The sequence below is a fragment of the Flavobacterium sp. NKUCC04_CG genome, assembly GCF_019345525.1.
Lineage (GTDB): Bacteria > Bacteroidota > Bacteroidia > Flavobacteriales > Flavobacteriaceae > Flavobacterium.
Genome location: NZ_JAHKRA010000002.1, coordinates 57672 through 115342, shown reverse-complemented (window position 1 = coordinate 115342; position 57671 = coordinate 57672). Strand labels below are relative to the sequence as shown.

At 35.4% G+C, this 57671-nt stretch carries 42 protein-coding genes (2 of these 42 cut by a window edge); 24 read left to right on the top strand and 18 right to left on the bottom strand.

What is annotated here, in order from left to right; translation table 11 throughout:
- Both bshA and KO524_RS02120 read left to right on the top strand, forming a co-directional pair.
- On the top strand, positions 1 to 506 hold the 3' end of the coding sequence (bshA, locus tag KO524_RS02125) for an N-acetyl-alpha-D-glucosaminyl L-malate synthase BshA (RefSeq protein ID WP_219289060.1). The gene continues 628 nt to the left of window position 1, outside the view; 506 of the gene's 1134 nt are visible here — the last part of the coding sequence; its start codon lies beyond the left edge, outside the window; the stop codon is at positions 504 to 506.
- A gap of 543 nt (positions 507 to 1049) precedes the next feature.
- Positions 1050 to 4295, top strand: a complete 3246-nt coding sequence (locus KO524_RS02120; protein ID WP_219289057.1) for an AsmA family protein — start codon at positions 1050 to 1052, stop codon at positions 4293 to 4295.
- An 82-nt stretch (positions 4296 to 4377) separates the two neighbouring features.
- Here KO524_RS02120 and KO524_RS02115 read toward each other — a convergent pair whose 3' ends face one another.
- Positions 4378 to 6153, bottom strand: a complete 1776-nt coding sequence (locus KO524_RS02115) for an amidohydrolase (RefSeq protein WP_219289055.1) — start codon at positions 6151 to 6153, stop codon at positions 4378 to 4380.
- Positions 6154 to 6419: 266 nt separating this feature from the next.
- On the opposite strand from KO524_RS02115, the gene KO524_RS02110 reads away from it, so the two are divergent.
- Positions 6420 to 7526, top strand: coding sequence for a hypothetical protein (locus KO524_RS02110; protein ID WP_219289052.1), 1107 nt, complete (start codon positions 6420 to 6422; stop codon positions 7524 to 7526).
- A 55-nt stretch (positions 7527 to 7581) separates the two neighbouring features.
- Here the strand turns inward: KO524_RS02110 and KO524_RS02105 are convergent, their stop codons facing one another.
- From KO524_RS02105 to rlmD, 5 genes are all read right to left on the bottom strand, one after another.
- A complete protein-coding gene (locus KO524_RS02105) occupies positions 7582 to 9369 on the bottom strand; it encodes a hypothetical protein (protein ID WP_219289049.1) in 1788 nt (595 codons plus the stop codon).
- 115 nt (positions 9370 to 9484) lie between these two features.
- On the bottom strand, positions 9485 to 9910 hold the full coding sequence (locus KO524_RS02100) for a hypothetical protein (protein ID WP_219289046.1): 426 nt from the start codon (positions 9908 to 9910) through the stop codon (positions 9485 to 9487).
- Between the two features lie 299 nt (positions 9911 to 10209).
- On the bottom strand, positions 10210 to 10962 hold the full coding sequence (locus KO524_RS02095) for a DUF6048 family protein (RefSeq protein WP_219289043.1): 753 nt from the start codon (positions 10960 to 10962) through the stop codon (positions 10210 to 10212).
- Positions 10937 to 11455, bottom strand: coding sequence for a DUF6452 family protein (locus KO524_RS02090; RefSeq protein WP_219289040.1), 519 nt, complete (start codon positions 11453 to 11455; stop codon positions 10937 to 10939). The genes KO524_RS02095 and KO524_RS02090 overlap by 26 nt, the downstream gene beginning before the upstream one ends.
- A gap of 252 nt (positions 11456 to 11707) precedes the next feature.
- On the bottom strand, positions 11708 to 13123 hold the full coding sequence (gene rlmD / locus KO524_RS02085; protein WP_219289037.1) for a 23S rRNA (uracil(1939)-C(5))-methyltransferase RlmD: 1416 nt from the start codon (positions 13121 to 13123) through the stop codon (positions 11708 to 11710).
- A gap of 220 nt (positions 13124 to 13343) precedes the next feature.
- Here rlmD and rocD point away from each other — a divergent pair, with 220 nt between their 5' ends.
- From rocD to KO524_RS02060, 5 genes are all read left to right on the top strand, one after another.
- Positions 13344 to 14582 carry an ornithine--oxo-acid transaminase gene (gene rocD / locus KO524_RS02080; protein WP_219289034.1) on the top strand — a complete coding sequence of 413 codons (1239 nt, stop codon included), beginning with the start codon at positions 13344 to 13346 and terminating at the stop codon, positions 14580 to 14582.
- Between the two features lie 56 nt (positions 14583 to 14638).
- Positions 14639 to 15247, top strand: coding sequence for a bifunctional nicotinamidase/pyrazinamidase (gene pncA / locus KO524_RS02075; RefSeq protein ID WP_219289030.1), 609 nt, complete (start codon positions 14639 to 14641; stop codon positions 15245 to 15247).
- Between the two features lie 5 nt (positions 15248 to 15252).
- Positions 15253 to 15801 (top strand): hypothetical protein, encoded by a 549-nt coding sequence (locus KO524_RS02070; RefSeq protein ID WP_219289027.1) that lies wholly within the window; start codon positions 15253 to 15255, stop codon positions 15799 to 15801.
- Complete coding sequence (locus KO524_RS02065) at positions 15794 to 15949, top strand: hypothetical protein (RefSeq protein ID WP_219289024.1); 156 nt, start codon at positions 15794 to 15796, stop codon at positions 15947 to 15949. The genes KO524_RS02070 and KO524_RS02065 overlap by 8 nt, the downstream gene beginning before the upstream one ends.
- Positions 15950 to 16159: 210 nt before the next feature.
- The gene (locus KO524_RS02060; protein WP_219289021.1) at positions 16160 to 16765 is read left to right on the top strand and encodes an outer membrane beta-barrel protein; all 606 of its coding nucleotides are present in this window, start codon (positions 16160 to 16162) and stop codon (positions 16763 to 16765) included.
- Between the two features lie 288 nt (positions 16766 to 17053).
- Here KO524_RS02060 and ccsA read toward each other — a convergent pair whose 3' ends face one another.
- Positions 17054 to 20194: a cytochrome c biogenesis protein CcsA gene (gene ccsA, locus KO524_RS02055; protein WP_219289018.1), complete on the bottom strand. Its 3141-nt coding sequence runs from the start codon at positions 20192 to 20194 to the stop codon at positions 17054 to 17056.
- A gap of 231 nt (positions 20195 to 20425) precedes the next feature.
- Between ccsA and KO524_RS02050 the strand changes: the two genes are divergently transcribed.
- A complete protein-coding gene (locus tag KO524_RS02050) occupies positions 20426 to 21625 on the top strand; it encodes a pyridoxal phosphate-dependent aminotransferase (protein WP_219289001.1) in 1200 nt (399 codons plus the stop codon).
- Positions 21626 to 21718: 93 nt separating this feature from the next.
- On the opposite strand, the gene KO524_RS02045 is transcribed toward KO524_RS02050, so the two are convergent.
- Together KO524_RS02045 and KO524_RS02040 are read right to left on the bottom strand one after the other, a co-directional pair.
- Positions 21719 to 22435 (bottom strand): ZIP family metal transporter, encoded by a 717-nt coding sequence (locus KO524_RS02045; protein ID WP_219288998.1) that lies wholly within the window; start codon positions 22433 to 22435, stop codon positions 21719 to 21721.
- Positions 22436 to 23167, bottom strand: coding sequence for a bifunctional 2-polyprenyl-6-hydroxyphenol methylase/3-demethylubiquinol 3-O-methyltransferase UbiG (locus KO524_RS02040; RefSeq protein WP_219288995.1), 732 nt, complete (start codon positions 23165 to 23167; stop codon positions 22436 to 22438). It lies immediately after the preceding gene.
- Positions 23168 to 23259: 92 nt separating this feature from the next.
- Here KO524_RS02040 and KO524_RS02035 point away from each other — a divergent pair, with 92 nt between their 5' ends.
- The 14 genes from KO524_RS02035 to KO524_RS01970 all read left to right on the top strand — a co-directional run bounded on the left by KO524_RS02035 (position 23260) and on the right by KO524_RS01970 (position 39765).
- Complete coding sequence (locus tag KO524_RS02035) at positions 23260 to 24435, top strand: class I SAM-dependent RNA methyltransferase (RefSeq protein ID WP_255555100.1); 1176 nt, start codon at positions 23260 to 23262, stop codon at positions 24433 to 24435.
- 20 nt (positions 24436 to 24455) lie between these two features.
- Positions 24456 to 24689, top strand: a complete 234-nt coding sequence (locus tag KO524_RS02030; RefSeq protein ID WP_219288992.1) for a hypothetical protein — start codon at positions 24456 to 24458, stop codon at positions 24687 to 24689.
- Positions 24690 to 24923: 234 nt separating this feature from the next.
- The gene (locus tag KO524_RS02025; RefSeq protein ID WP_219288990.1) at positions 24924 to 25520 is read left to right on the top strand and encodes a SatD family protein; all 597 of its coding nucleotides are present in this window, start codon (positions 24924 to 24926) and stop codon (positions 25518 to 25520) included.
- On the top strand, positions 25517 to 26236 hold the full coding sequence (locus tag KO524_RS02020; protein ID WP_219288988.1) for a DUF3307 domain-containing protein: 720 nt from the start codon (positions 25517 to 25519) through the stop codon (positions 26234 to 26236). The genes KO524_RS02025 and KO524_RS02020 overlap by 4 nt, the downstream gene beginning before the upstream one ends.
- A 619-nt stretch (positions 26237 to 26855) precedes the next feature.
- Positions 26856 to 27695, top strand: coding sequence for a 1,4-dihydroxy-2-naphthoyl-CoA synthase (locus KO524_RS02015; protein ID WP_219288985.1), 840 nt, complete (start codon positions 26856 to 26858; stop codon positions 27693 to 27695).
- A gap of 96 nt (positions 27696 to 27791) precedes the next feature.
- Positions 27792 to 28409: a PH domain-containing protein gene (locus KO524_RS02010; RefSeq protein WP_219288976.1), complete on the top strand. Its 618-nt coding sequence runs from the start codon at positions 27792 to 27794 to the stop codon at positions 28407 to 28409.
- Positions 28396 to 29898 carry a PH domain-containing protein gene (locus KO524_RS02005; RefSeq protein WP_219288973.1) on the top strand — a complete coding sequence of 501 codons (1503 nt, stop codon included), beginning with the start codon at positions 28396 to 28398 and terminating at the stop codon, positions 29896 to 29898. The genes KO524_RS02010 and KO524_RS02005 overlap by 14 nt, the downstream gene beginning before the upstream one ends.
- An 18-nt stretch (positions 29899 to 29916) precedes the next feature.
- A complete protein-coding gene (menA, locus tag KO524_RS02000; RefSeq protein WP_219288968.1) occupies positions 29917 to 30825 on the top strand; it encodes a 1,4-dihydroxy-2-naphthoate octaprenyltransferase in 909 nt (302 codons plus the stop codon).
- Positions 30826 to 30855: 30 nt separating this feature from the next.
- Positions 30856 to 31536, top strand: coding sequence for a metal-dependent hydrolase (locus KO524_RS01995; RefSeq protein ID WP_219288965.1), 681 nt, complete (start codon positions 30856 to 30858; stop codon positions 31534 to 31536).
- Positions 31537 to 31667: 131 nt separating this feature from the next.
- Positions 31668 to 32708 (top strand): o-succinylbenzoate synthase, encoded by a 1041-nt coding sequence (locus tag KO524_RS01990; RefSeq protein ID WP_219288962.1) that lies wholly within the window; start codon positions 31668 to 31670, stop codon positions 32706 to 32708.
- Between the two features lie 844 nt (positions 32709 to 33552).
- Complete coding sequence (locus KO524_RS01985; RefSeq protein WP_219288959.1) at positions 33553 to 35952, top strand: outer membrane beta-barrel family protein; 2400 nt, start codon at positions 33553 to 33555, stop codon at positions 35950 to 35952.
- A 116-nt stretch (positions 35953 to 36068) separates the two neighbouring features.
- Positions 36069 to 36284, top strand: coding sequence for a hypothetical protein (locus KO524_RS01980; RefSeq protein WP_219288956.1), 216 nt, complete (start codon positions 36069 to 36071; stop codon positions 36282 to 36284).
- A 69-nt stretch (positions 36285 to 36353) separates the two neighbouring features.
- Entirely contained in the window at positions 36354 to 37601 is a 1248-nt protein-coding gene (locus tag KO524_RS01975; RefSeq protein ID WP_219288953.1) for a radical SAM protein, read from the top strand.
- Entirely contained in the window at positions 37594 to 39765 is a 2172-nt protein-coding gene (locus KO524_RS01970; RefSeq protein ID WP_219288949.1) for a peptidase domain-containing ABC transporter, read from the top strand. The genes KO524_RS01975 and KO524_RS01970 overlap by 8 nt, the downstream gene beginning before the upstream one ends.
- A 306-nt stretch (positions 39766 to 40071) precedes the next feature.
- Here KO524_RS01970 and KO524_RS01965 read toward each other — a convergent pair whose 3' ends face one another.
- The 5 genes from KO524_RS01965 to KO524_RS01945 all read right to left on the bottom strand — a co-directional run bounded on the left by KO524_RS01965 (position 40072) and on the right by KO524_RS01945 (position 48125).
- Positions 40072 to 41862, bottom strand: a complete 1791-nt coding sequence (locus KO524_RS01965) for an acyl-CoA dehydrogenase family protein (RefSeq protein ID WP_219288946.1) — start codon at positions 41860 to 41862, stop codon at positions 40072 to 40074.
- 139 nt (positions 41863 to 42001) lie between these two features.
- A complete protein-coding gene (locus tag KO524_RS01960) occupies positions 42002 to 43183 on the bottom strand; it encodes an acetyl-CoA C-acyltransferase (protein WP_219288943.1) in 1182 nt (393 codons plus the stop codon).
- Between the two features lie 40 nt (positions 43184 to 43223).
- Complete coding sequence (locus KO524_RS01955; RefSeq protein WP_219288941.1) at positions 43224 to 45614, bottom strand: 3-hydroxyacyl-CoA dehydrogenase/enoyl-CoA hydratase family protein; 2391 nt, start codon at positions 45612 to 45614, stop codon at positions 43224 to 43226.
- Between the two features lie 95 nt (positions 45615 to 45709).
- Positions 45710 to 46153 carry a MarR family winged helix-turn-helix transcriptional regulator gene (locus tag KO524_RS01950; protein ID WP_219288937.1) on the bottom strand — a complete coding sequence of 148 codons (444 nt, stop codon included), beginning with the start codon at positions 46151 to 46153 and terminating at the stop codon, positions 45710 to 45712.
- 193 nt (positions 46154 to 46346) lie between these two features.
- Positions 46347 to 48125, bottom strand: coding sequence for a long-chain fatty acid--CoA ligase (locus KO524_RS01945; RefSeq protein WP_219288922.1), 1779 nt, complete (start codon positions 48123 to 48125; stop codon positions 46347 to 46349).
- Positions 48126 to 48572: 447 nt separating this feature from the next.
- Between KO524_RS01945 and KO524_RS01940 the strand changes: the two genes are divergently transcribed.
- Positions 48573 to 50498, top strand: coding sequence for an LTA synthase family protein (locus KO524_RS01940; RefSeq protein WP_219288919.1), 1926 nt, complete (start codon positions 48573 to 48575; stop codon positions 50496 to 50498).
- A gap of 208 nt (positions 50499 to 50706) precedes the next feature.
- On the opposite strand, the gene KO524_RS01935 is transcribed toward KO524_RS01940, so the two are convergent.
- From KO524_RS01935 to ggt, 4 genes are all read right to left on the bottom strand, one after another.
- A complete protein-coding gene (locus KO524_RS01935) occupies positions 50707 to 51429 on the bottom strand; it encodes a TIGR00730 family Rossman fold protein (RefSeq protein WP_219288916.1) in 723 nt (240 codons plus the stop codon).
- 10 nt (positions 51430 to 51439) lie between these two features.
- Positions 51440 to 54274, bottom strand: coding sequence for an excinuclease ABC subunit UvrA (gene uvrA / locus KO524_RS01930; RefSeq protein ID WP_219288913.1), 2835 nt, complete (start codon positions 54272 to 54274; stop codon positions 51440 to 51442).
- A 153-nt stretch (positions 54275 to 54427) separates the two neighbouring features.
- On the bottom strand, positions 54428 to 56242 hold the full coding sequence (locus KO524_RS01925) for a chloride channel protein (RefSeq protein ID WP_219288910.1): 1815 nt from the start codon (positions 56240 to 56242) through the stop codon (positions 54428 to 54430).
- A gap of 49 nt (positions 56243 to 56291) precedes the next feature.
- Positions 56292 to 57671, bottom strand: the 3' portion of a protein-coding gene (ggt, locus tag KO524_RS01920; protein ID WP_219288906.1) for a gamma-glutamyltransferase. The gene runs 303 nt beyond the window's last position; 1380 of the gene's 1683 nt are visible here — the last part of the coding sequence; its start codon lies beyond the right edge, outside the window; its stop codon occupies positions 56292 to 56294.

Below are 57671 nucleotides of genomic sequence, written 5' to 3'. Positions count from 1 at the left end.
AAGTTAAGAGAATCAAAGATGTGATCTTAATTTTTAATGGAATACAAAAAGAAATTCCAGCCAAATTAATGATGGTCGGTGATGGTCCAGAAAAGGAAAAAGCGGAGCAATTGGCTTTGGAGTTAGGCATATACGACAAGATTATATTTTTCGGAAATAGTAATGAAGTCGATAGAATTTTATGGTATTCTGATTTGTTTTTATTACCGTCAGAAACCGAAAGTTTTGGATTAGCTGCCTTAGAAGCCATGGCGTGTTCTGTACCAGTTATTTCAAGTAATTCTGGAGGATTACCAGAAGTAAACGAACAGGGCTATTCCGGATTTCTGAGTAATGTAGGCGATGTAGAGGATATGATTAAAAATGCGCTCACCATATTAAGAGATGAGCATACTTTGGAAACCTTTAAACAACATGCTAAAGAAGTGTCAAAGAAATTTAATATCGACCAAGTATTGCCACATTACGAAAACTTGTATTTAAGGGCTTTAAAACAAGCTAAATAGCCTATTTATAAAAATGGAAACAGTAAAATCATTTAATATATAATCCTTGTGATTTTAATTGTAAAGTCATTGGATTTATTAAAAGTATAGGTCAAAAACTTTAAAAATGAGTTTTTGACCTATTTTTTTATAGTAGAATTTAGTGTTTACCTAAGTTTTTCGTAGTTAATTGATTTGCTTTTACCTTTCAATTAGTTTGTTTGCAGTGGTGTTTTTGGATTGAATCAACTTCGTTCATTCAAAAAAGCAAAAATGTATTTGTTTTTGAGATCAGCTACTAACTGCTAAATACATTTTAGTAGTGACGTCTGTTTGGCTTTATACTGTAAGAAATTACACGATAAGGAAGCAAGTTGTATAAACGATATGCACCTATAGCGAATATATAATGCGGTATTGTTGTATTAACTGCTTTGCTAATGATTATAAACGGCTGTATTAATATTTGGATTCTCAATTTGTAAACTCAATTAAAATATTGCTTACATATACTTCTATTTGTACTAGTAAAATCGTTCCTTTGCACGCTGTTCAATAGATTATATGGAAACGAATAAAAAGGGAATAAAAGACAAACTGGTCAAAGCTTTAAAAATAACGGGAATTACCATAACAGCAATTTTGTTGTTGATGTATGTTATTCCATTGTTTTTCGCGGACAGCATTACTAAAAGTATTAGGGATTTGGCCAATGAAAACATTAAGGCCAAAATGGATTTTGAAACCATTGACTTGTCCTTTTACAAAAAATTCCCCTTGCTCACGGTTACTGTTGAAAAACCCGAAATCAAAGGTGTAGGTCTGTTTGAAGATAAAACCTTATTGCAGGCGAGTTCGATTTCATTCGGTGTTGATTTATGGAGCTTGATACAAGATAAAATAAAGCTTAATACGGTTTATTTAGACGATGTTGAATTCCATGTCCAAGTGGATTCGGCTGGAAATGCCAATTATAATATTTGGATCAGTGAAGAAGATAAGGTAAAGAAAGATAATGATGCAACTGATTTGCGAATTGAAAAGATAAAAATCACTAATGCTCATATATTTTATCAGGATATTGCAAACAAACTTCAAATTGAGGCAAAAGGTTTTAATTACTTGGGGACCGGTGATTTGAGTTCAGAAGTATTTGAATTAAAAACATTAGCAAAAATGGAATCGTTTGATTTGATTTTTGACGGGGTGGCCTATGTAAAACAAAAACCTGTTTCGGCTAAATTAATCACTAAAATTGATACCAAATCCCTTAATTTTTTCTTTGAAGAAAACGATTTAAGAATTAAAGAATTACCTGTTTCTTTCAAAGGTAAATTTGGATTTTTAGACAAGGGATATGACTTGCTTTTTGATGTGGTGTCCTCTAATGGGAAACTAGAGCAATTACTATCACTTTTACCAACGGAATACCAATCGTGGTTGGATCAAACGGAAATTAGCGGTATATCGGATGTTATCTTTCAATTAAAAGGTCAGTATATAGCCGAGGAAAACATTAAACCAAGTGTGAAGTTTGGATTAAAAATTAAGGATGGTTCTGTAGCTTATAACAAGATGCAAAACCCACTTAAGAATTTTAATTTGGATTTTAATTTGGATTTGCCAGATTTGGATTTAGAACGTTTAAAAGTGGATATAAATAGTTTGGATTTTAGCCTTAAAAACAAACTGACAAAAGGAAGTTTTCACATTTTGGGCTTGGAGTCTCCTATCGTTTCTGGCGCCTTAAAAAGTTCTTTGGATTTAAAGGTATTGCAAGAGGCAATAGGCTTGCAGAAGATGGATTTAGCAGGACAATTGGATTTGGACTTCGAAATGGAGGGCCAGTATGCCCGAGCTGTTGTGATTTCAGGATTGCGAAAAAATCAAATCGATACCTTGGTCACGAGTATTCCAAAGTTTAAACTTGACGGTCAAATAAAAGACGGTTATTTTAAAATGGCGCAATTGCCAGCTGCTTTGGAGCAAATCAATTTCAACTTGTTGGCCGAAGCCAAAGACAGTATATATCAAAACACTTCAATACGCGTTCAAAATTTATCAGCTCAAGCCTTAACGAATTTTATTAAAGGGCATTTAGAAATTAAAAATCTAAAGAATTATGATTTAGATGCCAATATTCAAGCACAACTAAATTTGGCTGAAATTTCGAAATTTGTACCTGTGGATCGAGTTGAAATGCGCGGTGATATTTTGGTAGATGTAGTGGCAAAGGGAACCTATGAACCGCTTAAAAAACGCTTTCCAATAACCAATTCTGTAGTCAAAGTACATCAGGGATATATCAAGATGTTAGACCTGCCTGAATTGCCCCTTGAAAACATAGATATCGAAACTTATATCAGTAGTAAACGAGGATCGTATAGCGATTTGTTGATTAAAGTGTTACCGATCCAATTTACTTTAGCAGGAGAGCCGTTTAAAATTGATGCGGATTTGTATAATTTAGACAATTTGAGATACCATATAAACTCTAAAGGAAGTTTGAATATTGGAAATATTTACAAATTGTTTAAAATAAAGGGATTAAATGTCGACGGTCTTATACAAACCAATTTATCTTTAAGGGGGCTGCAAAGTGATGCAGTTGCAGGAAATTATAATAAACTTAGAAATAGTGGACAATTGATTGTGGACCGCATATTCTTAAAATCGGAACTCTTTCCTCAACCTTTGAATATCAAAAAGGGAGTATTTAAGTTCTTTAAAGAAAAAATGCTTTTTGAAGATTTTAGAGCAACTTATGGAAGTTCTCGGTTTTCGATGAATGGGCATTTGTCCAATGTTATTCAATTTGTCACGACTGATAATGGGCAGCTACAAGGAAAGTTCGATTTTAAGAGTAAATCCTTAAATGTCGATGAGTTTATGGTATTCGCAGCTCCTACACCTGTAAAAGCCTCGTCCAAGGCTGTTTCCAATGCCGGTGTTGTGATGATTCCATCCCTATATAATATGGAGTTCAATGCCGATATTAAACAAATCAAATACAGCGATTTGCTGTTGAAAAACTTTGTGGGTAATCTTGTTACTCAAAAGGGTAAAGTCGTGGTTAATCAGGCCAATTTTGATTTGGTAGGTACTCAAGTCAATATGAAAGCAAGTTATAAGCCCTCCTCGTATTCTAGAGCGCATTTTGATTATGAAATAGACGCTTCTAATTTCGATATTCAACGTGCTTATAAAGAGGTTAAACTCTTTAGAGAAATGGCGAGTATGGCCAAGGATGCCTATGGAGTAGTCTCTCTTAAGTACAAATTAAACGGTACTTTAAATGGAGACATGTTTCCGATAATGAATACCTTGGAAGGTAGTGGAACCATGACTTTAGAGAACATTCAATTCAAAGGTTTTAACTTACTTAATTCCATAGCGGATAAAACGGACATGAATTCCTTAGAGGACGGTAGTGTTTCAAAAGTAGATATCAATACCAGCATAAAAAACAATGTGATGACCATAGAGAGAACCCGTATGAAAATGGCAGGATTTAGACCGCGATTTGAAGGGCAAGTTACTTTAGATGGTAAGATGAATATTGGATTTAGATTGGGATTACCTCCGTTGGGAATTATCGGTATCCCTATGCGTATTACTGGAACTGCGGATAAGTTTAATATCAAACTCGGGCGTTATAAAGAGGAGGAAATGGAAGACAAACCCGATGAGGAGGATGTGGAAGAAGCCAGACAAATAGAATTGGCTAAGCAAGCCGCTTTGGAAGCGGACACCAATGCCGCTCCTAATGCTGCTAATGCGGGCACAGCACCAGTAGTAGAAACAAAATAGTAATTGATGATTAGGGTTATAAAAGAAATGGCTGTCTTATAGAGACAGCCATTTCTTTTGTTTATTGTTGTCGTTGACAATACTATTTGCGTTTATAAACGCTTAAGCCTTCTTTAATCGTTTCCATAACGACGAGATCTCTTATTTTTTCAGGTTGTATGGTCAAGGGATTTTGGCTTAGTATGACCATATCTGCTAATTTTCCAACTTTTAGTGAGCCTTTGCGGTCTTCCTCTTGCAACTGGTAGGCTCCTTTGATGGTAATCGCTTTTAAGGCTTCTAAAGTTGAAATTCGTTCGTTGGGACCCAATATACGTCCGGATCTAGTTTTTCGATTTACGGCTGCATAAACGGCTGTTATCAAATCGGGAGGTGTAACCGGAGCGTCGTGATGTATGGTAAAGGGAATTCCCGCTTTTAAAGCAGACTGTGCTGGACTGATAAAAGCCGCACGTTCCGGTCCAAAAACGCTTGAATAATGCCAATCACCCCATAAATAGGTATGGGTAGAAAAATAGGAAGGGATGAGTCCAAGGGACTTGATTTTTTGAATGTGATCGGGACGGCTGTTTTGTACGTGAATTAAAGTCACGCGTAGCTCCGGCTTGTAGATTCCCTCGTCTTTTAATTTTTGAATAACCCTGAGAGCTTGGTCGATAGCGGCATCGCCATTAACGTGTAATTGGGCTGTAATATTATTTTGAAACAAGGTTTTTAAATCGGCATATAAAACATCATCTGTAAATATGGGAAAACCTTTGTAATCGGAACCTTGTCCTTCAGGAGGTACTAAATAGGGTTGTGTTAACCAAGCCGTTTTTCCCTGTGGAGAACCGTCGTTTGAAAATTTAAACCCCGCCAATTTTAAGCGATTATGGTATTTCATATAGTCGGGTTTCAGTTGCTCGAAATCCTTTTTTACATTTTCGTAATCGGGAAAGTAAACGATGTCTGCTTTAAATAGCCTTTTAGACGCTGCTTCTTTAAGTAAACCCAAACTTTCACCCATCGTTCTACCATCACAAATGGTCGTTTGTCCATAACTCAACCATTCCTCTTGAGCTTTTACTAAGTTTTGAAGGGATTGTGATTGTAAAGTATCGGCTCCCAATTGGTAACTGTCTTCACTGTCATTAACTGATGCATCGCCTGTGGGATTCATTTTTTTCATTAAAGTTAATAGGGCGATAAAACTGGCATTTTCCTCCAATTTCCCGTTGAGTTTCCCCGTTTTTGGATAACGCCCCAAATGCCCACCAACGGGGTCTTTTGATTGATCGTTAAGCCCTACTAGTGCCAATAAAGCACTGTTTCCAACACTGGCGTGCCCAGAGGCATGGATGACGATAATAGGTACTGTGGTGCTGACAGCATCTAATTCCTCCTTGGTAGGATGACGGTGTTCAACCATAATGGCATCGTCATAACCATTGCCAATAAGGGGTTGGTCGTTTTTTAACGGAGTTTTCTCAAGCTGCTTTCTCAGTGTGTTTTGTAAGTCTATAATTGAATTTACAGTGCCATAGGGAGTAGGTGATAAATCTACCGCTTGCATCATGCCTGCTCTGGAGGTTAAATGTCCGTGTACATCGATAAATCCCGGCATTAAGGTTTTTCCGGCTAAATCTATTCGTTCGGTTTTATCGTCGATAAAACGATCGGCCTCTGCTTTAGTGCCGGCAAATAATATTTTCCCTTTTTTGATTAAAATTGCCTCCACTTCGGGTGTTTCATCTTCCATTGTTAAGATGGGACCTCCAAAATATATAGCATCGGCAATCGCTTCGTTAGTATTGTTTTTTTTACAAGCACCTAAAAGTAAAGTTAGGGAGAGGAATAAAATTAGTGGTTGTTTCATAATCGGTTCTTTTTTGACGAAGGATTAAAAGTAGTTAAGTAAAGGTATTGGTTATTTTAACATAATGGATATAGAAGCCGATTATTTTATCCTAAAAACATTGTTTTATTTTAATATAACCACAGATGATTGTGGTTTTTTAAATAGTTAAGGGCTTGTAGTTATGGTTTAAGTTTTTTTTCTTAAATAAAACTTATTTTTTATAATAAAAAATCATAAAATTAAATTTGAACACTTAACTTTGGCGCAAGAAAATAGTTAAATATATGAAGACAACTAATGGAAGTAGTTGGTTTAAAAAGTTTATCGAAACCCTTTTAACAGCCGTTTCAATAACTAATTTTTTATTGGGGTTTGTAACTGTTTTGCCTCAAAAAATCATGCAATACTTTCCGATGATGATGCTGTCAAGTTGGGTTGCTTCGGTGGTTTTCGCCTTAGTTTTTACGATTTACTGGCACAAAGGAGAACGCAAACAAAATTTAAACTCGGAAAGAATTCACGCTTGGCTACAAGGAATTTTAAGATACCTTCTTGCTTTTTTTCTGTCGATTTATGGATTTGCAAAATTGTTTAATGCACAGTTTGTATCGTCGTTTCACTTAGATGATTCCCTAGTGAGTACTTTAACAGGATCTCAATTGACATGGAATTATTTTGCTTATTCGATTGAACTTAGTGTTATAATAGGTCTATGTCAAATAGGAGGTGGAATTCTTTTATTATTCCGTAGAACAACACTTGCCGGAGTAGCGATTTTGTTGCCCATTATGCTAAATGTGGTTTTAATCAATCAATTCTATCAAATATCTATAGGAGCATTTATCAATTCGGTGGTTTATACATCGGTTTTGATTTATTTACTTTCTTTATATCGCAAAGAACTGATCGAGTTGTTTTACGAATATAAAAACAAGCTGCCAGAAGTGTGTAAACCGAGTTTGCGCAATACCGCACGAATAATGAGTATAGGCTTGGCTTTCGGATTTGTTTTCTATGTTGTAAACAAAAATAAAACGGATGAAAAGTATGTGGGGAAATGGGAAGTGAATAGCCTGAGTAGAAATGGAAAAACCATGTTAAAGAATGATTGGGTTCAAGATTCAACCGCGTGGAAAGTGGTTTATTTTGAGAACAATAAGCAGATTTATCTCTGTCCAAATCCCTTCGTATATGAAGATGCCCGCTCGTTGTTTTTGACGTATCAATACGAATCCGGTACTGATGATTTAACAGTGATTTCCTATGAGCGAAATCCTCAAATGCCCGATACTATTCCGATTCGAGTTAGTGTGAACAATAAAAAACAGTTGCAATGGGATTGGATTTTATATGGGGACACCATTCAAATGCAGTTGGTTAAAAGCAAGTAATATTTAGGAATTGATCTTTAACGGAGATTGTCGTTTATAATAGCATTGATATTGATCAGATAATATTTTGAATAAACGCTTCCAGATTATCCGATTTGGTCAATTTAAATTTGAGTTTTAATCGGTACTTATTCATTCGAATCGTTTTTAGTTCGACATGTAATAAATCAGACATTTCTTTGGAGGGCATTTTCATAAATATATATACGCAGTATTTTAAATCCAAAGCGGTTAATTTTTGAGCTGCGTGTTCTTGTAAACGACTGTAAAATTCGGGATGAGTTTTTTTGATGATGTTTTCAAATTCTTCAAAATTCTTATCCAAGCGTTGCTCCGTTTTTATGATATTAACCAATTCGCGCTTGTTTAAAGCAGTCGTGTTTTGAATGTTTTGCTGTAAGTGTTGCAGTATATTATTCTTGTGCGTAACTTGTATTCCTTTGGCCAAGACCTCTTTCTGTAATCGATGGGCTTCTTCGGCTTTGAGGTGTGCGTACAGCTCTGCATTGATTTTGGCAATTTCAAGACTTTTAGATTCTTCTTCCTTAAGTTTTTCAAGCAGCCGAATCTCTTCTTTTTTGTGTTTGATAAAGTTAATTATAAAAGCGATAAATAGAATTAGGAGTAAAGTGATAACCCCTAAGCCGACATATAGTAGGTTTTGTTTTCTCTTAAATTCGATTTCCTTTTTCGTAATTTCAAATTTGGCATGTTGTTGTTGACCGATTTTGGTATATTTATCGTCATAGTACTGCTGATAGTACTGAAAAGCAATTTTATAGCTTTGGATGGATTTCTGGTATTCGCCCATCTTGTCATACAGTTGGGCTAATTGATGGTTGAGTTCGTACTTATTTCGAAATTGTTTGGGATAAGTGGAAACGATTGGAATTAACGCTAAGAATAATTTTTCGGCTTCTCTATAATTGCCGTATATCATTTCGGCTTTAATTTCAATCATCCGACGATTGATCACAAAATCTTCATTTTCTTCCATCGGCATAGCCAAGGCTTTTGCCAAATAGAATCGTACGGATTCGAGATTTTCTGAATCGGGTTTTAATTCATTTTTGAATTGATAGGTGTATAACAGGTTGGCAATTATATTGATACATGAACTGTTGCGAACATAGCCGGGATTTTGTTCGTAAACTTCAAAAGCGTTTTTAAGGTTGACCAATGCTTGATCTAACAGTTTGTATTCTTTGGTTCTCTCAAATTCTGCTAAATAACGCACCCCTCTTATGGAATAGGCATAACATAAGGTATGAGGATCCTTACTTTTTAAAGCCTTTTCAACAGCAAGTTTTGAGTATTTTTCTGCATTTTCAATATCAGCTAAATAATAATTGGCAAGAATAGTGTAGTTGTAGGCAATTAACTTATTGTTTTCTCTATCTGCATAACTAAGAGAAGTATATATAGCTTCTAATCCTTCCTTGTCTCCCAAATTTAATTTCATTAAGCCAATGCTGTTGTAGCCAAAGGCTTGTGCATCCTTTTTAGAAGTGTCTTCTATGGCTTGTGTTGTTAAATCAATAAACCGATACGTTTTATTTACTTGACCCAATAACGAATATACTAAGCCCATATTGGAATAGGCATATACTTCGTATTGAGGGTCATTTTGCTGTTTGGCTAATGCAATAGCTTGCTCGCCATTTTTAATTGATAGGAGTGTATCATTTTTTTTATATAGTGCGAGTTCCGACAGTGGAATTATTTTGTCTCGAACAGCAATCGTTTTGCTTTGAACTATATTTTCAAGTGAATCGATAATTTTTTGTTGACACCAAGAAATACAAGGACATAAGCAAAATAAAATAAAAAAACGAAGTCGCATAGATCTAATTGTTACCGTTAAGTCAATGCAATTTATAAAAAAAAAATAGAGATACTGTTGTTTAATAACAAACAAGTACCTCTATTTTTGTTAAAATAAATTAAAAAACACCTATTTATATTTTATTACCGGAAAAAGTCATGGTAACACCTCCTTGTCTTCCAGCGATAATTAACTTTTTGGTTTTGTGGTTGTAGGCAACACTTGGTATTTCTCCCGCAACGGTCATAACGGTTGGATCAATACCTTCTAGCATCAATACACCCTCCACATAAACGGTGGCTGTGTTTTTGACTCCAGTAACATTATTAGTTAGTATGATTAACGCTTTTTCTCCATCAACAATTTCGACTATTGCTGTAGCCTCATTTTTACCAGAATATCCGCTAAAGGTCCCTTCCATATAGGTCACAGGTGTGGTTTTATAATCCCCAATGGTTGACCCACCGTTATCGTCACTACTGCTGCAAGCGTAGAATGCAATAAAAGCGGTTAATGCGAAAGTTACTTTTAAGAAGTTTTTAAAAATGTCTCTTTTCATAGTTTTATTTATTAGAATTATTAATTGGTACAAAGGTAAAGTGTGGTTGTTTAACAATTAAATTCTGGGTGTCTACAAAACGACTACATGGTTTTTAATGTACTGAATATAAGTATGTTGCTTTTATTTTAAAAGTGAGATTACAAAGGAAGTTAAAGGGAAAATAGCGATTTAACCAAGGGGAGCGGGTGAACTACTTATATAGTAGAACACTACCCCTCCTTTGGGCAGTTGTCTAAAGGAGGGGAATGTTATAAAACAAAAGAGGCTGTCCTTTGGGACAGCCTCTAGTCAATATTTTATTTTTTATTTGTGGACGGTTTACTTTCTTCTAAAGGATTTACTTCAACAGGGGGAATAACTACTTTTTGCGATTTGTATAAAGGTATTAAATATGAAATGGAATAATTCATGCCAACTCCAATACCGCCACTATACTTTTTGTTATAGCCAGGTATATATAAGTTTTCAAAATTTTCAGGCTCTTTCTGATAGACTAAGCCGTTTAATCGAACGCTAAAACCCAGAAAAACATTGTCAAAAATTCGCGTTCGTATTCCAGCGACAAATTCAAGCCAATGCGCCGTTAATCCACTAAACTTTTTATTGGGTGTTTCCAAGGTTTTGTCAAAATAGGAATTGGGACTGTAAATCGTATAGGAATTGAGATTTTGAGAAAATGAAGAAAAACCATATCTAAAACCGGCATAAATCATATTTTCTAAATCCATCCAGTTTTGATGTGCATTAAAATCGACACCTACTTTAATAAAGCTACCGTTGGTGGTGAAGTTTAATTGATCTTCATCTTTAGTGATTTTCTCCTTTCCCAATTCAGCAGCTGCAAACCATCTTTTGCTTAATCGATAGTCGGCATCTATTTCAAATCCGTTATAATCCTTGTCATAAAAGTTTCTAGCTGCTCGATATAAATCAGTACCTACACGGAGGCCATAGCGCTGTGGATAAAAGGGAGTTATAGTGTCTTGGGCCGATCCGATACTTGAAAGGCAAACAAACCCTAAACTAATAATATATTTTAATGTGCTCATCTATTTCTGTACTAATATTAGTGGACATAAGTTGGAATCGATTAATCCAATTTCCTTGACCTTCCTTGTTTAACTTAGGATTGGGGTTTGCTGTCGAATTATCTACTAAATTAAAGGTATTTATATACCCACAAGCTTTGCTTAAATAAGTAGTTTCAATACCGTATTTAAAGGTTAAAGTGTCTTTTTTAACATCTTCTTTACCAGCGCTGTTTAACGTAGTCAATTCCAAAATCCAGGTAGTTTCATTGCTGTCCAAACGCAATGGTAATTTAACTTCACTACCCGAACGCAGTATTTTTTTAGGGTTACCAATTTCATAACAGACTAAAGTCCCTGCAGAATTGGGCCGTATAGGATCAAGTCTATCGAAGAATCGGATAAATATACTGGGAGTAGTAGGTGTTGTTTCTGCGCAAATATCATCTTTCTCACAACCGCTAATTGCCAAGAGGATTAACAGCACACCACTGTAAAAACCTAGTTTTTTCATAATTTGAAATTATTTTTTTTAATCTTATCGATTTGCCTTTTATATCAAAATATTATAAACACAACAATTGTACGACTGCTTTTTTAAACACTAGGGTATTGTTGTTTTTTTAATTCTTCAAAAGTAATAAATCTAAAGGCATCATAAAGAAAAAGCATTGCAAATAGCAATGCTTTTTTAATATAAGTTATAAAAATACGATTTGGGACTCTAAACTTGCGAACAGGGACCCCTAAAATCAATTGTTTTTAATTATAAACTTCTCTTTTCTAATAAAACAACATTTTCGACGTGATGGGTTTGTGGAAACATATCGACTGGACGAACTCTAGTTACTTGATACATTTCATCCATCAAGGCCAAATCACGTGCTTGAGTTGCAGAATTACAACTTACATAAACGATTTTTTGAGGCGCAATTTTTAAAATTTGCGCGACTACGTCTTTGTGCATACCGTCTCTTGGAGGATCGGTAATGATGACATCAGGATGACCGTGTTCTTCGATAAAGGAGTCATTAAATACATTTTTCATATCTCCAACATAAAATTCACAGTTGGTAATCTCGTTGCGAGTTGCATTTAATTTGGCATCTTCTATCGCTTCGGGAACGGCTTCTACGCCAATTACTTTTTTGGCTAATTTCGAAACAAATTGGGCAATTGTTCCCGTACCAGTATATAAATCATATACGATTTCATTTCCCGTCAATCCAGCGTAATCTCTTGTAATTTTATATAATTCGTAAGCCTGATCGGAATTGGTTTGATAGAATGATTTTGCATTAATGCTAAACTTTAATCCTTCCATTTCTTCCAAAATATAATCGCGACCTTTAAAAAGTTTTACTTGTTGATCGTAGATGGTGTCGTTGGCTTTTCCATTAACCACATATTGAAGTGAGGTAATTTCAGGAAAGCGTTCCGCTAAGAAATTCATTAATAGTTCCCGTTCTACTTTGTTTTCGTAAAAGAACTGTATCAATACCATAATCTCTCCCGTAGAAGCGGTACGGATCATTAATGTACGCAATAGCCCACTATTTTCTCTTGGATTAAAAAAGGCAATGTTGTTGGCGTTGGCAAAACGTCTCACCTCATTTCTAATGTCGTTGGAAGGGTCCTGCTGTAAATGGCATTTTTGAATGTCTAGAATTTTATCCCACATTTTTGGAATATGGAATCCCAAAGCATTTTCTTTACCAAATTCTTCACCACTTTGAACTTCATCGTCAGTTAACCAACGCGCATTTGAAAACGAGAACTCCATTTTATTGCGATAGAAAAAGGTTTTTTCAGATGCTGCAATAGGTTCAAATTCTGGTAATTCTATTTTACCAATTCGCTTAAGGTTGTTGTAAACCTCCTGGTTTTTATAAAACAACTGTTGGTTGTAATTCATGTTTTGCCATTTGCAACCACCGCAAGCACCAAAGTGTTTACAAACCGCTTCAATTCGGTGTTCTGAAAGTTGATGAATGTTGATGGCTTTTCCTTCATAATACGCCTTGCGTTTTTTAACGGTTTGCACATCTACTACATCCCCGGGAACTACATTTGGAATAAAAATTACTTTTCCATCTGGGGCCTTAGCTACCGAAACGCCTTTTGCACCTGCATCAAGGACTTCTACGTTTTCGAATACGATTCTTTCTGTCTTTTTTCTCATGCCGCAAAAATAACTCTTTGTTTGATTTATTACTTCTTTTGAAATAAAATAATTGATTATTCATTTTTAATCTTAATAACTCAATGAAATTGATGTGTGTATGATCTCGTAAAATCTTCTTCGCGCCCTTGCTGTTTTACCTTAAAGAATAGGTTTTTTTCTTATTTTTTGAGTAATTTGCAGTATAATTTATAGACTACTAATTCAAAATATTAAAACAATGTCACAAAAATTAACTTCACAGGAGATTATTGCGTTAGAAGACAAATATGGAGCCCATAATTATCACCCTTTACCGGTTGTATTGACCAAGGGAGAAGGCGTATATGTTTGGGATGTAGAGGGGAAAAAATATTATGATTTTCTATCTGCGTACTCTGCTGTTAATCAAGGTCATTGTCATCCGAAAATTGTTGCTGCATTAACGAATCAAGCACAAACTTTAATGCTGACTTCAAGAGCGTTTTACAACGATAAGTTAGGGGTTTATGAAAAGAAAATAACAGAAGTTTTCGGATTTGACAAAGTGTTACCGATGAATTCGGGTGCAGAGGCTGTCGAAACCGCTTTAAAATTATGCCGTAAATGGGCTTATGAAAAGAAAGGGATAGCTGAAAATCAAGCAAAAATTGTGGTTTGTGAAAACAATTTCCACGGACGTACCACTACCATTATTTCGTTTTCTAATGATCCGGATGCTCGTAAAAACTACGGTCCTTTTACAGAGGGATTTATAGCCATTGAATACAATAATATTGAAGCGTTAAAAAATACTTTAGAGGCAAATAAGGATATCGCTGGTTTTCTAGTAGAACCGATACAAGGTGAGGCTGGAGTTTTTGTTCCATCTGAGGGTTACTTGGCTCAGGCGAAAGCTTTATGTGAACAACATAAGGTTCTGTTTATAGCTGATGAAGTTCAAACCGGTATCGCTAGAACGGGAAGACTTTTGGCTGTGGACCATGAAAATGTAAAACCGGATATACTGGTTTTGGGTAAAGCGCTTTCTGGAGGTGCTTATCCCGTATCTGCTGTATTGGCAAATGACGAAATCATGGGAGTAATCAAACCGGGACAGCACGGTTCTACTTTTGGTGGAAATCCGATAGCGGCTGCGGTAGCTATTGCCGCATTGGAAGTGGTTGAAGAAGAAAATTTAGCAGAGAATGCAGAAACTTTAGGGCAACTGTTTCGATCTAAACTAAACGAATATATAGAAAACAGTACAATCTGTAATTTGGTTAGAGGTAAAGGTTTGTTAAATGCAATCCTAATCAATGATACAGAGGAAAGTGATACAGCCTGGAACATTTGTTTGGCCTTGCGCGACAATGGTTTGTTAGCCAAACCGACACATGGTAATATTATCCGTTTTGCACCTCCGTTGGTGATGAATGAAGAACAAATTTTAGATTGTGTTCGAATCATCGTGGAGACCTTAAAAACATTTGAAAAATAATAGTATGTTGAACTAACTCGCTCTTTTTAGAGCGAGTTTTTTTTAAAGAATAAGTGATGACAGCATTGATAGTAGTAGATCTTCAAAATGATTTTTTAGAAGAGGGCGCCTTAGCGGTTCCCGATAGCAATAAAATTATACCGATTATTAATGAGATTCAACCGTATTTCGATTTAGTCGTAGCTACTCAGGATTGGCATCCGTATAACCATCAGAGTTTTGCTTCGGAACATCCCGATCATAAAACTTACGATCTCATTGATTTACACGGATTGCCGCAAGTACTTTGGCCGGTTCATTGTGTGCAAAATACCGCAGGTGCCGAATTCTCAACGGCTTGGGATTCCAAATGCGTAGAGGCTATTTTTAGGAAGGGCATGGATAGTACTGTCGATTCCTACAGTGGCTTTTTCGACAATGGAAAACGCAAGGATACTGGATTGGCTGCCTACCTACTAGGTCGTCAAATTAAAGAGGTTTATATAGCGGGCTTAGCAGCGGACTTTTGTGTTTATTACTCAGCTATGGATGCAGCGGCAGCAGGATTTAAGACTTATTTTTTAAATTTTGCAACACAGGCTATCTCTAAAGAAGGCTTGGAGGAAGCCAAAGCGGTGATGATTGAAAAGGGAATAAGAATTATAAATGATAAAGCAGCCCTATAGGATTGATGAAAAAATATAACCGTTACAATTTTTTTAAACATACCTTTTGTGAATTTCGCGAAGTAATGGCTGATGCTGTGCCCGCGAAATCCGCTAATTATAAAAGCGAATCGGGAAGTACTTATTATTTTGATGATTTAGGCGTTTTTAGATATTCCAACCACTGGGGGAGGGCGGCGAATTGCCGTTGGCGTTTAATCAGCGTCGGCAAGCTGCAAAATGGCTATAAGTGGGGATATGCACTTTGGTCGGATTTTTATCCCAATAATGAAAGCGAAAAACTATTTTTTATCATAGTGGATTTTGACAAGCAAGAAGTCTTGTATCAACATAAAGGAAGTTTATCGCCCAATGAGAAATTGTCTATTATTTTTAGATCAGCAACTGAAACGGCTAAGCGAATCAAGCAAATTAAAGAAATATTACTTGCCGATGATTGGGCAAAATATTTAGATATAGTGGATATTATTTCCACAAGAAAAATCATAATTGGGGAAATGATAACCACCGATAAAAGTTTAATGCAAATAAAACGAGAGTTAGCAAATGAGTAGAAGAAATGAAACCAACCGATTAAACCACAAGAAAAAGGAGGACCAAAAGAAACGTAAAATCAAAGATGCGGAACTCGAACGCAAACAGAAAATCAAGGAAATTACTAGGAAATACCACGCTTCTCAGAATGAGAATAACCAGGAATAGGTAAATGTATTATTTATTGGAAATTATGTAAAGTTAAAGGAATTTAATATAATTTTTTAAAAATTACTCCAATGTGGTATGATGTTTGTATTATTACTAATCAAATAAATAATTTTTATTTTGAATTTTATTAGTTATTAAATTTAAAATTCCTTAAATTAGTAATAATTAAATTTCATTATTTAACTAAAACTTTAAAAAAGTAATTCTATGAAAAATTTATTTTTGATGTCTGCTTTAGTATTAGGCGGATTAGTATCGGCAAACGCTCAGTCCACAGTTAAATCAACAATTAACTCTATTGAGGCTCCTAAATTATCCGAAAAAGTAGGAATGAGTCCTATTAAAAAAGGGAATTGGATGGTAGGAGGAGCGGTTGGATCTTTGGGTTACAGTTTTGAAGGAGAAAACTTCAACATTAATGTAATGCCAAAAGCTGGGTATTTTGTTACAGATGGTATTGCGATTGGTTTAGAAACCGGAGTAGGTTTCCAAACGGTTAAAGGTGGTGATAATGTATGGAATTATACCTTTATGCCTTTTGCTCGTTATTATTTCCCTGAAGGAGCTAGTGAAACTGGTAGATTCTATGGAAATGGTAAATTGGGTATTAGTGGTGCTTCTGCAACAGGAGAAAACAATAATGAAACTTCTTTTGCCTTTGGTGTGGGATTAGGTTATTCTCACTTTGTATCTCGTAACGTTGCTTTAGAGGCAGAGGTTGGATACAACTATAGTAAATCTAATGCTTCTACAGCATCGGCGCAAAATGGTTTAGGAGTTGCTGTTGGTTTTCAAATTTTCTTAGGAAAATAAGTAACTTTACTTTAAAATATTTCACAGATGAAAGAGCTACCGAGAGGTAGCTTTTTTTGGTTTATACGGGTTTTTAAAGCAAATGCTTCCCAAGTATAAGTACAGCCATAAGCGGTTTCGTTATAAGCTATTCAGCACGTTTTGTTTGTTATATAATTGCTGTAGCTACTGGCAACTGAGTTCAATAGCTTTTCTTAAGTAAGCTTAAGGTCTTAGGTCTAGATATTGGCTACTTATAGAATAAAAAAAAACACCCGATGTAGCATCGAGTGTTTTTGATAAAATCGTTTATTTCTTAAAATACTTTTTATATTTAAAGTAGGAAAACAATCCCAATAGGCCGATTGCGGCAATCGAAATATAAATAAAATCGGGAGTAACAATTTTTTCACCTTTAGCATAAGAGTGCAATCCGGTTAGGTAGAAGTTTACTCCAAAATAGGTCATAACGATAGCGTAGAAAGCCAAGATGCTAATTAGATTATAAATCCAGGTTCCTCTTAAAGAAGGAACAAAACGCATGTGGATTACAAAGGCATAAACCATAATACTAACTAATGCCCAAGTTTCTTTAGGGTCCCATCCCCAGTAGCGTCCCCAGCTTTCATTGGCCCATTGTCCTCCTAAGAAGTTTCCAATGGTTAATAGGACTAAGCCCACCGTCAATGCCATTTCGTTGATATAGGTAATCTCTTTGATATTGAGCTCCATTTTTGCTTTGTTTTTACTGTTGGTAAACAACATTAAAATTAAAGCTACTATACCCAAAATCATTCCAAGGGTAAAGGGACCGTAACTCGCTACAATTACAGCAACGTGGATCATTAACCAATACGAATTTAAAACGGGTTGAAGGTTTGCAATAGAGGGATCCATCCAGTTTAAATGTGCCGTCCAGAGAATCATTCCGGCGACAAATGCAGTTGCAGCAATGGTTAATTCTGATTTTCGACCGAAAATCAAACCGAATAACATGGTTGCCCAACCTACGTAAATCATCGATTCATAGGCATCACTCCAAGGTGCATGTCCAGAAACATACCAGCGCATCGCCAAACCAAGTGTATGGGCAGCGAATAAAAACCAAGTTACTACGGTTAATATTTTAATACTTGTAAGAGCAAATTTTGCAGGTTTTACAATTTGAATAATGATAAATATAAACATCACTACAGCTGCTAACATATAGTAGGAGTAGAGGGTTTTGAATACATCGTATTTGTTGTACAATAATTCTGCCTTAACCTTGTTATCTGATGGCATTACAGCAGCACCGTATTTCTTTTGAAAACCGTGTAGGGAATTCAAAAACTCATCAGCTGCTTTGTAATCCTTTGTTTCTATACTTTTTAAAAGAGAAGTCATATAGAGAGGAAGAATTTCTTTGGTGTACAGAGAGTCCATTCCTTTTAATCCTGCCTCATTAAGTTCTAAATATGAAACCCATTTGTTATTACTGTCGCCAGGAATAGGGAAAATCGTTAATATTTTTCCGCTTAATGCCGAATACAATAAGTTGACACGAGTATCTACTTCAATAAAATCTTTTTGAAACTGATTTTTTACACCTGCGTGATTGGCATCGTCAAGTGATTTACTTAATTTGTAATTTCCTTTGTCGTCGAAAAATTGTACTAAAGCAGCAAATTTTGCTTTTTTATCTACTCCGATGGTGGCTCTTAAACTGTCGTTTCCTCTTTTTAACTCGATTAAAGGAACATTGTACCACAATTGTGGAAATTGAGACATGGATAAGAAAACTTGATCGGAATTCATGGTTTTATAATGATCAGATTTACTCACTTTTCTCAATAATTCAGAAGAGAATGTATTGATCGGTTTCATACGACCACCGGCATCTTGAATAACCAAAGAGCCGAAGTGAGCCGCGTGTTCTTCCGTAACCTTACTTGCGTTCAGTAACGAGTCTAGTTGTGGAAGATTGGGAATATTGTGATTGTGATTGTTTTGTGCAAAAACACCGAAAGTGCAAAACAAAATCAACACGGTCAATAGTTTGGCTTTCTTTTCTCTCACTTTGTTAAGTTTTTTTCTCAAATCGTTAAAACGGGTGTTGCGGTCGAATAAAATAGCTAACATAGCAATGTATAAAAAGGTATAACCAATATAAGTAATCCAAGTTCCCCACCAGTCGTGATTCACCGATAAAATGGTTCCCTTTTCATCTTCGTCAAATTGAGCTTGGAAAAAGCGGTATCCCTTATAATCTAATACGTTATTCATGAATATACGCGCGTCAAATTGTTCGTCTGGTGCAATTACAGTTACTTGACTTTCAAAAGCAGAATAACTTTTTTCAGTACCTGGATATTTAGCAGCGATAAATTTATTCAATTGAATTTTAAAGGGGGTTTCGTAAGTTTTACTACCAAACATCATGGTGAATTCCAAATCACCCAATTGGATAGATGCAGGTACTCCCATACGACCTTTATTTCCTTTTAAAGTAACTTCTTGTTCTTGCCCTTGTGAGCGAACTGTTAGAATTAAAGCATTTTCAGCACGATTATCTTTATAGTCGTCACTTGATTTTAGTACGATTTTACCTTTAGCAGGCAATTCTGGAAATACGAATTGAGCTCCAGCTACATTATATAAAGAACGGAACATCAATTCTTGTTTGCTGTCTTTTTCGACTACACCTTTAAATTGATCTGCCATTCGCATAAAGTCACCTTCAAAAGGCGTGTCTATACTATAATTGTCACCTTCTTTATGAATATTGATAGCACCAGCAGTGGGTTGGTTAAAGGCAAACAGTACATTGTGAATACTGGTAACTTCTCCTTCTTTTAAAAAATGTTCGTGTCGATCTCCATCGCCAGATTCTACCATTTTTAAAAAATACACTCCTTTTTCATCGGCTTGAATTTCTTCTGTAGCCCCCATGATGTAGTCTTTATACTCTATTTCAAAGGGAATTCCATTGAATTCCTTTTTCATTTTGAAGTAATTATCTGTTGCGGCAGACATCAATTTGGGTTCTTCAAAAGTCAATCGCTTCATCTCTCCCTGATAGTCTCCATCAGCCATAACTGTTAAAAACGTTTTGTCAGAAAAAAAATGGTTGGATGCCTCACCTTCGCGAATCGGCATCATTCCTTCAAAACTGATGTATCTGGTAACAAATGCACCGGTTAGAATCAAAATAAAGGACAAGTGTAATAATAAAGTAGCCCATTTTTCTTTTTTGTGCAGTTGGTAACGCTTGATATTACCGATAAAGTTAAAAACGAAAATAAGCATAATGGCTTCGAACCATTTGGCATTATATATCATGATTCTAGCTGTATCCGTATTGTAGCGGTCTTCAATAAAGGTTCCAATACCCAATGCAGCAGCAAACACAATAAATAAAACAGCCATCAGTCGGGTAGACGAAAAAAAGGCAAAAATTTTTTTATCCATGATTTTGTTGTTCTTGGTTTTTTTATAATCCAACAAAAATAACCAAATTGAGGGGCTTTCAAATATATTTAACTTAATATTTGGTAGCGTATTTTTTTTGTTTAAAACTCTAAATAAAATCGCTTACATTTGCAATATACAATTAAGAAATAAAAGCCGAATCGCATAGTTTTAGGTGGTTTAGGCATTTGTTTTACAAATTTATATAAATATAGATTAAACAAAATAACAATGCCGAAAGTATCATTAAAAGGGCAAAATATGCCCGAATCTCCAATTAGAAAATTGGTTCCTTTTGCTGAAATTGCTAAGAAAAAAGGAAATAAAGTATATCATTTAAACATTGGTCAACCGGATATTAAAACACCTGAAGTAGCTTTAAATGCAGTGAAACAAGCAGATATTAGTGTTTTGGAATACAGTCATTCAGCTGGTTTTGAAAGTTATAGAACCAAGTTGGCAGCCTATTATCAAAAACACGATTTACCGATTAATGTTGAAGATATTATCATCACAACCGGTGGGTCTGAAGCCTTGATTTTTGCAATGGGTAGTACTATGGATACCGATGATGAAATCATTATTCCAGAGCCTTTCTATGCGAATTATAACGGATTTTCTACTTCAACTGGAGTCACTATAGTTCCGGTGATGTCTTCTATTGAAAACGATTTTGCACTACCGGCTATTTCGGAGTTTGAAAAATTGATTACGCCAAAGACAAAAGCTATTTTGATCTGTAATCCAGGTAATCCAACCGGTTATTTGTATTCAAAAGAAGAAATTGCTCAATTAGCAGACTTGGTTAAAAAACACGATTTGTTTTTAATTGCCGATGAAGTATATAGAGAATTTACTTATGGGGAACATACCCATGTGTCTATTATGAGTTTTCCGGAGATAGCACAAAATGCAATTATGATCGATTCGGTGTCTAAACGTTATAGTATGTGTGGTGCACGTATCGGTTGTATTGTGTCTAAAAACAAAGAATTGATGGCTACAGCCATGAAATTTGCTCAAGCGCGATTGAGTCCTCCTACCTATGCTCAGATTGCATCTGAGGCTGCTCTAGATACACCACAAAGTTATTTTGATGAAGTAATTGAGGAGTATAAAGAACGCCGCGATATATTTATCAAAGCCTTACAGCAAATTGAAGGCGTACAAGTGGGGGTTCCTAACGGTTCATTTTATTGTGTAGCCAAGTTTCCAGTAAAAAATGCCGACGATTTCGCGAAGTGGATTTTGGAATCTTATGACTACCAAGGTGAAACAGTTATGGTAGCTCCGGCAGCCGGTTTCTATTCGACAGCCGGTGTTGGTTTAGATCAAGTTCGTCTGGCTTATGTTTTAAAGAAAGAAGATTTGTTGCGTTCTGCAGAAATTTTAAAACACGCTTTAACAGCATACCGTCTTATTGAGAAATAAGTACGGCATTATCATATAAAAAAGCACCCCATAAAACTACTGTTTTATGGGGTGTTTATCTTTAAATAGATGTGATGTTTTTTTAAATCTGATTTATATAAAATAAGCCACGATAACTCCCAGTATAATCGATGCTAACTTCGTCAAATTAAAACGGTGGTCTTCGTTACTTTCAAATATAATGGTTGAGGATATGTGAAATAAGATTCCTACAACTATGGCTGAAATTTCAGCATAATATTTTTGCAGTGCCATAAAGGTTCCGGAAACATAAGTTCCCAATGGTGTCATCAAAGAAAATACCAACATAAAAAAGAGTATTTTTCTTTTGTCCATACCCGCATTGATAAAAAAGGTGGTTAAGATTACTGCAATCGGTAAATGGTGAATGGCTATACCCCAAGCTAAGTCGAGATGTTGACTTAGGGGCATGCCTTCTAGCAGGGCGTGTAGGCACAAGCTGATAAACAATAACCAAGGCATGGCCTCCATCTTTTGGGGTAAGTGTACATGACCGTGTTCTGCTCCTTTAGAAAAATATTCTAAAACAATTTGAAACACGATTCCAATCATGATAAAAATGCCAATGCTGCTGCTGTGATCATGACTGTGGTCGTGTTCTGCGGCACTGTGATTTAAGCCTTCAGCTGCTGCATATACTTCAGGTAACAAATGGGTTACCGTTAGTGTCAGTAGAAATGAGCCGCTAAAAGCTAATAGTAACTTTAGGTTTTTCTTGTTTTTTGGACGCAAGAAAATAGCGATTAAATAACCGATCAGTATAGATAGTAATGGAAGGATGTAAACCATTTATTTAAAAATCATAATTAGACGTTCTGACTCTCCTTTGTAAAACTTTTTCAATTTGTAATCACCGAAGATATCCAGTAAATTAATATCAGCCTCTTCCATCATTTTTTCAAAATCTTCCAATCGGAATGCGCGGACGCGTTCTGTAAAATCATGATGCTCACCCTTATCGTCAAACGAAATGTCTTTGATTATAAAACCGTTTTCGTAACGTCTTTTGAGGTGAAATTCGATACCATCAACCGTTTTGGTTTCTTCGGCTATCAGATTGGGTATGACTTTATCTACATTCATAAAATCCATAACGGCAAAACCGTACTCGCTTAAACTGTCGCGAATGGCTTTTAAGGTTTTGATGTTGTCGGTTTCGTCGTCAAAATAACCAAAACTGGTAAAGAGATTAAAAATAGCTTCGTATTGTTGAGGCAGAGGTTCTCTCATATCGTGAACGTGAAAATGAAGTTTTTCATTTTCGTGTTCTTGAGCAATTCGAATGCTATTTGGAGATAAATCTACTCCAGTTACATCATAACCCAATTGATTTAAGTATATAGAGTGTCGTCCTTTTCCACAAGCCAAATCCAATATTTTTGCCTCTTCGGGTAAATTTAGATATTGCGTCAAATTATCCATGAATAATTGAGCTTCTTCGTGATCACGGTCTTTATATAGGGTATGGTAATACGATGTGTCAAACCACGAAGCATACCATTTTGTTGAATCTTTTTGCATGAGTTGCTTAATTTCTTTTATAGCCTGTAAATTTACTCTATTTTTGTGGAATATTATATTTAAAATAAATATTCCTGATTTGGAATACGCCTATGGAAAATTTTAAAATGGTCGCTAAAACGTTTTTTGGTTTTGAAGAAATTTTGGCCAGAGAATTGGAGCTTTTAGGAGCTAGAAGAGTAGAACAAGGAGTTCGTATGGTGAGCTTTGAAGGAGATAAAGGGTTTATGTATAAAGCGAATTTAGCTTTGAGAACTGCTTTGAAAATTTTAAAACCGATCGAACAATTTGCCGTTTATAATGAAGAAAATCTCTATAGAGGAATTCAGAGTATTGATTGGTCTAAATATATTACAGCAGAACAGACTTTTGTGGTTGATGCTACCGTAAACTCCGACAATTTTAACCATTCGCAATTTGTTGCTTTAAAAACAAAAGATGCGATAGTGGATCAATTTAGAAATGACACAGGAAAACGACCAAGTATTGATAAAGATTTCCCGGATTTAAGAGTAAATATTCACATACAAGGAGATATGTGTTCTGTTGCCTTGGATTCTTCTGGAAATTCCCTTCATCAACGTGGTTATAAAACAGCTACGAATATCGCTCCTATAAATGAGGTTTTAGCGGCAGGTATGTTGTTGATGTCGGGTTGGAACGGACAAAGCGATTTTATGGATCCGATGTGTGGTAGTGGTACAATCTTGGCGGAAGCAGCGATGATAGCTTGTAATATTCCAGCTAATATCAATCGCAAAGAATTTGCATTTGAGAAATGGAAAGATTGGGATAATGATTTGTTTGATCAAATCACCGATTCCTTGTTTAAAAAGGTTAGAGAGTTTCATTATACTATAAAAGGTTATGACAAAGCTCCGTCCGCAGTAATGAAAGCCAAAGACAATATTCGCAATGCGAATTTAGATGAATATATAAAAATTGAACAAGCAAACTTTTTTGATACTGAAAAAGAAACGGAAGGACCGTTGCATATGGTGTTTAATCCGCCTTATGGGGAGCGATTGGATATTGATTTAGAGAATTTTTATAGAGAAATTGGAGATACCTTAAAAAGAGGTTACCCCGGTACTTCTGCTTGGTTTATCACGGCCAACTTAGAAGCCCTAAAGTTTGTAGGACTTAAACCTTCGCGAAAAATCAAACTTTTTAATGGAAAATTAGAAGCGCGATTGGTTAAATATGAAATGTATGCCGGTAGTAAGCGAACGAAGTTTCAAACCAATCAAGATTCCGATATTGTATAATTTTTTTTAAAATAATTGACATGAATACAAAAGTAAAAACCTTCCTTTTACAATTTATAAGCTTTGCCGTTTTATTTTTTCTGCTTAGATTAATTATCGTTGAGTTTACCGGATTGACTGGGTTTTGGATACCTTTGACAAGCGCGGTTGTGGCAACGATCTTAGCTCCTCAGTTTAAAAATGTGACAACACAGGATGGAGATCGTATTTTGATGAAATGGATTTTTATGAAGGGAGTGAAAACGTTTAAATAAAATAGTTTGTTATATTTTAAATCTATAAGGGTTGTCTTGTGAAAGGCAGCCCTTTTTTTATTGCAGACAGCAGTAGTTGATGCTGTTTTTTAAATTTTTACTATGTCGTAATAACGACATATTTTTAATTATGTTCTAATAATGACATATTTTAAATTATGTTCTTTTTGTGACATAATTTTTTATTTTTTATTTGATTTATAAATTGTATTTTTGAGAAGTAAATTCATTATTATGACCGCAATATTAACTGGGGATATTATCAATTCCAGATCGCTAGAACCTCAAGAATGGCTTCCTGTCCTTGAGAAATCATTGGCATTATTGGCTGTGGATCGGAGTGGTTGGGAGGTTTTCAGAGGTGATAGTTTTCAGTTAGAAGTTGGGGTGGACCAGGCTTTACAAGCTGCCTTATACTTAAAAGCTGCCTTAAAGCAAATTAAGGGTTTGGATGTGAGAATTTCAATTGGTGTAGGTGAAAAAAACTATACCGATGCGAAGTTGTCGCAATCTAATGGCAGTGCTTTTATTCATTCGGGCGAAGCTTTTGATCGATTAAAACACAAAACCCTGAGTTTTCAAAGTGATGATTCATCGTGGAACGAAATTATAAATCTGTTTTTAGATTTGATTTCAACCATAGTTAATGCTTGGACCCCAGTTTCTATATATTTGATTCAAAAAATGTTTGATAACCCTGATTTTACGCAACTGCAATTGGCGAAATTGACAAACATGAATCAAGGTAATATCAGTAAGGCGTTAAAAAGGGGGGGGTATGATGAAATCCAAAAAGTACTACAGTATTATGTAAAAAATAACCCCTTATGATTAGTGTGCTTTTTTTAAAACTTTTATTAGCCCATTTTTTAGGTGATTTTCTTTTGCAACCCACAAATTGGGTAAAGGATAAAGAGGTAAAAAAAATACGTTCAAAATATTTGTATTACCATATAGCTGTTCACGTAGTATTGTTGAGTGTGCTGCTTTGGGGAACTGCAAATTATTTTAGCATAATAGGCTTGGTAGTGGTTTCTCATTACATAATAGATCTCCTAAAGTTGTATTTTGGAGAAAAAATGGTCCAACCTTGGGCATTTTTTATCGATCAAATCGCACATTTAAGCGTACTGGTTTTTGTGGCTGCATTTTATGAATCTTGGAATTGGAATTTAGACATACTTAATGATCCTACCTATATGTTGCTAAGCTTGTGTTTATTATTAACGACAGTTGTAGCTGCTATAGTTATGAAAGTATTGATTTCTACTTGGAAGATAGATGATGACGGTGTTGCATTAAAAAATGCAGGAAAATATATAGGTATTTTAGAGCGCTTATTTGTTTTTGGATTTGTAATCATGAATTTTTGGGAGGGCGTTGGTTTTCTTTTAGCGGCTAAATCGATTTTTCGGTTTGGTGATTTAACGCGTTCAAAAGATCGTAAATTAACCGAATATGTTTTGATAGGTACCTTGCTGAGTTTTGGAATGGCAATGGCTTGTGGTGTACTTTTTAATAAATTACATCAACTAATTACAGGCTGATGATCATCTTGTACTTTTTTAAAATTTTGAAACAAAACCTATCATCTACAAGATAAAGAGCTGTATTGTTTGATTGCAACGAATCAATTGGGTTGTCTATTTCTAATTAATCTATAGCGTTGCTAGTGCTGATTACGATTGCGAAAATGCCAGACTGCTGAGTAGCAGGCTACCCAGTAATACCAATAAACAGATGATGTAAAATTTCTTATTCATAACTTGAGTTCTAAACAAATATACTTAAATTTTAAATAAGTTGTGTTGATTTTTTTTCGATTCTTTTGATTGTTAGTGATTTAATATTAGAGTCAAGCGGTATTGGCTTATTAAAAGTTATGGATTTGGCTATTTTAACGGTGTAAAGTGTAATAGGTGTTCAATTAAAATTTCAGGAACCTCAACTGGTTTTGTGTATGTTGGTCACGCTTGGAGTAGTGCAGATATAGAGGACTTATATCTTAAAAATCCTATAATAAAACGAATAAGCAGTTTGTCAAACAAAACTATTTTTATTGGTATAATTTCAGGGATTTGAAAAGAAAAGCTAGCAGATAATAAAAGGATAATATGGGGTATAATACAAAAAATGCCTTATTTTTACGCTAAATTTAAATATACTATGAGTACTATAAATTGGAAAACGGCTATGGAGTTTGAAGATATCACCTATAAAAAGTGTGATGGCGTAGCTCGAATAGCTTTTAATAGACCCGATGTACGAAATGCATTTCGTCCAAAAACAACCAGTGAATTGTATAAAGCGTTTTACGACGCACAGGAAGATACCAGTATAGGTGTAATCTTACTTTCGGCAGAAGGTCCTTCATCAAAAGATGGGGTTTACTCTTTTTGCAGTGGTGGAGACCAAAAGGCACGCGGTCATCAGGGTTATGTGGGTGAGGACGGTATGCATAGATTGAATATTTTGGAAGTACAACGTTTAATACGTTTTATGACTAAAGTGGTTATTGCTGTTGTTCCAGGATGGGCAGTTGGAGGAGGACATAGTTTGCACGTGGTTTGCGATTTGACTTTAGCGAGTAAAGAACACGCTATTTTTAAACAAACCGATGCGGACGTAACCAGTTTTGATGGCGGATATGGATCGGCCTATTTGGCTAAGATGGTCGGTCAGAAAAAAGCAAGAGAAATCTTTTTCTTAGGACGTAATTATTCCGCCCAAGATGCTTTTGAAATGGGTATGGTCAATGCGGTAATTCCGCACGATGAATTAGAAGATACTGCTTTTCAATGGGCTCAGGAAATATTGGAAAAATCTCCTATGTCTATTAAAATGCTAAAATTTGCGATGAACCTTACTGATGACGGTATGGTTGGGCAGCAAATTTTTGCAGGAGAAGCCACTCGTTTAGCCTATATGACTGATGAGGCCAAAGAGGGTAGGGATGCTTTTTTAGAAAAGAGAAAACCGAATTTCGTTAAACAATGGATTCCTTAATCGATTTTAGAGTCATTGAGGTCTATAACATATATAAATTGCTGGTAGGAAGCCGTTGAAGTAAACAGGCTATACGATATTAGTTAATACACAACGATGAAAGAATTTTCAAATCACCATATAGACACTTCACAATTGCCTTCAATTGATGAAGTGTCTTTTTTGGCATTAGACCCTAAGTATAAAAAAGTGGTCGTGATTAATGCAACGCTAGTTTCTCTGATTATCATTGGTGCTGGACTGATTTTTTATTGGTGGGATTTTAAGATTGAAAAAGAAGATAATCCTCAAATGATTGCCGCTGTTACTTTGGTGGCTGCTGTTGTAATAGCATTATTTGTATGGGTGATTTCAATCTTGGGTTTTTCGAAAAAAAGCTATGCTTTTAGAGAGCACGATGTTATATATAGAAGTGGTATTATACTTAAAAGAGAGATCGTAATTCCTTATAATAGAGTGCAACATGTAGCATTACATGAAGGAATGATTTCAAGAATGTATCAATTAGCAGCTTTGGAGTTTTATACCGCTGGAGGAGCGAGTGGAGATTTAAAAATCCCTGGAATTCCAAAAGAACAAGCGGAGCGAATCAAACAATTTATTGTAGATAAGGTTCATCAGGTTCATTTTGACAACAAGCCTGAAATAAGCGATAGAGCAGAAGAAAATCAACCTGAGAATAAAGATATTTCAACAACAGATGGAGAATTTTAGCCAACCCCAAAGGCAATCCAAAATCGGTATTATTGCTCATTTTCTCTATGCCCTACAAAAGTTGCTAAGGGCTTTTGTACCTCTTTTAATTATTATCTTATTAAAAGCAGAATCTCAAACGCGTATATATGTGGTTTTGGTCAGTGTAGTATTGTGTATATTACTGTTGGTCATGGCTTATTTAAATTTTAAAAACTTCTATTTTTATATCCGGCCGGAGAGCAACGAATTTATCGTTGAAAAAGGGGTGTTCAATCGATCGAAGATCATGATTCAACTCGAAAAAATTCAGCAGGTCAATATCAATCAAAGCTTTGTTCAAAAGTTGGTTGGTGTTTTTGCGGTCGAAATCGATTCAGCCGGTGGCTCAGGAAAGGAAGTTATGATTAACTCGGTCAGTTATGACGTTGCTGTAGCACTCAAGCATTGTTTATTGGAACATGCTTTAAGTGTTACTTCTGATAAAGAGGTGTATTTGACTAAAAATAAAGCTGATAAAGATATAAAAACAAGTAAAATAAGTATGGGCAGTTTGATTAAGGTGGGGTTAACCTCACGATATATTCAAACTTTTTTGATTATTTTATTGTTTTTAAATACCATTTACGAGCAGGTAAGTAATTATCTAGGCGATCGTTTTGAAGTGGATCCCGAGCAGATGGAGGCCTATGTCAATCAATATTGGATCGGCTATGTTATCTTGTTTTTTGCTATACTTTCCATACTTTCTGTATTGGTCATTAATTTGATTCGTACATTGTATAAGTTTTACAACTTTACCATAGTTAAAGAATCGCATTCACTTTTATTGAGTTTTGGGTTGTTGGCTACTCGCAGCACGATTATCAGGCCCAATCGCGTTCAGATTATTAAAACAGTTCAGAATTATTTTCAAAAAAGGTGGGATATACTTCAGATTCATATACGTCAGGTAGCTGGAGAAGAGTCTGATAAACAAAATAAAAAATCTGCCTTAGAAATCCCAGGCTGTTCTGCTGTAGAAAAAGCGGATTTATTTCAAATGATTTATGGCGAACAACCCGTTGAAGGTGTAGCGCTTAAATCGAGTAATCGTTTTTTTTGGATGCGTTTTTTCTTTTTTGGGTTATTTCCCATACTACTATTTTTATTATTCTTTAGAGATTATATCGCCAGTAGGGAGTGGTATGCAATTATGCCGTTGTATCTGATATTGGTATCGGCAGTGAGCTATCGGATGTATCGCGTTCGTACGTTGTATATCCATCCACAATTTATCGTGATAAAAAGGGGATTTTGGGATATTTCTAAAGAAATTATCGAGCCATACAAAATTCAGAAGATCGAGACCACGCAGTTTTTCTGGCAACGAAACAGTGATATAGGTGGTGTTAGTTTATATACCGCAGGAGGAGTACTTCGATTTAACAGTGCCAAATATTCTGAAATCAAAAAATATGTAGATTATTGGTTGTTTCAAATAGAGACATCAACAAAAAATTGGATGTAGATTATAATTATATAGAAGATGACAAAAACTAAAGCTTGGATTAACGCCGCTCGTTTGAGAACATTGCCGTTATCGGTTTCAGGAATACTGGTGGGTAGTGCTTGTGCATTTAATGCAACCCATACAATGAGTAACTATTGGTGGATTTTTTCCTTAGCCATGCTGACCACTTTATTACTACAGATATTATCTAATTTTGCTAATGATTATGGCGATGGGGTTAAGGGAACAGACAATCATACCCGGGTTGGGCCACAAAGAGCGGTACAGAGCGGTATCATTTCAGCAGCTGAGATGAAAAAAGGGGTTGTTATAACTGCGATTTTGTCCTTACTGTCGGCGGTATTGTTGATTTATGTTTCCTTTGGTAGCGAACATTTTATGACATCCATTTTCTTCTTTGTTTTAGGAGTCGCTGCAGTTGCAGCAGCAATTAAATATACAGTAGGGAATTCGGCTTATGGCTACAGAGGATTAGGAGATTTGTTTGTTTTTATCTTTTTTGGGTTGGTCAGTACTCTGGGGTCTTATTATCTCTATACACAATCTTTCGGATGGTTAGAGATTTTACCGGCAATAGCGATAGGTAATTTGAGTATAGCTGTTTTAAACCTCAATAATATGCGCGATAGAGAATCGGACCAAGCGTCTGGTAAAAACACGCTAGTGGTCTTATTAGGGGCTGAAAAGGCCAAAATTTATCATTATACTATTGTCGTTGTGGCGCTTCTTGCTATCTTTATCTATGCGATTGTTATAGAGATGCTGTGGTATCGCTTTATGTTTGTCATTGCTTATTTGCCTTTTATCAAACATTTAGTCGTAGTAATCAACAATAAAGATCCTAAAAAATTGGATCCAGAAATGAAAAGAGTCGCTTTGGGAACCTTCTTTTTGGCACTTTTGTTTTCGTTGGCTTTAATTTAAAATTTAATCACTATAAATACCTAACTACCTATGAAAATTACTTATTATGGACACGCGTGTTTGGGCATTGAGATAGAGGATATTCGTTTGATTGTCGATCCTTTTATTTCGGGGAATCCCAAAGCGAAACACATTAATTTGGAGTCTATTCAAACCGATTATATTTTACTTACTCACGCACATGGTGATCACGTATTAGACGTCGAAGCCATCATCAATAACAATCCGGAAGCCGTTATAGTTTCCAATGCTGAAATCACGGATTACTATGCGGACAAGGGCTTTCAGACACATCCGATGAATCATGGAGGATCGTGGAAATTTGATTTCGGTAAGCTTAAATATACTATTGCGATACATTCGAGTTCCTTTCCCGATGGAACCTATGGTGGACAACCGGGTGGTTTTGTCATTGAAAGTAAAAATAAAAATATTTATATCGCAGGAGATACCGCTTTGACTTTTGATTTTAAGTTGATACCGATGCGAACCAAACTGGATTTAGCTATTTTACCTATAGGTAATAACTTTACCATGGGCATTGACGATGCGGTGATTGCTTCTGAATTTTTAGAGTGTGATAAAGTAATGGGGTATCACTATGATACGTTTGGATATATTGAAATTGATCACGAATATGCGGTGAAAAGATTTTATGAGAAGGGCAAGGACTTGATGCTTTTGACTATTGGCGAAGCCATAGAGCTTTAACTGACGAATCGGTGTATAAAACGCCCTATCTGCAGATTAAAGTCTTTTAAAGTCTTCATAATTCAAGGCTTGATAGTTTGTCTAGTCTATTCAGTCACTAAATCGGATTAAAAATTACGATACTACTACTTATGAAATTATCCTACCAACGGCACGACTTAAATTTTAAAAAACCATCAGGTACCTCTAGGGGTATACTAACTCAAAAGGAAACTTGGTTAATCAAGCTCGAGAGCGAAGGGAAAACAGGGCTGGGGGAATGCGGTATTTTGCGCTCATTGAGTTTTGATGACCGACCGGATTATGAAGCTACTTTGGAATGGGTGGCAAATAATATTCATTTGGGATTGGATTTATTATGGGAAAAACTATTGGAATTTCCTTCGATTCAATTTGGATTAGAGCAGGCTTTTAAATCGTTGGAAAGCGATGATGGCATGATTCTTTTTCCTTCGGATTTTACGTCGGGAAAAGCGGCAATTGCTATTAATGGTTTGATTTGGATGGAAGATGAGGCAGGTATGAAAAGTCAAATAGACGATAAGATAAAAGAGGGGTTTAATTGTGTAAAACTCAAAATTGGCGCCATAGATTTTGAGTCAGAATTGCGTCTTTTACGTTATATTCGAACGCAATTTACAGCTGAAGAAATCGAATTACGCGTTGATGCTAACGGCGGTTTTGATTATAGTGACGCTTTAAATAACCTATTTAAGTTATCTGAATTTCAATTACATAGTATCGAACAACCTATTAAAACAAAACAATATGACAGCATGGCAGAGTTATGTGAAGCCACTCCTTTGCCTATCGCTTTAGATGAAGAGTTGATTGGAGTGATAAAATTTAACGATAAGAAAAAACTATTGGATAAAATACAACCGCAATTTATCATTTTAAAGCCGAGTCTAGTAGGTGGATTTCGCGGTTGTACCGAATGGATTGAATTGGCAGAAGCTCGTGGAATCGGTTGGTGGATTACCTCAGCACTCGAGAGTAATATTGGACTAAATGCTATAGCTCAATGGACTTTTACACTAAACAATAACATGCCGCAAGGTTTGGGAACCGGTAGCTTGTATACCAACAATTTTGAGTCTCCCTTAGTGGTTCAAAAGGGACAACTCTGGTATGATCCGTTTTTAAAATGGAGTTTGCCTAGTTGGAGGTAAAGCGGTTGTCATAGGGCATTCATTTTTTGATGCTATATAGATGTTTGCTATATTATTAAAGGTGTATTGTTCCGATCAGTGGAAAGCGCATTGTAGTTAATTTAAATTAAGTTTTTATATCTAATAAAAACTGTATTGCGAAGGAATCAAATAGTGATAAAAGCTTCTAAAGTTAATACCATTACGGTTTATTTATTAGAATAGAAATAATCCAAAAAAAGCGACCAAAGTTTTAGTCGCAATTGCTAAGTAGTATTACTGGTAGAATACATTTGATTTTCGGTTGTTTGCTTAGAAAGAAAAAAACTATACCCAAACCAAAGCGTTAAGGAACTAAGAAGTCAACACCTTACTAACGGTTAATGTTGATTTCGAGTGTCTTTTTTAAAGTACAGCAGGGTGTTCTTAAAAAATTCAACATATTTTTATCGATAATTACTTATTTTATATTCAAACAACTGCAGTTTATAACACTACAATGAGAGTGTATAAACTGCATCGGCATTTAAAAAAAATGCTATAAATCACAAAAAACACTATTCACTCCTCATTATGCTACTTGTTAAACTTCTAGAATCTAGTTAAACTTAGGTTATTTCGTATATTTCTCCATTTTTATAAAAATATTAATTATCTATTTTTAGGTACATATATGTTTTAATAGTGTCGATTATTTTTGATTAAATTATTAATTTATAAATTTTAGTAAAAATTTATGATTTTTTTATTTTCATAATATAGTGTTTTTTTTATTTTTATCTAGAGTCTTTTTTACAAGAATTCTTTTTTAGCTTAATAACACATGTTTTTATAAGGGATATATATGAGATAAAAATCAAAGAGTATGGTCACGAGAAGTATTTTACAACAGTTCTTTTTTTATATGTTAGTGGTATTGTGTCATGCAAAAGCGTATGGACAACAATATACTATAAAAGGAAAAGTTGTTAATATGGATTTTCAGCCTGTCGATTTAGTCCATGTTACTTTAATAAAAGAGGATGACAACTCTCCAATAGTTGTATTGACGGATGGGGACGGGCGGTTTATTGTAACAGTTGAAGAGGGAAATTATACCTTGATACTAGAATACTATGGCTCTGAGTTTTTAAGGAAAGAGCTGATTTTTACAGAGGATATCGATCTTGGGACGTTTGAAATTGATGTGGCTCTAATGCTTAATGAACTGACCATTAATGTCGCTAAAAAAATAATTGAGCGCAAGGTCGACAGACTGGTGTTTAATTTAGAAAATTCTGTAATCGCAAGTAGTGGAGATGTGTTAGATGCGTTAAATATTACTCCTGGAATTCTTGTCCAAAATGGACAGATAAGTATGGTTGGAAAAAGTAGTATGGGGGTCATGTTAAATGGGAGAATCATTAATTTAGCAGGGGATGATTTGGTCAATTTTCTTAAGAATTTAAGAACTGAAACAATAAAAAGTATTGAAGTTATTTCAAGTCCTTCCGCGAAATATGATGCTCAGGGCAATAGTGGCTTAATCAATATTATAACTAAAGCGGAACAGAAGGACAGTTTTCACAGTACTCTAAGCACTACTTTATCACAATCAAAGAGTTCGACCGCAAGCGTTGGAGGAAACTTAAATTTTCAAAAGAATAAATTAACGCTTACCTCTAGTATCAATTATTCGAATGGGAGTTTTCAACCATATCAAGCATATACTTTAAATTATCCGAAATATATATGGAAGGAAGAAAGTTTTAAGCTAAACTATCTAAATAACCTCGTAGGTCGATTTTCAGTAGCCTATAAAATTAATAATAGGTTAAAAATAGGAGGAGAGTACTCTCTTTCAAATAGCTTACCACTAACAAAGACCATTAACAGCTCCTTGATTTACAATAATATTGGTGTTTTAGATTCAACAATTGTGACTAATTCAAGGATTGACTCACATAGATTAACAAAGGTATGTAATGTTTTTTCGGTAATTGAAGTCGATACTTTTGGCCGAAAAATAAATTTGGATTTCGATTATTTAAAATACAATTCCGCAACAGAAAATATTTTTGGAAGTAAATCTTTTTACGTTGATGAAATAGTGAACCCATCACAGCATTTTTCTGCACTCAATAAAGGAAATCTTGACATAGAAATCTTGACATCTAGAGTGGATTTTGAATATCCGACAAATTGGATTTATCTAAATTTTGGAACTAAACTCAGTTTTATTAATAATAAAAGTGATGCATTCTTTTTTGATAGCACATCTGGAAATTCGATTTTAGATCCAACTAAAAGTAACGTATTTATTTACAAAGAAAATACACAAGCTTTTTATTTTTCAGTCAGAAAGCAAATCTCTGAATTTTTAACACTTAAAGCTGGTTTTAGAGGAGAAAACACCCTACTTGAAGGGCACTCCCTTACCATAGATCAAGTTAATAATTCTAATTATTTTAAACTCTTTCCTACCTTTTATTTGAATTACTCGAAGGTGTCAAACAAGTCTTGGGCTTTAACTTATAATAAGAGAATTAACCGCCCGTCTTATAATTTATTAAACCCTTTTAGATTTTATAGTACTTCTTTTAATTATACGGAAGGAAATGCATTTTTGCAACCTTACTATACTAATAATATAGAATTGTCCTATATGTACAACAGTTTATATACGATGCTGTATGCGAGTTTTATAAACAATGGATTTGATCAGGTTGTTTTTGTAGAGCCGGATTCCTATTTCCAAAGAGTTATTCCTATAAATTTTTATAATCAAACAAGTGCCGGATTATATCAGAGTTATGGATTCAATCTAAAAAGAATCTGGGATAGTAGAAATAATATTAGTTTATTTTATAAAAAGACAACTTCAAATACGGTCACAGTACCGGATATTGAGGCTTGGACATTTAATTTTAGTACGACCAATTCATTGAGATTAGACCAGCAAAATAGGTTTAGATTCGAATTGATTTACAAATATAATTCTCCTTCAGTTGCAGGGAGTTACCTATTATCTGCCTATCATCAAATAGACCTTGGATTTAGGATGCTTTTTTTGAATAATAAATGCACCTTAACGGTGAATGGTGTGGATATACTGAAAACAAATAGAAAAACATTTTCTCAAACAGTTAATGGAATCAGTCAACATAATTTCGATTATGCCGATATTAGAAGAATAAGGCTGAGTCTAGCTTATAATTTTGGTAAAAGTTTTAAGATGAGTAAGAAAGAAGAGGTTATTAAAGAAGAAAAACAAAGGATTAACTAAGAAATTTAGTCATTTGATTTTTTAAATAAAAACATACTTGCGCGAGTAGATATGGGCGAAACGGTAGAGCTAATCCCTAACTATGGTTCCATTGTTTAATTTAAATTTATAAGAAAATGAACAGAAAATTTTTTTTAGAAAAGAATGATTTGAAAAAAGCTGAAGAATCATTATCTAACCTGAACAACCCAACCTTAAAAACGAATGCTTTAATGGTATTTAAGTTAGGTGGTGCTATGGATTCAATTCCTCCTTCTTGGGGAGAATCCTGGGGAGAATCTTGGGGAGAATCTTTTGGACGAAATGTACAAATTAGCCAGCAGTTGATTTAATTAATTTTAAAAGGCGTAGCTGTTGAGCAGAACAGCTACGCGTTTTAAACTATAAATAGAAAATTAGATATGGAAAATTTATTTATACATTCTATAGTTTTAAAAATTGCAAGTAGATGTAATATAAACTGCAGTTATTGTTATATGTACAATATGGGAGACACTTCTTATCTTACACAACCAAAAGCTATTTCAACTAAAACTATAGATCAATTGTGTTTAAGAATTAAGGAACACCGGGTAGAACATAACGTGAAAGTGTTTAATATATATTTGCATGGAGGCGAACCTTTGTTAGTAGGAAAGGAAAAATTTATTAGTATTGTTGAAAAGTTAAAGGGGTTAGAGGATAGTAATTTTAAAATAAAATTATCTATACAAACGAATGGAATGTTAGTAGATCGCGAATGGTGCGATATTTTTATAAAATATTCAATTACCGTTGGAATAAGTCTTGACGGAACGAAAGAGTATAACGATGCTAATAGGCTCGATTTTAAAGGTAATGGTACTTATGATAGAGTAGTAAAAGGGATTGAAATATGTAATTATAAGCTTAAAAATCATCCTTTTGGAATACTTACTGTATTGAATACCAATTCAAATCCTACTTCAACTTACGATCATTTTAAGGATCTTGGGATTTTAGGTTTAGATTTCTTATTATTAGATGAGAATTATGACCAATTTGATGCCCTTAATATTGGAAAGTCTGCGCAATGGCTGATTGAGGTTTTCGAACTATGGATCATGGAAAAAGACTATTTGTCAATTCGTTTTTTTGAAGTTATTATAAGAGCTGTTTTTGGAGGATCCTACCACGTTGATTTGTTAGGGAGCTCTACAAATAATGTTTTAGTCGTTGAAACAAATGGAGCAGTAGAGGCGGTAGATGTTTTAAAAATCTGTGGAGAAAAATTCACAAAGAATGATCTAGACGTATTTAAAAATCAATTTAATGATGCCTTACATAATAATTTAGCTAAAATTTACTACAATAGCGGGAAATACCTACCAAAAAAATGTCTTGCATGTCCGGTTAATTCAGTTTGTGGGGGAGGGTTTATAGCGCATAGATATAGTTCTAAAAATGGATTTAATAATCCTTCTGTTTATTGTGAAGATCTATTGAGATTAATTACTCATATTCAGAATAGGGTAGTAGATGAAATTCCGGAAGAGATAAAGAATGATACGGGGATTGAAAAGCTAACTTTTGAAGAGGCAAACCAAATTATTTTGAACGAATTGCCGCTTATTGAGGAACCGGATTATATTGACCTTTTAGAAAGTTTCCGAAAAATTGAATATGCGTAAAAAAAATATCCCTTTTATAAAACAATTAGATAGTCAAGATTGTGGATTTGCTTGTATAAAGATGCTTGGAAAATTCTTTAATAAGGATTTCGAGTTAAGTGAAGAGGTAATTGATACTACAAATATTCTTAAACAAGGAATTTCAGTTTCTGACTTAAGTTTGTTCGCAAATGAAGTTGGCTTTGAATCCTTAATAGTGAAAATCGATTATGAAACAACAATTAGTAATGTTGTGTTACCAGCTATTTTTTTTTGGAATCAAAATCACTTTATCGTTGTTTATAAAATAAAAAACAATAAAATTTATGTGGCTGATCCTGCTTTCGGAAAAACCATTTATAGTATAGAGGAGTTTCTTAAAGGATGGACACAAAATGAGAAAGAAGGTGTCATTTTGCTACTGGAATCAACTGAAAAAATACGTTCGTATAAAAAGCTGAGCACTAAACGAGAATTGAATTTAGATTTTATTAAAAAACATTTACACAGATACAAAATTCATTTTTTAGTGATTTCATTTACACTGTTATTATCTATAATAATCGAGTTGATTTTTCCTTTTTTTACTAGACAAATAGTAGATAAAGGGGTGGTTTTAAAAAATGTGAATTATGTATATCTAATATTAATAGCACAAGTTGTTTTATTTATAAGTAAAATAGGATTAGAGTTTTATCGATCGTGGTTATTTATCCACATTAGTAGTAGAATTAGTTTATCTATAGTATCTGAATACTTAAAAAAACTAATGGCATTGTCCTTAAAATATTTTAATTCAAGAAATATAGGTGACTTGATTCAGCGGGTTAATGATCACAAAAGAATAGAACAGTTTTTATCAAAGGAGCTAATTCAAATTGTTTTTTCAATTCTTAGCCTTATTGTCTATTCATTAGTGCTACTGTATTTTGACGTAAAAATATTTTTAGTCGTTTTAATTTGTACGTTGATAGAAATTACTTGGATTTTTAAATTTCTCGAAAAAATAAGAATAAACGATTTTAAAAATTTTGCATTGCTCTCAAGAGAACAAAATAAAATCTATGAGATTATTAATGCTGTTCAGGAAATAAAGTTGAATAATTTAGAGGAAGAAAAAAAAGAGGAATGGCAGTATATTCAAAGAAATTTATATGTGAATAAGCTTGAAAAACTTAAATTGGATCAAAAGTACGAAGCTTATAGATTTATAAATTTTTTTCAAACTATAGTCGTTATTTTCTTTGCTGCTATGGCAGTCATAAATCAAACAATGACTATTGGGACCATGTTGTCTGTTATGTTTATTCTAGCAGGGATGAACGGTCCAATTAGCAATCTATTGAATTTTTTTTTACACATAAAGCTTGTTAAGGTAAGTTTTGAAAGATTGAATGAAATATACAGTAAGAAAGAAGAAGAAAATAAATCAAGTGTAAAACAGCTTCCTAACATCAAAGATATAAAGTTGAATCATGTCTCTTTTACCTATGGGCATAAAGATTTTGTGCTACGGGATATTAGCATCATAATTCCAAAAAATAAAACAACTGCAATTGTTGGTGTAAGCGGAAGTGGGAAAACAACACTTTTAAAGTTGCTTTTAAAGTTCTATAATCCTCAAGAGGGTTTTATAGAAGTAGGAAAAAATTTATTAGAAGATTTAGATAATCAATTATGGAGAGGTAAATGCGGTGTTGTATTGCAAGATAGTGTGATTTTCTCCGATACTATAAAATATAATATTTCATTAGAAAAAAATCCAGACTATATCAAATTGGATCACGCTATAAAATTATCAAATATCACGGAATTTGTAGATTCGTTAACATTGACAACCGATACTATTATTGGACCGGAAGGGCTTCAAATTAGTCATGGACAGAGACAACGCATATTAATAGCACGAGCAATTTATAAAAATCCCGATTATTTATTTTTTGATGAAGCTACCAATTCTTTAGATTCTCAAAATGAAAAGATTATATTGAATAATATCAATGATTTTTTTAGCAATAAAACAATGATCGTTGTAGCTCATAGGTTGTCTACAGTAAAAAATGCAGATCAAATTTTAGTATTAGATAAAGGTCGCGTATTAGAAGCTGGAACACACGACGATTTAGTTAAGATGAAAGGGATGTATTTTAATTTAATTAGTAATCAATTAGAATTAGGTCAATGATGAAAAACGATAATCAAATTTTAGGAGATATACCAAAATCATTAGTAATTATTGGATTTGTAATCGGTATTGTTTCCATGTTCTTGATAGCGATTGTATTATTTATTATGTTTTATTAATATATCCTATAAGGAAAAATAATGGGTATTCTTGGTGAGTCACGCTATGAATAAGAAATTTCAGTAATTACAAGGAGAGTGAGTATGGTATTCGAAGGCGAACAGGAATAAGATACAAAAAAAAACCGCTGCATCCATAAAGGACACAGCGATTTTCTCAAACAAACTAAACTTATTTTAATGTTTACTAGAAACAATATTCGTTTTTCTCTACCAATTTGGTAGCTATAATTTCTCTTAACTTGGCAACATTAGGTAAGTTGGTGTATTTAGTAAACCTTCTCAATCCCATTAACATCATGCGTTGCTCGTCGTCTTCAGCAAAAGAAGAAATACCTTCTTTACCTTTTTCGATGATGATATCTACAGCGTGATACAAATACAATTGAGCCATAGCAATTTGTTCTGTTATTTTATCTTGACCTTGTGCTTTAGCCAGCTTTTCGGTTCTTAAAATACCGCTTTCTGCCATGTAGATCTCGATTAACATATCAGAAGCTGCCATCAACAACTGTTGGTGTTGATCTAGATCGGGTCCGTATTTTTGTACAGCGCTACCAGCAACCATTAAAAAGGCTTTTTTCAAATTGGCAATGATTTGTTTTTCTTCGGCAAATAATTCTGAAAAATCTGGAGTATCGAAATCGGGAATTCCAATTAATTCTTCACTAACTTTCATAGCCGGTCCTAGTAAATCTACCTGACCTTTCATAGCCTTTTTAATCAACATACCCACGGTTAGCATACGGTTGATTTCGTTTGTTCCTTCGTAGATTCTTGAAATACGAGCATCTCTCCAAGCACTTTCCATCGGTGTGTCTTCTGAGAAACCCATTCCTCCGAAAATTTGGATTCCTTCATCAGCACAATGTTGAACGTCTTCGGATACCGCTACCTTTAAGATAGAACATTCTATAGCAAATTCCTCAACGCCTTTGAGTTCTGCCTCTTGGTGAGAGTTTCCTTCTGCAATTCTCGCCTTGATACGATCCTCTATACTCGCTGCAGCACGATAAGAAGCACTTTCACCGATATAACAATTGGTTGCCATTTCGGCCAATTTACTTCTGATTGCTCCAAATTGGGCGATAGGAGTTTTAAATTGGATGCGTTCATTGGCGTAAGTAACCGATTGAGTAATTAATCGGCGTTGTGAATCCAAACAAGCAGCAGCCAATTTGATTCTACCGATATTAAGGGCGTTCATGGCTATTTTAAAGCCGTTTCCGCGCTCCGAAAGCATGTTCTCTACCGAAACCTTAGTGTCGTTAAAAAACACCTGACGCGTAGAAGATGCGCGAATACCTAATTTGTGTTCTTCTTCGCCTAAGCTAATACCGTTACTCGGATCGTTTTCCACTATAAATCCGGTGATGTTTTTATCGTCACCAATTCGAGCAAATACGATAAACAATTGGCAGAATCCTGCATTGGAAATCCACATCTTTTGTCCTGTTATTTTATAATGTTTTCCATCGTCGGAAAGTACCGCTTTGGTTTTACCTGAATTAGCATCGGATCCCGCTTCTGGTTCGGTCAAACAATAGGCGCCAAACCATTCACCAGTAGCTAATTTCGGTACGTATTTTTTCTTTTGTTCTTCTGATCCATAAAGGGTAATCGGCATGGTTCCAATTCCCGTATGTGCTCCAAAGGCTGTCGAAAAAGATCCCGTTGCGCCTGAAATATAATCACATACTAACATGGTTGAAACAAATCCCATCCCCAATCCTCCGTATTCCTCCGGAACAGCAACTCCTAAAAGTCCCAATTCTCCTGCTTTTTTCATACAGTCTTTGGTGAACTCGTAATCTTTCTTTTCAAAACGCGATTTGTTAGGCCAAATTTCCTTATTGACAAACTCCTTGACAGAGTCGCGCATCATGATTTGCTCTTCAGAGAAATCCTCTGGAGTGAATATGTCTTCTGAGCGGGTTTCTTTTACTAAAAATTGTCCGCCACGTGTGATGTTTTCCATGGTAATATGTTTTTTAATTTTTGGTTCATAGTTTTGATAATTTGGAAGGAAGTTACACTCTTAAAGTGCAAAATCGAATTCAATATTATCGTCGGTTTGTATTTCGTGAGAACACGAATGCTTTAAATCTTCGTTTTGATTACAATAATTCATAAATCCCGGCAGCTCCCTGTCCGGTACCTACACACATGGTAACCATACCGTATTTTTGTCCGCGTTTTTTCATTTCATCAAACAATTGAACGGATAGTTTTGCGCCCGTACATCCTAGGGGATGTCCTAAGGCAATAGCACCACCATTGACGTTGACAATGTCTGGATTAAGTCCCAATTCGCGAATTACAGCCAAAGATTGTGAAGCAAAGGCTTCATTGAGTTCGATTAACTCTATATCTTTTAATTGTAGTCCTGCTTGTTTCAGGGCTTTTGGAATGGCTTTTACCGGTCCCATCCCCATGATTTTTGGTTCTACACCAGCTGCCGCATAGTTGACTAAACGAGCAATTGGTTCTAAATTCAATTCTTTGACCATTTCTTCAGACATAATCAATACAAAGGCTGCTCCGTCGCTCATTTGAGAGGAGTTTCCGGCGGTTACACTTCCGTCAGCGGCAAATACCGGTCTTAATTTAGAAAGGGCGTCGATGGAGGTTCCAAGGCGTGGTCCTTCATCTTTGGCTACCGTATAAGATTTCGTCGCTTTTTTTCCGTTTTCGCCAACATATACTTGATCAATAGTAATCGGGACAATCTGTTGGTCAAATTTTCCTTCTGCTTGTGCTTTTAATGCTTTTTGGTGAGAGTGGAAGGCAAACTCATCTTGGTCTTCTCTGCTAACGTTAAATTGTTTGGCAACGGCTTCTGCGGTAAGACCCATTCCCCAATAATAACTTTCATTACCCGCTTTGGCAACTTGATAGTCTGGAGTGGGTTTATAACCTCCCATAGGGATATAACTCATGCTTTCTGCACCACCTGCTATAATACAATCGGCCATACCGGATTGAATTTTAGCCGTAGCCATACCTATGGTCTCAATTCCAGAGGCACAATATCTATTGACTGTCACTCCGGGTACATCGTTTATCTTTAATCCCATTAACGAAATTAAACGCGCCATGTTTAATCCTTGCTCTGCTTCAGGCATCGCATTTCCTACCATCACATCATCAATACGACTGCGATCAAAATCGGGTAGGGATTGCATCAGGAATTCTATGGTTTCTGCTGCCAATTCATCAGGTCTTTTAAATCGGAATACACCTTTTGGGGCTTTTCCAACCGCCGTACGATAGGCTTTTACTATATATGCTGTTTTCATATTCTCTTGGTTTTAGGGGTTTGCTAGACTTGTTATCCGATTAATTGCGTAAGGGTTTTCCTTTGGTTAACATAAATTGAATGCGCTCTAAGGTTTTGCGTTCGCCACAAAGCGATAAAAAGGCCTCGCGTTCCAAGTCTAATAAATATTGCTCCGATACTAAGGTGGATTCCGATAAATCACCACCGGCCATAACATAAGCCAATTTATTGGCGATTTTCTTATCGTGTTCAGAGATATAATGACCCGCTTGCATGCTGTCTGTACCTACTAGGAACATTCCCAAGGCCTGTTTTCCCAGTACTTTTATATCTTTGCGCTTGATCGGTTGGGTATATCCCGCTTGTGCCATTAACAAAGCGTGTTTCTTTGCTTCAGCGATTTGACGATCGCCGTTGACTACCACAACATCTTTTCCTTTTTGAAGTATTCCCAAATCATAAGCTTCGTAGGCTGAGGTCGAGACTTTAGCCATAGCGATTGCCATAAAATATTCTTGTAAGACATTGAGTTCAACGTCATTTTTTCTAAAGGTATCAGAGGCTCTAAGGGTCATCTCCTTACAACCACCACCACCGGGGATTAATCCAACTCCAAATTCAACCAATCCTATATAGGTTTCTGCTGCAGCTACAACCTTATCGGCATGCAAACTCAATTCACATCCACCACCCAATGCCATTGCATGGGGAGCAGCGATAACGGGAATTCCCGAATAACGAACGCGCATCATGGTGTCTTGAAAAGTTTTAATAGCGATGTTGAGTTCATCGTAGTCTTGTTCTGCAGCCATCATAAAAATCATGGCGAGGTTAGCACCCGCAGAGAAATTAGCACCTTGATTTCCAACAACGAGTCCCTGGAAATCACGTTCTGCCAAATCGATGGCTTTGTGAATCCCACTGATAACACCTCCGCCGATAGTATTCATTTTAGAATGAAATTCCAAATTGACAATACCATCTCCCAAATCAATTAAGGAAGCGTCTTTGTTTCCCCAAACTTTTTTAGTGTCTCTTAAGTTGTTTAAGATGATAAAGGAGTCCTGTCCCGGAACTTTTTTATATGATTTAGTCGGAATATCATAATAATAGGTTGCACCGTCTTTTATGGTATAAAAACTATTTATACCCGATTGCAACATATCTTCTACCCATTTGGAAACGGTTTTGTTTTCGGCCTTTAATAAACCTATGGCTTTTTCAACACCTATGGCATCCCAGATTTCAAAAGGACCGTTTTCCCATCCAAATCCCGCTTTCATAGCGTCGTCGATTTTATATAAATCATCGGTGATTTCGGGAATGCGGTTGGAAACATAAGAAAACATATCAGAAAAACTCTTGCGGTAAAATTCACCTGCTACGTCTTTACCTTCTACTAATACTTTAAAACGATCAATAGGACGATCAATGGTTTTGGTCAATTCAAGAGTGGGGAAGGCTGTCTTTTTAGGTTCTCTATATTCCAGGGTGTTTAAATCTAAACCCAGTATGGTTTTATCTACTTTTTTATAAAAGCCTTGTTGTGTTTTACTACCCAACCACTGGCGATCCATCATCGTTTGTATAAAAGCAGGTAGTTTAAACAATTCGTGGGCTTCGTCTTCCGGACAGTTTTCATACAAACCGTTGGCGACATGAACTAAGGTGTCTAAACCAACGACATCTACCGTTCTAAATGTAGCGGATTTTGGTCTGCCGATTACCGGACCAGTTAATTTATCCACATCTTCAATCGTTAATTTTAATTCTTGTACCAGATGAAACAAACTCATGATACCAAAAATACCGATTCGATTCCCAATAAAGGCTGGGGTATCTTTAGCGACTACAGCGGTTTTACCTAGATATTGTTGGCCATAGTTATTTAGAAATTCTAAAACAGCTGTATCGGTTTTAGGACCGGGAATAATCTCAAACAATTTTAAGTAACGAGCTGGGTTAAAAAAGTGCGTACCACAAAAATGACGTTGGAAATCTTCACTTCTGCCTTCACTCATAAAATGAATCGGGATTCCGGATGTATTAGAAGTAATTAAGGTTCCCGGTTTGCGGTATTTTTCAATTTGTTCAAAAACCGATTTTTTGATATCCAATCGTTCTACTACAACTTCTATAATCCAATCGACATCCTTGATTTTAGGTAAATCATCGTCAATATTTCCAGTAGTTATTCTGCTAGCAAAGGAAATGTCATAAATAGGAGATGGTTTTGATTTTAAGGCTGTAGTCAAATGCATATTTACATTTCGGTTTCTAACACTCGGATCTTGTAAGGTCAAACCCTTTTTCTCCTCCTCTGGAGTCAATTCGCGAGGAATGATATCAAGAAGTAAAACTTCTACACCGATATTAGCAAAATGACAAGCAATACCAGATCCCATAATACCAGATCCTATTACTGCTATTTTCTTAATTAGTCTTTTCATGTTATAAATATTCTTTTTGGTTTCTAAGTTCTTCTATAAATTTAACCATTATAAATCAAACTATTGTGGTAGTTATGTTATTTAATGTTAAGCTTTTAATCTTCGACGTTAAAGATGGATTTGTTGTTTACCATTTCTGTTATGGTTTCTGCAACTTCCATAAAAGTTTGTATTTTTTCTTCGCCAATATGTTGTCTAATCGTTTCGTTAAACTTTAAAACACCAGCTTTAGATAATGCTCTTTTCTCCAATCCTAATGGAGTCAATTTGATAATGACTCCTCGGCCATCGTTAGGATTTTTTTTTCGAACAATGAGTTTCTTTTCCTCCATGTTTTTTAAAGTCCGCGTCAAACTTGTTGCTTCCATTCCCATATTGGGACCTAAGGCAGTAGAGGCAGTGCCTTTTTCACGGTCTATACTAAGCAGTGCAAAAGCAATGGCCATTGTCGCATCGTATTTTCCAGCCTCATCATTGTACATCCTAGCAACCGCCTGCCAAGTAGCTCTAAGTATATAATCAATTGTTTTGTCTTTCATCTGTGTGTGGCTGTGGTTTTAATTATTTTATCGCTGTGCACATTAATCGAAATTGGTGTTAAAAAAACTAACACTTATTTTAGTGGGCATTGGCTTAAAAAATAATTGATTATCAAATATAAAAAAAAATAGTATGCGCGCATACTATTTTAGGTTAAAAATTATCGTTAAAATGTATTATCATTATTTTATATTACTCGCGATATATTTTATCATACAGTTTTTGATACATCTGTATGATGATTTTACGTCTTAATTTTAGGGTAGGAGTCAATTGGTTGTTGTCAATAGACCATACATCAGGCGTCAACTCAAATCGTTTGACCTGTTCCCATTTACCGAATTGTGAGTTAAATTTTTCTACTTCTTGTGAGATTCTTTTAATTACCTCGGCATTTGTACTGATTTCCAAGTCGGTTTTTCCGATATCTAATTTTTTTCTAGAGGCCCATTCTTTGATAAACTCAAAGCTTGGCTGAATTAGTGCAGCAGGCATTTTCTCACCTTCGCCAATAACCATGATTTGTTCGATGAATCGAGATTGTTTCATGATATTTTCTATCATCTGTGGGGCCACGTATTTTCCACCAGAAGTTTTAAACATTTCTTTCTTACGATCGGTGATTTTTAAGAAACCTTCTTCGTCTAGAATTCCGATATCGCCAGTATGGAAATAACCGTCTTTCATTTCTTCTTGGGTTTTTTCAGGATCTTTGAAATATCCCATCATAACATTCGGCCCTTTACAGAGTATTTCACCGTCCTCAGCTATCTTAACTTCTATATTACTAAGTGGCTTTCCAACAGTGCCTATTTTAAAGCCGTGATTTCTCATGTCGTTGACTGAGATTACCGGAGAAGTCTCTGTTAAACCATAACCTTCCATTACGGGAATTCCAGCTGCAGTAAAGATTCTGGTTAGTCGGGATTGCAAAGCGGCACTTCCTGATACGAGTAATTTCAATTCTCCACCTAAGGCATCCTGCCATTTGGAGAATATAAGTTTTTTGGCAATACCGAGTTTAAATTCATACCACCAACCGTTTTTTTGATACGGTTCATAAGCAAAGCCCAAATCCATAGCCCAAAAGAATATTCTTTTTTTAATGCCCGTTAATTGAGTTCCTGTTGCATAAATTTTATCATAGACCTTTTCGAGTAATCGCGGTACTACAGTCATGACTTGAGGTTTGACCTCTTTGAGGTTTTCAGTCATTTTCTCTATGGATTCCGCATAGTAAATGGATACACTATAGTATTGGTATAGATAGATGATCATACGTTCAAAAACGTGGCAAATCGGTAAAAAGCTCAAAGCTCTAAAATTGTCCTCATAATTAAAGGGAACGCGTTCTGAACTACCGATCACATTGGAGAGTATGTTTTCATGTGAAAGCATAACTCCTTTTGGTTTACCCGTAGTTCCAGAAGTGTATATCAGTGTAGCTAAATCATCTGGAGCTATAGCTGCCATACGTTGTTCTACCTCCGCTTGGTTGGAGGTGTCCTTACCCAATTCAAAAAGCTCTTTCCAGTTTTTGCATCCAACAATTTCATCAAAAGAATAAATTTCTTTAAGATTAGGAAGATCGTGTTTTACTTGCATTAACTTATCGTAAATCTCTTGATCGGACACAAAACAATATTCCGCTTCGGAATGTGTTAATATGAAATGATAATCTTCCGGTGCTATAGTAGGATAAATCGGTATGTTTTGCGCGCCTACTTGTAGTACTCCAATATCCAAAATACTCCAATCCGTTCTGTTATTTGAAGAAATAACGGCAATTTTAGTATTTACCGCTATTCCCATTCTAAGCAAAGCTCTTGATAGGGTGTTGGCTTTAGAGATATACTCCTCGGTAGAGGTTTTTACCCATTTCCCATTTGTTTTGGTAACAAAAGCATCAGAGAGTTTATGTTGTTTTAATTGTAAATAAGGAATATCAAAAAGTCTGGTAGGTGTTGTCATGATTTTCTAAATTTTAAATGCAAAGTAGTGAAAAAAAACTGATTTTATGGCTCCTTGGTTGCGTTAATCTTGAGATTTGACAAAAGCAAAAAAGAGGTTTATTTCGCCTTGTTTTGGCCGTTGTTTCAAAAATTTGTACACGGGTGCTATGCTAATATAATAAAAAATTAAATAAGGTGGAAACCGTTAGCTATATCATAGCAGAATTTTATGATTTTGTATGGTTTAAAAATAGAGAGTTACGAACTTTTGTTGGGCTTGGGAAAAGGAAATGGAGTACTTTTTGTTAATTATATAGATAAAATAGTAATGGGGATTTATTTTGCTAAGCTCAAATTCCATTGAAGTACACGTTTAGAAAACCTTGACAACTGCTTAGTTGAATTGATTTTTATGCCGATCTATACAAGTTTTACTTACCTTTGTGTTCCAAATAAAAATAGTTATATGAATAATGCTAATTTTAGAATTAAAGAATTGTTGGTTTTGGGGTATAGAATCTTTCTAGCCTTCTTTTTTTACTTTATAGCTCGTACTTTGTTTTTTGCTTACAATTCGGATTTGCTCAATGTGAGCTCGGTATCTGAATTCTTTAAGTTGGCGTATCACGGACTAACTTTTGACCGTACGGCTATTTTCTATGTCAATGCACTTTTTATATTGTTGTCGATACTGCCTTTATGGATCAATACCCGTAAAAGTTTTCAAAAAGTGTTATTCTATATTTACTTCGTATTTAATCTATTAGCCTATGCTACCAATTTTATAGACTTTATTTATTATAAGTTTATTTTTTCAAGAACTACTATGGCTGTAACAGCTACTTTAGAACATGAGTCTAACAAAGGGGTTTTGTTTTCTAAGTTTTTGATACACTATTGGCATGTATTTGCTCTTTTCTTGATTACTGCGGCCCTTTGGATATTTTTATATAAAATGGTTAAAATCACGCCTGTTAAGACGAAATATAACAAACCCGTGTATTTCGGTACATCAGTTGTCATTTTCCTTGTAGTTGGAGTAGGGATGTTAGCCGGTATCCGGGGAGATTTACAAAAGAGCACCCGACCATTAAACATGATTGATGCCAATAGGTATGTGCAAAAGCCGGAACATGCCGATTTGATTTTGAATACGCCGTTTTCGTTGATTCGAACTTTTGGAAAAACCAGTTTTAATAAGGTTGAATTTCTATCGCAAGAGGAACTAAAGAAAAACTTGAGTTCTAAAAAGTTTTATACCAACCACGAGCCTTCCAAACCCAATATTGTATTATTCATTACTGAAAGTTTTTCCAGAGAATATATCCAATCGTTTAATGAAGATATGAATATTCCCAATTATGTGGGGTACGCGCCATTTATCGATTCCTTAGCGCAACATAGTTTGTATTTTACCAACGCATTTGCCAACGGTAGTAAATCTATTCATGGGGTATCTTCTGTCATTGCGGGTATACCATCGTTTAAAGATGCCTTTACCTCATCTCCGTATCCAAAACAAAAAATCGAGTCATTGGTTTCTACTTTGAAAAGCGAGGGATATGATACTTCTTTCTTTCATGGAGCAGCAAATGGGTCTATGGGATTCTTAGGCTTTTCAAATATTTTGGGTTACGACCATTATTACGGGAGAACGGAATTTAATAATGATGAGGAGTTTGATGGAGTATGGGGAATATGGGATGAGCCTTTCTTTCAGTTTGTCAAACAAACTTTAGATAAAAAGCAACAACCTTTTTTTAGTACTATTTTTACGGTTTCCTCACATGAGCCATATAGTGTTCCAGAAAAATACAAAGGGAAATTTCCAAAGGGAACACAGCCTATTCATCAAACTATTGGTTATACGGATTACTCGTTTAAGAAATTCTTTGAAGCAGCAAGTAAAGAGCCTTGGTTTAAAAACACCATATTTATCATTACTGCCGATCACACCAACCAAATAGAATATAAAGAATATACCAAAATTGTTAATAGGAGTGCAGTTCCGATTTTAATATACACACCCGATGGCCGTTTGCAAGGGAAAAGAACGGACTTAGCGCAACAAATAGATATCTATCCTACGGTATTGGATTTAATCGGTTACAACAAGCCATTTAGAAGTTGGGGTAGGAGTTTGGTAGGGGATAATCAAGTAGAACCTTTTACCATTAACTATATTGCGAACCAGTATATTTTCCAAAGAGGAAAGTATATCTGTACGTTTGACGGACAAAAGGTGACGGGTTTTTATGATATTAAAGATAAAGCTTTGGCAAATAATTTAATTGCGAATAAAAATGCAGAGATGGAATCTTTAGAAAAAGCTTGTAAAGCTTTTTTACAAGACTATTTCGAGCGAATTATCGATCGTAAATTGGATAAGTAAATCCTGTTTTTTCATAAATTATAAAACCGCCTACTCACTTGTTGATTAGGCGGTTTTTTTGGAATAGTGCTACAATAAACGCTTGTTGATTAAGCTTATTAATCATGCTGATATATCCTCCTTTTCAAAAGGGTGTCCTCGCTATAAACTCAACTATCTAATCCAATATCATAGCAACAAAAAAAGCCCCTAAAGGCTTAAATTGTATTTAAAAATTGGGGCTTAAATTATATTTCTTATAGAAATTGTTTAAAACTTCAACTACTTCGTCCGGATTGTCTACAATTTTTATCAAGTTGAGGTCTTCCGCATTGATGTTGCTGTATTTTTCTAACATAACTGCTTTGATCCACTCAAATAATCCGGTCCAAAATTCACTACCTACTAAGATAATAGGGAATTTCCCGATTTTTTTTGTTTGGATTAAAGTAATGGCTTCAAATAATTCGTCTAAAGTTCCAAAACCACCAGGCATTACTACAAAACCTTGAGAGTATTTTACAAACATCACCTTTCTTACAAAGAAATAGTCGAATTGCAAATTTTTATCAACATCAATATAGGGATTAAAATGTTGTTCAAAAGGCAGTTCGATATTCAGGCCAACGGAGATACCGCCTCCTAAATGAGCCCCTTTATTTCCAGCTTCCATAATACCAGGACCACCTCCTGTAATAACGCCATAACCCGCTTTGCTGATTTTATAGGCAATTTTTTCGGTTAGTCCGTAATATTTATCCTCTGGTTTAGTTCTAGCTGATCCGAATATAGATACACAAGGTCCAATACGTCCCATTTTTTCATATCCATTAACGAACTCAGACATTATTTTAAAAATGGCCCAAGAATCGTTGCTTTTAATCTCGTTCCAGTTTTTTTGTTTTAAAGTGTGTGTTATTTTCTCTTCTTCGTTTTCAAATTCTACTTTCATAGGTCTATTTTTAGGCTTTAAATTCTTTTTTTAAGAATTGAGCAGTGTAACTTTTTTTGTCTTTTATCAATTCTTCCGGTGTACCAGTAGCAACAACTTTGCCACCTTTGCTTCCGCCTTCGTAACCGATATCAATAATATAGTCGGAAAGTTTAACCACATCCAAATTGTGTTCTATAATCAAGACGGTATTCCCTTTATTAACGAGTTTGTCTATGACTTCCATTAATACTCGTATGTCTTCAAAGTGCAAGCCTGTTGTGGGCTCGTCAAGTATATAAAAAGTGTTTCCAGTATCTTTTTTAGATAATTCTGTTGCTAATTTGATACGTTGTGCTTCTCCGCCGGAAAGGGTAGTGCTTTGTTGTCCTAAAGTGATATAGCCCAAGCCAACATCCTGAATGGTTTTTAATTTACGGTATATTTTGGGGATGTTCTCAAAAAAATCTACCGCCTCATCCACCATCATATTCAATATATCCGAAATGGATTTTCCCTTATAACGCACCTCTAAGGTTTCGCGATTAAAGCGTTTTCCTTGACAGGTTTCGCATTCGACATAGACATCGGGTAAAAAACTCATTTCAATAGTTCGTACTCCAGATCCTTCACAGGTATCGCAACGTCCCCCTTTTACATTAAAGCTAAAACGACCCGGTTTGTAACCGCGAATGGCTGCTTCAGCAGTTTGAGAAAACAAATTACGTATTTCGGAAAAGACTTCGGTATAGGTTGCTGGATTTGATCGTGGGGTACGTCCAATGGGACTTTGATCAATGGCAATAACCTTATCTAAAAATTCTAAACCTTCAATACTCTTATAAGGTTGCGGTTTTTTAACTCCGTTAAAGAAATGCGCATTTAAAATGGGATATAAGGTTTCGTTAATCAAGGTCGATTTCCCAGAACCCGATACACCAGTGACACAAGTTAAGGTGCCTAATGGAATAGATATGGATGCGTTTTTTAAATTATTTCCAGTAGCTCCTTTTAATTTTAGGCTGTGACCATTACCCGCTCTTCGCGTTTCGGGTATTTTAATTTCCAGTTTTCCGTTGAGGTAGGATGCCGTTAAAGTGTCTTCCAGCAACAATTCGGCAGGAGTTCCCGCACTGATGATTTGACCACCGTTTTTCCCGGCTTTCGGACCTATATCAATCACATAATCTGCTTTGAGTATCATGTCTTTATCGTGTTCTACAACCAATACGGAGTTTCCGATATCGCGTAGTTGCTCTAGAGAATGAATCAGCTTTTCGTTGTCGCGCTGATGTAATCCGATACTCGGTTCATCGAGTATGTATAAAACACCAACCAGTTGCGAACCGATTTGAGTAGCTAAACGAATCCGTTGCGCTTCGCCTCCGGAAAGGGTTTTAGAGCTTCGATTTAACATCAAATAGTTTAAGCCAACGTCCATTAAAAAAGATAATCTGGTAGTGATTTCTTTAATGATTTCGCTACCGATTTGCAATTGTTTGTTGTTGAGGTGTTTTTCAACCTTATTAAACCAAGCACTCAATTGATCGATGTCCATCTGTACGAGTTCGCCGATGTTTTTTTCGTCAATTTTAAAGTATAAAGCTTCTTGTTTTAGGCGCATACCCTCACAGCTTGGACAAGTAATTTCATCCATGTATTCTTTAGCCCAACGTTTGATAGAAGCTGTAGGGCTTTCGTCGTGTTGATTCTTAATAAAATTGGAGATTCCCTCAAAATCAATTTTATAATTTTTTGTAATTCCCGCTGTTTTGGATAAGACCGAAAAACTCTCCTTACCTCCGTGTAGGATCATTTCCATGGCTGCTACGGGAATTTTGGACACCGGATCGGATAAGCTGAATTCAAATTTTTGAGCTATGATTTCCAGTTGCTTAAAAATCCAGGTGTTTTTATAAGGTCCCAATGGCGCTAATCCTCCGTTTCGAATCGATAATTCAGGGGCAGGAATGATTTTCTTAAGATTGATTTCATTAATCGTTCCCAGGCCGTTACAGTTTGGGCAAGCTCCTTTTGGAGAATTAAAGGAAAAATTATTTGGTTCGGGATTGGAATAAGATATACCCGTTGTTGGACACATCAGATGACGGCTAAAATAACGGATAGACTGGCTTTCCTGTTCCAGCACGATAATGGTGTCGTCTCCGTGATACATCGCAGTTTTGAGACTCTCTACCAAGCGTTGTCGGTTGGTTTCGTTAGCCTCCATGTGCAAACGATCAATTACGGTTTCTATATCGTGGTTTTTATAACGATCGAGTTTCATTCCGGGTTCTATGTCCTTGACAGTACCGTCAACGCGAACTTTTAGAAAACCTTGTTTGGAAATTTGTTCAAAAAGTTCTCTATAATGACCTTTTCTGGAACGCACTATAGGCGCGAGAATCAATATTTTTTTACCCTCAAAATCCTTAGTGATTAACTCGATGATTTGTTCATCGGAATAACTAACCATTTTTTCGCCGGTATTATAGCTATATGCTTCTCCAGCACGGGCATATAATAGACGTAAGAAGTCGTAAATTTCCGTAATGGTTCCCACGGTAGAACGCGGGCTTTTATTGGTGGTTTTTTGCTCAATTGCAATAACGGGCGACAAGCCATCGATTTTATCGACATCCGGTCGTTCAAGTCCACCGAGAAATTGTCGGGCATAGGCCGAAAAGGTTTCTATATAGCGACGTTGTCCCTCTGCATAGATCGTATCAAAAGCTAAGGAAGATTTACCAGAACCCGAAAGTCCCGTAATTACGACCAAGCGCTCTCTAGGAATAATGACGTCTATATTTTTTAAGTTGTGCACTCGAGCTCCTAAAACTTCAATCGTGTCTTCTGTTTTTAACATATATAAGTGGCAAAATACAAAGATACATTTTTATAAGTTTTGCGACAATTAATTTGGATATATTGACAAGGGCTTTAGCTTATTTTCAAATTTGTCGATAAGTTGTTTTATTCGCTAAATGTAGAAGTACAGATCTGTACTACAATAGATTCACTATTCAATTCGCATCGAACTCAAACTCGAACGATAGACTTCCAATAATTCTGATTTATTTAAATATCCGATGAATTTTTTGTTTTGTTGTACCAAAACGTTTTCGACTTTATTGGATTCAAATGCCTCGATGATGACTTCTGTTGAATCGGAGTAAGAGACTATAATTGGGGTTTCTATCAAATCTTTTATAGGTGTAAACTTCGTTTGGAAAGAGCTGAATACAACCGGGCGAACCGAATCAAAATTGATTACACCAAAAATGGATTGATCGGGGTTAAGAATGGGGATAAAAGTTTGTTTTGTCGATGAAAATATCGCGACTACATCTTGAGTTGATTGATCGGGAAGTAAGGTTTTGATATCTTTTTTAATGTATTTATGTGCCACGATAGTGCTCAATATATTACGGTCCTTATCCGAAGTAAATACCATACCGGTATCGGCAATAGATTTGATGTCCATTGAGTGTTTTTCCATATTTTTTGATATGGCAAAACTGATTGAGGATACAATTAATAAAGGAATCATCAATCCGTAACCACCTGTAATCTCCGCAATTAAAAAGATCGCAGTTAGCGGTGCGTGAAACAAACCGCTTAAAACCCCTGCCATTCCGACAACGGTAAAGTTACTAACCGGCAACTCTTTTAAACCAATTAGTCCAACAAATTTGGATATGACAAATCCCAAATAGGAACCAACAAATAGTGATGGAGCAAAATTTCCTCCATTACCACCACTACCTAAAGTAAGCCCGGTAGCAACTACTTTTATAAACATCGTACAACCTACAAAAAACAACAACATCCATTGACTCGTTTTAAAGTCGGCCAAAAGCGAATTGTCCAAAATCATTTGTGGATGGTCGCTAGACAAGGCTTTAATACTTTCATAACCCTCACCAAATAACATGGGAAAGAAAAATATCAAAACTGCTAATAACGAAGCACCAATCATTGCTTTTTTATACACATTTCCTTGAAATTTCGCAAAGTAATGTTCTATTCTACGAAACATTCTAGCGTGGTAGACCGATACAAGTCCTGCTAAGATTCCGGTAAGTATATAATAGGGGATATTGCTGGAATCAAAGGTTAATTGCTGTTTAAACGACAGTAAAATATCTTCCTTGATAACCATATTGGATACGATGGCACCCGTAGCTGATGAAATCATGATGGGAATAAAGGCCGAAACGCTCATGTCGGCTAATATGACTTCTATGGCGAAAAGAACACCAGCAATAGGGGCATTAAAAGCGGCTGCTATACCAGCAGCAACCCCACAAGCTAAGAGTAAGGTTCTGTCTTTATAATTGAGCTTATAGGCCTGGGCGTAATTCGAACCAAATGCAGCTCCTGTAATTGTAATGGGTGATTCTAGTCCGGCAGAGCCTCCCATACCAACGGTTAGGGAGCTTGTAATGATTTGGGCATACATTTGCTTACGCGGCATCATACCGGAACGCTTGGCTACTGCAATCATAATTTGGGCAGTTCCTTTTTCTATACTACCATTTAAAAATTTTCTAATGACAAATACAGTCAATAAAATACCTATTATGGGTAAGATACTATTACTATATGGTAAATGCAGTATACCGTCTATATAATTGGTAAAACGAAATACCGAGTGGGCAAAATACTTTAATACAATTACAGCTAAAGCCGAAGAGGCTCCAACCAAAACACATGAAAAATAGATAAATTGACGCTCGGAAAGAATCGATTTTAAAAAATAAATCAAACCCTGTAAATATCTAAAAGCTTGATTTATAGCGTTTTTAATTCTGTTCTTGTTCGTTTTTTTCATAATTCAAAAGTACAGGGAATAATGCAGAGAAACAAAGGCTTTACGATATTTAAAATCCTTTCGCACTATCGTCCCCTCTAGGGTCAGCACCACCTTCTAGTCGGCCGTCAGGCAAGACGAGTATAGCATCAACCTTACCGATGATGGCATTGTTCTTTTCCTGGATTTGATATCCTTTTTGCTTTAAGAGTTGTAAGGTTTTTGAATCGAAGCCCTTAGGCTCAAAAACCACTTCATCCGGTAGCCATTGGTGGTGGAAACGCGGTGTATTTACAGCTTCTTGCATGCCCATATCGTATTCATAAACATTTAGAATGACTTGCAATACCGTGGTGATAATGGTCGATCCACCAGGTGTTCCAACAACCATAGATAATTTATTGTCTTTTTCTACAATAGTTGGTGACATGGAACTGAGCATTCTCTTGTTTGGGCCTACGCTATTGGCTTTATTACCAACTAAACCATAAGTATTGGGAACTCCGGGTTTAATACTGAAATCATCCATCTCGTTGTTTAAAAAAATTCCGAGCTCATCGATAAAGAGTTTGGAGCCAAAATTATCATTTAAAGTAGTAGTCACAGCTACGGCATTCCCAAAAGAATCCACTATCGAATAATGCGTGGTTTCCGTACTTTCTTTATAGGGAATCGTTCCCTCTCTAATTTCCGAAGAGGGCGTGGCCTTTTCCCACGAAAACGAATTCATTCGACCATATAAATAGGTTTCGTCAAACAGCAAATCTATCGGGTTATCGACAAAATCAGGATCGCCTAAAAAATAATTTCTATCGGCATAAGCTCTGCGTTCTGCTTCAGTAATAACTTGAATTGCTTCAGGCGTATGAAACCCCAGTTTTTTTAGACCATAAGGTTGAATCATTTTAAAAATTTGCCCCATCGTAACGCCACCGCTACTCGGAGGAGCCATCGAGGTTATTTCTAAATCATTGTATTTAAAAGTTAGGGGAGCTCTCCAAACGGCCTTATAATTTTTTAAATCTTCTAAGGATAAAATCCCGCCCCGATCGGCGATGTATTTACTGATTATTTGTCCGGTTTGACCTTCATAAAATTCGGAGCTACCATTTTCAGAAATGCGTTGTAGTGTTTTTGCAAAAGCGGGATTCTTTATGGTGTCTTGTGCTTTGTATTCCAGTGAATAAAGCGATTTAGAGCCGTTAACCTTGCTTAAAACTTCCCGGTAATGGTCTAACTTTTTAGCTTCTTTTTTGGTTAAAACAAATCCTTTTTCAGCTAGTTTTATGACCGGTGCTACAATTTGACTTATGGGTAATTTACCAAATTTTTGATGTGCTTCAAACAATCCGGCTATAGTACCGGGTACGCCAACAGCAAAGGCAGATTGAGTACTTTTCTGTTCGATAACATCCATGTTTTCGTCTAAAAAAAGATCGGCTGTCGCTTG

What these genes read in the sequence shown, in the direction of transcription:
- KO524_RS02120 (WP_219289057.1), top strand. Translation starts at nt 1,050, where the DNA reads ATGGAAACGAATAAAAAGGGAATAAAAGACAAACTGGTCAAAGCTTTA.
- KO524_RS02115 (WP_219289055.1), bottom strand. Translation starts at nt 6,153, where the DNA reads ATGAAACAACCACTAATTTTATTCCTCTCCCTAACTTTACTTTTAGGT.
- KO524_RS02110 (WP_219289052.1), top strand. Translation starts at nt 6,420, where the DNA reads ATGAAGACAACTAATGGAAGTAGTTGGTTTAAAAAGTTTATCGAAACC.
- KO524_RS02105 (WP_219289049.1), bottom strand. Translation starts at nt 9,369, where the DNA reads ATGCGACTTCGTTTTTTTATTTTATTTTGCTTATGTCCTTGTATTTCT.
- KO524_RS02100 (WP_219289046.1), bottom strand. Translation starts at nt 9,910, where the DNA reads ATGAAAAGAGACATTTTTAAAAACTTCTTAAAAGTAACTTTCGCATTA.
- KO524_RS02095 (WP_219289043.1), bottom strand. Translation starts at nt 10,962, where the DNA reads ATGAGCACATTAAAATATATTATTAGTTTAGGGTTTGTTTGCCTTTCA.
- KO524_RS02090 (WP_219289040.1), bottom strand. Translation starts at nt 11,455, where the DNA reads ATGAAAAAACTAGGTTTTTACAGTGGTGTGCTGTTAATCCTCTTGGCA.
- rlmD (WP_219289037.1), bottom strand. Translation starts at nt 13,123, where the DNA reads ATGAGAAAAAAGACAGAAAGAATCGTATTCGAAAACGTAGAAGTCCTT.
- rocD (WP_219289034.1), top strand. Translation starts at nt 13,344, where the DNA reads ATGTCACAAAAATTAACTTCACAGGAGATTATTGCGTTAGAAGACAAA.
- pncA (WP_219289030.1), top strand. Translation starts at nt 14,639, where the DNA reads ATGACAGCATTGATAGTAGTAGATCTTCAAAATGATTTTTTAGAAGAG.
- KO524_RS02070 (WP_219289027.1), top strand. Translation starts at nt 15,253, where the DNA reads ATGAAAAAATATAACCGTTACAATTTTTTTAAACATACCTTTTGTGAA.
- KO524_RS02065 (WP_219289024.1), top strand. Translation starts at nt 15,794, where the DNA reads ATGAGTAGAAGAAATGAAACCAACCGATTAAACCACAAGAAAAAGGAG.
- KO524_RS02060 (WP_219289021.1), top strand. Translation starts at nt 16,160, where the DNA reads ATGAAAAATTTATTTTTGATGTCTGCTTTAGTATTAGGCGGATTAGTA.
- ccsA (WP_219289018.1), bottom strand. Translation starts at nt 20,194, where the DNA reads ATGGATAAAAAAATTTTTGCCTTTTTTTCGTCTACCCGACTGATGGCT.
- KO524_RS02050 (WP_219289001.1), top strand. Translation starts at nt 20,426, where the DNA reads ATGCCGAAAGTATCATTAAAAGGGCAAAATATGCCCGAATCTCCAATT.
- KO524_RS02045 (WP_219288998.1), bottom strand. Translation starts at nt 22,435, where the DNA reads ATGGTTTACATCCTTCCATTACTATCTATACTGATCGGTTATTTAATC.
- KO524_RS02040 (WP_219288995.1), bottom strand. Translation starts at nt 23,167, where the DNA reads ATGCAAAAAGATTCAACAAAATGGTATGCTTCGTGGTTTGACACATCG.
- KO524_RS02035 (WP_255555100.1), top strand. Translation starts at nt 23,260, where the DNA reads ATGGAAAATTTTAAAATGGTCGCTAAAACGTTTTTTGGTTTTGAAGAA.
- KO524_RS02030 (WP_219288992.1), top strand. Translation starts at nt 24,456, where the DNA reads ATGAATACAAAAGTAAAAACCTTCCTTTTACAATTTATAAGCTTTGCC.
- KO524_RS02025 (WP_219288990.1), top strand. Translation starts at nt 24,924, where the DNA reads ATGACCGCAATATTAACTGGGGATATTATCAATTCCAGATCGCTAGAA.
- KO524_RS02020 (WP_219288988.1), top strand. Translation starts at nt 25,517, where the DNA reads ATGATTAGTGTGCTTTTTTTAAAACTTTTATTAGCCCATTTTTTAGGT.
- KO524_RS02015 (WP_219288985.1), top strand. Translation starts at nt 26,856, where the DNA reads ATGAGTACTATAAATTGGAAAACGGCTATGGAGTTTGAAGATATCACC.
- KO524_RS02010 (WP_219288976.1), top strand. Translation starts at nt 27,792, where the DNA reads ATGAAAGAATTTTCAAATCACCATATAGACACTTCACAATTGCCTTCA.
- KO524_RS02005 (WP_219288973.1), top strand. Translation starts at nt 28,396, where the DNA reads ATGGAGAATTTTAGCCAACCCCAAAGGCAATCCAAAATCGGTATTATT.
- menA (WP_219288968.1), top strand. Translation starts at nt 29,917, where the DNA reads ATGACAAAAACTAAAGCTTGGATTAACGCCGCTCGTTTGAGAACATTG.
- KO524_RS01995 (WP_219288965.1), top strand. Translation starts at nt 30,856, where the DNA reads ATGAAAATTACTTATTATGGACACGCGTGTTTGGGCATTGAGATAGAG.
- KO524_RS01990 (WP_219288962.1), top strand. Translation starts at nt 31,668, where the DNA reads ATGAAATTATCCTACCAACGGCACGACTTAAATTTTAAAAAACCATCA.
- KO524_RS01985 (WP_219288959.1), top strand. Translation starts at nt 33,553, where the DNA reads ATGGTCACGAGAAGTATTTTACAACAGTTCTTTTTTTATATGTTAGTG.
- KO524_RS01980 (WP_219288956.1), top strand. Translation starts at nt 36,069, where the DNA reads ATGAACAGAAAATTTTTTTTAGAAAAGAATGATTTGAAAAAAGCTGAA.
- KO524_RS01975 (WP_219288953.1), top strand. Translation starts at nt 36,354, where the DNA reads ATGGAAAATTTATTTATACATTCTATAGTTTTAAAAATTGCAAGTAGA.
- KO524_RS01970 (WP_219288949.1), top strand. Translation starts at nt 37,594, where the DNA reads ATGCGTAAAAAAAATATCCCTTTTATAAAACAATTAGATAGTCAAGAT.
- KO524_RS01965 (WP_219288946.1), bottom strand. Translation starts at nt 41,862, where the DNA reads ATGGAAAACATCACACGTGGCGGACAATTTTTAGTAAAAGAAACCCGC.
- KO524_RS01960 (WP_219288943.1), bottom strand. Translation starts at nt 43,183, where the DNA reads ATGAAAACAGCATATATAGTAAAAGCCTATCGTACGGCGGTTGGAAAA.
- KO524_RS01955 (WP_219288941.1), bottom strand. Translation starts at nt 45,614, where the DNA reads ATGAAAAGACTAATTAAGAAAATAGCAGTAATAGGATCTGGTATTATG.
- KO524_RS01950 (WP_219288937.1), bottom strand. Translation starts at nt 46,153, where the DNA reads ATGAAAGACAAAACAATTGATTATATACTTAGAGCTACTTGGCAGGCG.
- KO524_RS01945 (WP_219288922.1), bottom strand. Translation starts at nt 48,125, where the DNA reads ATGACAACACCTACCAGACTTTTTGATATTCCTTATTTACAATTAAAA.
- KO524_RS01940 (WP_219288919.1), top strand. Translation starts at nt 48,573, where the DNA reads ATGAATAATGCTAATTTTAGAATTAAAGAATTGTTGGTTTTGGGGTAT.
- KO524_RS01935 (WP_219288916.1), bottom strand. Translation starts at nt 51,429, where the DNA reads ATGAAAGTAGAATTTGAAAACGAAGAAGAGAAAATAACACACACTTTA.
- uvrA (WP_219288913.1), bottom strand. Translation starts at nt 54,274, where the DNA reads ATGTTAAAAACAGAAGACACGATTGAAGTTTTAGGAGCTCGAGTGCAC.
- KO524_RS01925 (WP_219288910.1), bottom strand. Translation starts at nt 56,242, where the DNA reads ATGAAAAAAACGAACAAGAACAGAATTAAAAACGCTATAAATCAAGCT.